The organism is Paenibacillus phytorum, assembly GCF_013141715.1.
Lineage (GTDB): Bacteria > Bacillota > Bacilli > Paenibacillales > NBRC-103111 > Paenibacillus_E > Paenibacillus_E phytorum.
The window spans coordinates 1-57,671 of the sequence record NZ_WHOA01000169.1 but is presented as its reverse complement, the minus strand read 5'-3'; the positions used below and the strand labels follow the sequence as shown (position 1 = coordinate 57,671).

Genomic DNA, 57,671 nt, shown 5'->3' with positions numbered 1-57,671 from the left:
TTTCACCAAATCTTGCGGCACTTTTGCTCGTTTGCACCAGTTCTCTTCCTACCATTAATCTAGAAAGTTCTTCAGCGTTAGTTGCCGAAGTATTTACAGTCCCTCTGATTTTACCGTCTCGAAGCACCGTAACTCGGTCCGCAACTTCCATGACCTCATGTAATTTGTGCGTGATGACAATGAAGCTTTTACCCTGGCTCGCTAAGCTCTTCATAATGACAAGTAGTTCTTTCGCTTCCAGCGGTGTCAAAACACCAGTAGGCTCGTCCAAAATAATAATATCCGCACCTTGATAGAGCACCTTCAAAATCTCAACACGCTGTTGTAATCCTAGCGGAAGATCAGCCACTTTCCTGAGTGGATCAATGGGTAGCCGATACATGTCACACAATGCCTTCACTTGCAGGGCAGCTTTCTTTCGGTCGAACTTCACGCCGACTTGCGGTTCATTGCCGATGACAATATTTTCAGCCACCGTAAATGAAGGAAACAGCATGAAATGCTGATGCACCATACCGATGCCATGACGAATCGCATCCGTAGGATTCACGAACTGGATCTTTCTTCCGCGTAAAAGAATCGTGCCCGACGTTGGCTGTTCCATTCCGTAAAGGATGCGCATCAGGGTTGTTTTACCTGCCCCATTCTCGCCGACTAGCGCATGGATTTCACCTTCTTGCAGCGAAAAATCTACGTTGGAGTTGGCTGTCAAGCTTCCATAGGTTTTGGTAATTTGGTTCATTTGAAGCAGCATAACGGGTTTCGCACTCCTTTCCTAGAAATGCGGAAACTGCCTACGTCGCCGTAAACAGTTTCCAGGGTCATATTATGATTATAAGGACGTACTACTATTTAAGAGGATTCGGAACTGTAACTTTGCCAGCTACGATATCGTCTTTGATGGCTTTAACTTTAGTCACAACGTCTTGTCCAATAAATGGACTTAGTTTGGATTTGCTTTCTTTTGTTACGAAAGTAAGACCAACACCGTCTTCTTTCAAGCCGTAATCCACAGCGCCAAATTTAAAGGTTCCATTTACGAAATCTTTCACAGTTTGGTAAGCAACGCTGTCTGTACCTTTCAATTGAGAGAGAACGATGTGCTCAGGATCCGTCACTGTACGGTCGATATCTTGACCGGATGTGTAGAAGCCTTTTTCCTTAGCCGCTTCGAACACGCCCAAATCGCCTACAGCTGATGCTGCTGCGATGAAGTCTGCTCCTTGAGAGAATTGCGTCAATGCCAGCTCTTTCGCTTTTGCTGGATCCGTGAAGCTTCCTACATAGTTGACGATGAATTTTGCATTCGGATTCGTAGATTTCAAACCTTCTTGGAAACCGACTGTGTATTTTTTGATCAAAGGAATATCAACTGCTGCCACCATACCGACAACATTTTTCTTAGTTGCAAGACCCGCAGCCGCACCAAGCAAGTAGGCTGCCTCGTGTTCACGGAATACTACGCTTCTAACGTTGGGCAAATCAACTACTGTATCAATAATAGCAAAAGATTTCTTTGGATTTTCAGCAGCTACCTTTTTCAAAGCATCCTCGGATTCAAAGGAGCTGGTAATAATAAGATCATAATTATCTGCAACAGCAGCACGCAGGTTTTGTTCAATCGCGCTGGCATCCGTAGATTCTACTGTTTTCACATCAACGCCAAATTCTTTACCTGCTTTTTTAACACCCTCATCCTCTTGAGCAAAGAAAGGGTTCACACCGATTTTTTCTGGTGTTATTAGAATGATTTTTTTGGATGATTTCGTTTCAGGCGCTTTTGTTGCTTCTGCAGCTTTCGTAGCTGCTGGAGCTTTCGTAGCTGCTGGAGCTGCTGTATCATTTTTAGCGGTGCCGCAGCCAGTCAGCATTAATGTAACGGCGAAAATGGAAAATAACGTTTTTTTCATGTGTGGCTCTCCCCTTTTGATCTGTTTTTATCAAAGATTTTCTTATCCTATTCGACAAAGTGCGACTTTTCAACTAAGACTGATAGTAGTAGATTCCATAGGTCATGTCAAGAATAAAAACGACAACCATTATTTATTGACACCTATAGGCTTAACTGATATATTTCAATAAACCATACTATTCCTATATGAATTAAAAAATCCGGAGGTGTTTTATTTTTATGAAACCATTGAAATCCCGCAAGTCTTTGCAAATAGCTGTTTTAACAGCCGTCCTCTTCTCCTCTGTGAGCACATTAAGCTCTGCCGCTGAAGCGAGTGATTCCGCAGTCTCCTACAAACAGTTCTTGAAAAACCAGTATACCATCAGCTTGTCAGACTCCTTAACAAAGGGCGATTTCGTTATCGCAGTTGACCGCATCTTGAAGGCTGAAGCGAAAGATCAGACCAATGTATTTACAGACTTGCAAAAGGATAGCCCTTATTACAAAGCAGCGCTTGCTTTGCACGAAAAAGGCATTCTATCCGAAGGCAAGCTGCAGGGTGATCAGCCGCTTACCCAGCTGCAGGCAACTTTCATCGCTTTAAAAGCCGCCGGCTTGAAAGAACTCGCATATACATATCCAAAGGATAAAATCAAAGCCGCTCTGGCTAAAGTACATATTGACTACGATCAAAACAATCAACTAACGCTGCAGGCCGCCCAAGAGCTGGCCGCCGCTATTGATACTGGCCTCGTCTCCTCCGATTTCAAAGCGGATGCTGCGGCTGGCGAAAGCTTTGCGAACGAATTGCTGGGTAAGATTCTTACTTTCCAAGGACAATACAAGCACTATATAGGAACGACTTCCGATGATGATATTTTCCGCAAAATTAATGATACCTGGCGTACGGAGGATCTTATCTCATCAACGGATTTGCGTGCTGACTTCGATGAAGCCTTGAAAAAGAATCTAGTTACCGGCTACAACTTGAAAGATTCTCGTTTCGATGCGAACTTTGATCCAAAGCTTTCTCTCACCTATGGACATTCTGATATTACACATGCGATTCAGTTAATCGGACTGCTGCGCAGCGAGAACATCCAAGCGAGAGTACAGCTGGAGCCTAAAACATCTGCTTTCATCTATTTGAAAGAATGGGGCGAGCCGACACAAACCGACGATTATCAAGTCGTCCAAATCGAGAACGGCAATTTCATAGCCTACGCCAAGGAATATGACATTGAGTTCGAATTCGATAACGCCGAGCAAAAGGACAAGTTCCAGCAGGTCATTTTCCAATATGCTAAAAAGAACAGTAAAGACGAGACAGGACTTATTTATTCTTCCTGGTGGCAGCCACTCTACTATTCATTAACCGATGTGAAAGACTATAAAGTGATTGCTAATAATAAAGTCAGTAAGGGCCATTATTATGCACAGTCCTTCTCCCTCAGCGATAAATCTGACGATGTCGTTACTGGCCTAAAGAAAATTAATGCCAGCTTGAACGTCGACTCCTACAAGTTCTGGGTGGACGAACCCTTCTACAATTATTTGTTAGGCGATTTTAAATAATTAAAGAAAAACCGTCAGGAGAGATCATCCTGACGGTCCTTTTTAGGTTTAACGCGCATTTGCAATTTTGTATTCATCTCCTTGTTTCGATGCAGTTTTATCCAAACAATTAGCCTTACTTATGGTAAGGTTCACCTTAACGGTCATAACGGCGAAAAATGCTAAAGGAGCTGCCGCGGCATGCTCCTTCGTTGATGTTCTTATGGATTTTTATTTTCATGATCTGCACGACAGGCTGACGATTCGGTGCCGAGCGTACCGTGCGCTGGCGCAGCTACTACGAATGCAGCTGTTGCGCTGCTGCTGTCATTGGCAAGAACGCTGTTTGAAGACGTTGTAACCAGTGGGGTATTCTTATATGCAATGTAACTATCATTATTAGAAGTAACTGAAGTTGGCGTCGACTACGTAGGATAGATCCCCGTCATATATATGGCGTAATTAATATTACCCGAGGACGAAACTAAATCGCGATTAATAGAGGCGCGAAAAGGAGCTGGTTAGATCCCTTTTCGTTCATGCGATTTCGTTACTCCATCAACACCCTTACACATAGACATCTGAAAACTCAATCGCACTCGCCTGAAGCAATCTGACATCCGATATTGGTTCTTCAATTTGTTCCATTGGAATTTTTTGCACACTTTCCATTGGAAATAACACAATAAACTTGGCACCTCTATTTTCTTTACTTTCTAATTGAATTGCTCCACCCATTAATTCCACAATCATCTTTACAAGCGTTAACCCCAGTCCTGTACCTTCAGCTGGTCGTGTAAGCGAACTGTCTGCCTGTCCGAACCTTTCAAAAATAATTTTCTGCTTATCAATCGGAATACCGATCCCTTGATCTTTGACTTGAATACTTAAATTATACTTTCCTCTAACAATTTTCCGAGAAATTTTAACGATAACTGTCTTTTGGCTTGTTGTAAATTTAATTGCATTTGAAAGTAGATTCAACAGAATACGTTCATATTTTTCAACATCAATTCCAACAACCATCTCTTCTATTGTTGTGGTAAAGAGCAATTTAATTCCTTTTTGCTCGGTATAGGTTCGAACAGAATCGGTGATTGACTCTGATAATTTAATAATGTCAACATTTTTCTTCACAATTCTCATATTTCCGGATTCAGCATGCGTCAAATCTAAAATATTATTAACCAACTTTAATTGCCTATTCGAGTTAAGTCGGATCATATTGAGATACCCTCTTGCTTTCTGCGACAATTCATCTTTACATTTAAATTCCATCGCTTGAATAGCTGCAGAAATAACGCCTATAGGCGTCCTAAACTCATGTGAAACGAGAGCAAAGAATTCGTCCTTCATTTGCATTGCTTTTTGCAGCGCTTCGTTTTTCTCAATTTCATTATGAAGCAATTGTTCTTGCTGTCTCTTAAACATCATTTGATTCTCATAAATCTCTGTGATATCACGATGAAATAACGCAACGTAAGCAAAATTTCCATCTTCTTCATAGACTGGTGTTGCATTAATTTCAGTGATCTGTTCCTTATCCGGCTGCCTTATGATAACCAGGTCATTCCGAACCTTTTCACCTCGTAAGGCTCTGAAGATGGGATGGTTTTCTTGTGGAATGATGTTCCCTTGCATATCAAAATATTCTAATGCGTCATACACATTTTCTATGTTTTTTATTTCATCAAACATATGATAAAGTTTACGCGCCTCAGCATTAATGAGAATAAGCTTTCCTTGATTATCATAAACGGTAAACGCATCAGAAATATTTTCAATCGTCGTTTCTAATATTTTGCTTTGAGATTGTATCGTATCAAATAAAAATAATATTTCATCCACGTATTTTTCAATTAGCATTTTATAGCGTTTATTTTCTTCGAATTGTAATTGTCCCTCTCTTTCATTTCGTATAAAATCCCGATTTACCGTATTTGCATCTACTAAATTCGAAAGTAAATTCACTTGACGAGTAATGACATTATTAGACAACGTATTTATAAAATTCCCAAGAGATTGCTGTTCACTTTTCAACAATACAAAGTCTCCGAGTATTTTTTTTATTCGGCGGTTCAATCCAATTAATACGGCCAACAATAGTAGCGCAGATGCCAAAAATGCTTCTACTTGAAAAGTAATATTATACACGACGACGATACTTGTATGATTAATACCAGTCTGGCCTTTGGATATTGTCATATAGAACTGACCTGACTTCACACTAAGAAACGATTTCTCATATCCATTACCAATATTTCGCGAATTGCTTGAATACCAAATTACCCCCTGCGTTTCCATGATCAACTCTGAATCGCTAATCGAAAATTCAGGGAAAAAGTTTTTTGCATCGAACGAATAGACGACATAGTGATTTGAATACCGTTTCACAAAATGAACGCGTTGAATACCGTCTACCATATCAGGATAAATAATAATTTTGACCTCATTAGGTTTCAAATTGTTTATTTTCGCGAACAAACCGTTAGCATTTAGCTTAATTCCTTTCAGAAAGCCAGCTGTTGATTCGTCTATCGTTCCATCAATCCCAATACTGAGATAGTTGACATATGGGATCCTTTCGCTTTTAGAATCAATCTTTTCTTCGATCTGCTTAAGTCTGTTATCAAAGATCTTCATCCATAAAGATGCTGACTTGCTATTTTGAGAGAATTGAATAAAAATAAATAATGCTAGAGTAGCAATGTATAACGCTAAGAGTAATGCCACATTCAATCGCAAAAAATTAATAATTCGATCGCAAAGTATCTTAATGCTCTTGTTCAAGGCAGTTTCTCCTTATTTCAAAATCTCTTCATTGGATACTTTACCTTCTGTGGTCACCATTACAATCATATTATTAAGCAAAGTATCCCCATACTCATTTAGCTGTGTTTTTCCATAGGCGGTCTCGTAGTCACGAGGTGTTTCAAAGTACTTTTTTAATGCTTCATTGGAATCTCCCACAGCTTCTATGCCGCGATAAATCGCTTTTATAACGGATGCAGCATAATTTGTACCTTTTGTAGCTTCTATGTCGTATTTACTTTGAAAATTAGAAATTTCAGTTTTGAATTTTTCTCCAATTATTTTTGAACTGCCTGAAAATAACAACACTCCATCTAATACTGGGCTCGAATACATCGATAAAATTTCTGCTGAACCCCACGAAGACGAACCTATTTTAATTTCAGGGTGCTTTGCCTTCAAATTATTAATAACATCGATTACATCCTTAGCCTGGAGAATACAAAATACAGAATCTGGATTATTACTTACTATTTTGTTATACGTTTCTTCATCGGCACGGAAAGGAACATTCACAACTTTCCCATTAAATTTTTCTGTGATTACTTTTGCAAAAGGTTCCACATAGGATTTATTTTTAATATCCGTTATCAGCACAAGCTTTTTCTTTCCTAGTTTACTATAATACTTTGCGACAAGTTCGGCTTGCAGATCATTCGTAGGAACAAACCTGAAGAATGCATCCTTCTTATCTTTTAATAGTGCTGTAGAAGCTGTAATTCCGAATGTCGGCAAATCGTACATAGCGGATTGTTCAGAGAGCCATTTCCCTTCTTCACTAGTGACACCGCCTATAATGATCGAGGCTCCCTTATTTTTCATTTCTTCATATGCAGTCTTTATTTCTTTCTCTGTTTCCACATTGTTTTCGATTAGCAACTCTACAGGTCTTTGTCCAATCTTTGGATGTGCGTCTCTATAATAACGTACAAAAAGATTCTCTTCATTACCAAGAGGCGACTGGATAGGAATAATAACCCCTATCTTTATCGGTCTCGTTATATAAGAGTACGTTACTCCTACAGCTGCTAATATCATAATCGAAATAATTACTATTATTAATTTCCGTTTCTTCATCGTAACGTCCCCATTTATAACATATTCATTAACCCTTCGACATTAAACATTAGACAATATATAGTATTTGATACTTCTCAACAAATTCCTGCACTTATATACTTTGCTTCTAATCATTTTCAAGTAAATGAGAACTAAAAAAGAAGAATCTTATCGTATGGAGATTCCCCTTTAGTGTAATTTGCAAAATATTTCCACAGCTCCTCAGATAACAAAAAGGATGAAGCCTAAGCTTCACCTTGAATAGTGCATTTACTTATACTTTAAAAATGGTAATGTTCTGGTGGAGTTGATCGGATAGCTTAGCAAGCGAGTTAGCAGGAGCTTGCCGTCGGTGGCGCAGAGCGGTGAAATTGCGAGACGCGGGCTGCAGAAGGTATAAGAATCGAAGAAGAGCCGGATATAGTTTCAAGCCGGACAGCTCTACCATCCTCGCCTAGCTTGCTCGCAAAAGGAACGTAGGCCCTGCGAAGCTGTCTTGCGTTTTTATCCAGCCCTCCCTTCTTTCCCGGCAAATATGTTCGATGCAACGAAAGATAAGGGGTTACTGCCAAAAAATTTAGCCCTTACTTATGGTACGGTTCCCCGCGATTTATCCGCATCACGCGATAAACCTGCCCCACCAGCACCAACCGCATCAGCTTGTGCGGCAGCTCGCTCGATAGCTCCAGCAAGCCGCAGATCACGAAGGCCAGCTGATTGCTCTCCTTCATACGCACCTGCTGCTCCTCAGCAGGGCTCATGCTCTCCGGTGCCTTATCGTCCGGCACCTTTATCATCTGCACCTTGGCATACGGCCCAATGCGCTTCACATACTCCGCGATCCGGTCCACGAGATAGCGCTCCTTCAATTTCCCTACGGTTAATATCGATGTCATGAGACATCATTGGATATAATCCAATCAATTATCCTTCAAGTTCATGTATTTCGACCTTTCTCCCAACTCAAATAAATAAGAGGCTGACTCAAAAGGTTAATAACCAAGCGAGCAGCCTCTATTTTGTTTCGATACGGAGCGAAATCTAACAGGAATTCCTCCAGTTCATTAGGCGTTAATTGCTCTAAACGGTCATCTAACTGGAAAACCTCCCTCTAATTTAGGGGGGAATCACTATTCAGCGAGAAAATATCAGAAATAACGGGAGATTTTCCATGTAAACTAGCTTTTTATGAAAAAACACCCAAATTAACAGTAGGTTTTCCATGTAGTGCAACAGTGAAAACAGAGGCAGCCTAAAGATGAACGCCTTATGGGACAACCCCAAAGCATATAAATTCTTATCTGTAAAAATAAACGGTTGCACGGGATCCATATTCTCCCGCTCAACTGTTTTTTTATTTACAAGCATAATTCAAAATATAATTTCATAGAATCATAGAAAGGATCAGATATAAGAGAATAGGAGTTGCCCCATGTATAGGTTACGACTTGTAAAAATGAATGCAGCCTACCTACTTATCTATCTCCTTATTATGATAACTAGTTTGATATGGACCATCATCTGGGGAACTCATGCTAGGGTGAAACCACCACCAAACCTCCCTGTTTCCGAATATAGCATCCACCAAGCTAGCAACGGCGTCACGCTCCATAGTATACGGACTCCGCCACAGAACATAGGGCTGAGAGCAATTACAGGCAATGTGACAGAAAGGCAGGAAAATGGGATTAATGGCGGTTTTTTCTGGCAGGGCTATCTCCTTAGCATCGCTGTCATTAATGATCATCCCGTCAAAGGGGAACCTGGCGATTACGGCTCTGGCTGGTTTAATATTGACCGCAAGCGGGGTACGCTCGTATGGGATGAGAAGGCTCAAACCTTCACCATTCAAGTCGTTGAACATGCGGACGAGCTGAAGGTGATGGATCGCGCTCATTATTGGGCGCAGGGAGGCGTGAGCATGGGACTTACGAATCCAGACGGATGGGTGGACCAAGCGATAGCGGAAGAGATGCCCGTCATTAACGAGAAGCGCATGCGATCAGGTATCGTCTACGACAGGAATAACAACGTTTATCTAGTCGTGGCTCCAACGCCATGCACCGGAGAACAGTTCCGCACAGCCGTACAAGAACAGGTTGGAAATGGAATGCTTGTGGATGGGCTGTTCCTGGACGGTGATGGTTCCTCCCAGCTCAAAGTCGCCAATTACTTGCTCCCCGGCGATCATCGCGAGGTGTATCAGATGATTGCGTTGTTACAATGAAACGAAAGGGAAGGGAACCATTCGAAAAAAAAGAGGAACCCCTGTACCAAACAGGAAATTCCTCAACTTAAAACTAGAAAGTTACATGGTCAGGATCGGGACCAATGCGTTTGTTTTCGTTTAGCGAATCCACAAGGGCAATATCATCTGTGCTTAGTTCGAAATCAAAAATATTCGCATTCTCCCGAATTCGGTGCTCTGTAACTGACTTCGGAATTGTCACAACGCCATTCTGAATATCCCAGCGCAGCACAATTTGTGCCGGAGATTTTCCGTATTTGGCAGCAAGCTGCGTCAGTACGGGATGATCGAGTTTCCCCTGCATGAGGGGACTCCATGCTTCTAGCTGAATGTTATTCTCACGAGTGAATGATAGAAGCTCTTTTTGCGCAAGCTCCGGATGGTACTCGACTTGATTCACGGCTGGAACAACACCTGTATCTTCAATAACTTGTTTCAAATGATGAATCTGAAAATTACTGACTCCAATGGCTCGGACGTATCCCTCTTTGTACAAATGAACGAGCGCCTTCCAAGTCTCTCTGTACGTGGCAGATACGGCCCAGTGAACTAGATAAAGATCAATCATTTCGAGACCGAGCCGCTTACGGCTAGCATCAAACGCTTGCAGGGTAGATTCATAGCCCTGGTCGGCATTCCAAACCTTGGTCGTTATGAAAATCTCTTCACGCGGCACACCACTTTCACGAAGACCTTGCCCGACGCCATCTTCATTCTTGTAAATGGCCGCTGTATCTATACTGCGATAGCCCAATTGAATAGCAGTTTTCACTGCGCCAATCACTTCTTGACCTTCTTTGGTCTTATAAACGCCTAGTCCCAGCCATGGCATGTGTACGCCATTATTTAGTGTGACTCCGTCTGTAAATGCTCGATTAGATTGAGATGACATTAGGATAATACCTCCATTATGAAAATAATAGTATGACGGCTCTTTGGAAGAGAACGCACATAACCATCATAACATCTGGAAATAAGATCACATACTTGTGCAATAGCTACCCTTGATGCTCATGAATTAAATCCATCTTCAGCTTCCATAATGACGCGCTTAAATTCACACGATAAACTTCCGGATTAAGCTTACGCAAATACTGCGGCCAAACGGACTGCATCTGCTGCGCATGGTAATCTCGAATGCCATCCAACGCAGGCTCTTCATAGACAAGTTTCCCTTGGAGAAAGATGGGCTGGAGCAGTGGAATTGCTTCATAGTCATCAATATATTTGTAGATATAAGGGTGGATGGGGTCAAACAGCTTGATGCGTTCCCCCTTTTTGATATCGACTTCATGCTGAAGTGCCAAATAGTCGGCTTCCGCTTTGCCTGTCTTTTTGTTTATGATCCGGTAAGCTTCCTTGAAGCCCGGATTGGTTACTTTCTCGGGATTGCCCGAGATCTTAATGACCGGCACGAATTCGCCGTTCTTCTCACGGGCCACCAGCTTGTAGACCCCGCCCAGCGCGGGTTGATCGGCTGCAGTAATGAGCTGGGTGCCGACGCCCCAGACATCGATCTTCGCATCTTGGGCTTTCAGCCCCTCGATGATGTTCTCATCCAGATCATTGGATGCGACGATCTTCACCTCGGGAAAGCCCGCTTCATCCAGCATGCACCTTGCCTGCTGGGATAAATACGCCAAATCGCCGCTATCCAGGCGAATGGCGTTCATGCTCTTGCCCTGGCTCTGCAGCAGACGCGCCGTCTTGATAGCGTTCGGTACTCCGCTGCGCAGCGTATCGTACGTGTCAACGAGCAGCGTCACTTGCTCCGGCAGCGCCTCAGCATAAGCACGGAAGGCTTCTTCTTCCGTGTCGTGCGCCTGCACCCATGCGTGAGCATGTGTGCCTTTGGTCGGGATGCCGAACAGCATCCCGGCTCGGAGGTTGGATGTCGCATGAAACCCTGCGACATAGGCCGCTCTTGCGCCCCAGATAGCGGCGTCAGCCTCCTGGGCGCGTCTTGTACCGAACTCCAGCAGCACATCGCGCGGCGCAACTTGTTTGATCCGCGAAGCTTTCGTCGCAACAAGCGTCTGATAGTTCACGAAGTTGAGAATCGCCGTCTCAACCAGCTGCGCTTCGAACATCCGTGCTACTACGCGTACGAGCGGCTCATTCGGGAAGACAAGTGTACCTTCCGGTACAGCTTGTAAATCTCCTCCGAATTTAAACGCGCGCAGCGCTTCCAGGAAATCCTCCCGATAATTCTCTTCCTGTGTCCGCAAGTAGGCGATCTCTTCATCGCCAAAATGCAGATTTTGAATGTAATGAATCACCCGCTCTAAACCAGCGAAGACCGCATATCCGCTCCCGAAAGGCAGCTTACGGAAGTATACTTCAAAAACAGCTTTCTGCTTATAAGTGCCCTGCAGCCAATGCGCGTACATCATATTAATCTGGTATTTGTCTGTGTGAAGCGTCAAGTTGTCGTATTTCATAGGATTCATCCTTTCCACCAATTGTCATAGCACGTTACTGGACCCCTGCGTTTATGTTCGGTAATGGCGTAGCGCTCCTCAATCTTCTGCACAGCAGAAGCGAGTAGGGGGCTTCCTTCCAAGTAGTCATCCAACTGATCGTAAGTGACTCCCAGCGCTTCTTCATCCGGAAGACCTGGTTTCAAATCTTCCAAATCTGCTGTAGGTTTTTTCAAATACAAATGTTCAGGGCAACCCAACTGCTTCAGCAGCAGCTTGCCTTGCCGCTTATTAAGGCCATAGATCGGAGCCACATCGCATGCACCATCCCCATGTTTCGTGAAAAATCCGGTAATTGCCTCAGCCGCATGATCCGTCCCCAAAACAAGCAATTGATAGTGCGCGGCCAAATCATACTGCACCTTCATGCGCTCACGAGCCTTCACATTTCCTTTGTGAAAATCACTCAAAACCTCACCTGTAGCTTCGGCAAATTGCCGTACGGACGCATCCACAGCCGATTGTATGTTGACCGTTATGACACGACTAGGCCCAATAAAACGAATTGCAGCCTGTGCATCTGCTTCATCTTTCTGGATACCGTAAGGCAGCCTTACAGCCATGAATTGATAGGTTTCAGTGCTACTTTCCGCATTCAGCTCTTTGATGGCTATTTGAGCCAACTTACCTGTTAATGTGGAGTCTTGACCTCCAGATAGCCCGAGCACATAGCCTTTGGCTCCTGTATGAATCAGATAGGCTTTGAGGAAATTTACTCGGCGATCGATTTCGTAATCCACGTCGATGTTCCCCTGCACAAATAATGAAGCTTGAATCGTTTCTTGCTTAAGATTCCGCATATTCACCATCTCCTCATTCTCCGTGATTTCTGTCCGATTCATACCTCATCTGCCAACGCAGCTATCACTTTAACCACGAACAACTTTCGCCCCTAGTGTACCTTGAAAATGCTGTAAGGCCCATTCATGCCCCATTTGATTAAAACTAGCGACTGCATCTTCATGAACAACAATTTCGAAGCCTTTGTTGTAAGCATCCACAGCTGTATGCAGGACACAAATATCCGTGCAAACACCTACCAAATGCAGCTCATGAATTCCTCTTGCCCTTAAATTAAGTTCCAACTCGGTGCCGCAGAAGGCGCTGTATCTTGTTTTGTCCATCCAATAGATCTCGCTCTTATTATGCTCATGTACAGTTTTCAACTTGCCATATAAATCGCGTCCCGCTGTGCCGCGAATATTATGCGGAGGAAACAACTTCGTCTCTGGATGAAAAGGATCTTGTTCATCGTGGAGATCTACGGCCATGACCACAAAGTCCTGCTGGGCCAAAAATTGCTCTGTAATTTCACAAATTCTCGCTTCAATCGCAACACCCGGCTCCCCACAAGGAAGCTTCCCAATAACAAAATCCACCGTATAATCAATGATTATAAGAGCTCTCATCCTAAACACTCCTTCATATTGTATATTTGATATTATTATTAAGACAATATCAAAACAGAAAAGAGAGGCCTAGCTGTAAATGGACAGCTGAGGCACATAATCGGTAAATCGGTACAGCTGAGCAGCTCGCTGGGAGTAACGGTTTGACATTTTGCCCTGTCCGTTATGATCTAGAACTTCTTCGATAATCCCTTTGCGACTTTGTGTTGATGTGATTTTACGAATGAAATTCCGTTCCTTGAACGTCGGAACGACCGTTTGAATGACTTGATACAGTTCACTCATCGTGAATTCTTCGGACAGGAACTCTCTGGCAATCGTCGTCGTCAGCATCTTCTGCTGAATTTGAGTAAGAGCATCTTTAATAATGATTTCATGGTCAAAAGCAAGATCCATCGCCAGCGCCTCATCGATAGGGAAAAGGCGAACATCAGCTGCATCATCAGCGGCTTGACGTTTCTCAAGATGGCGTTCGTGCACAAGTGCAAAAAACGCGTGCGAGATCATCCACCCCCGAGGATCGCGCTGTGGCATACTATACACATTGAAATATTCAATGTGTACGTCCGAAACCCCCGTCTCCTCCGTTAGCTCGCGCCGGGCGCTTTCTTGAATCGTTTCGGTTTCCATTGAGAACCCACCTGGAAGTGCCCACTGGCCTTCGAACGGCCATTGCTTTCTTTGAATCAATAACACTTGCAGCTCCCGAGTAGGAAGCGACTTCTTCACTGAGCCTTTTCCTTCTGAGGTAATCGTAAAGATGACGATATCTGTAGGCGCGCCGTCAGGTGTGCGATATTTACTAGCTTGGTAATTGCTTTCATTCTCTACTGGCATGTTTATTAGATCACCTGCTTAATCACAATTTCACAATTCCCTCTATATTGTCGATTTGATAATTTCATTATGACATATTTAAAACTCTTTTTCAATAGGCATTCATCGATTGGTTTGCTGCTCACTTCTCTATCACAATCAAACACGTGCTATCCGGCAGCGGAACCACGTTTCCATCTTGATCCATGATCCTTACTTTATCTGCCAACGCGTCCGTATACCCTTCCTGGAGGAAGTGTTTACTCTCCACGATTTTGGCCTCATTACCTAATGTATCCAGGATGAACGCAGTAAACTCGCTTGGGGTAAAGTAACCGAATTGCTCCTGTACTTCATGCACATAAGCTTCTTCACCCCACGTATATGTATAAAGGAATTCCATCGCATCATTCACGGGCATCATGACCTCATCCTCAGCTACGACTTCATACTGAATCGTTCTCCCTGCGAAATCCTTCGCATACCGCTGCAGCCAAGCCATCGCCCCTTCTTGCAGAAATCGAATGGTCCGTTTCTGTTCGGCAGGTTCCGTCATGATACCATCTCGGATAACAATTCGGCCTCCGGGCGCGAGAACATCGAAAGCGCTTCGCAGCGCTGCAGCAACCGTAGCATGGTTGAATTTCTTCCCGCCAAAAGGGATGTAGGAATATAATTCGTGCAGGATCGATGAGAAAATAACCGTGTCGATTGAGCCCGGCTCTACATACTGTTTGAGATCAAGTGCATCCCCCTTCATAACGTCCCACCGATGCCCCTCCAGCTGCTTCTTGCGTTCCAGAGCTTCAATCACATTCGACGAAATGTCGATCCCAATCGGATGCTTGTCCGGCAAATACTGCTCAATGAGATCCAGCATAACCCCGCCGCCAGGTCCTATATCAACAACCCGCTTCCCAACAACGTAATCCAGCATCATCTTCTTATAGTCAGCCGTTTGGTTCATCGTGGCTAAGTATTCTTCCTCGTTATGAAACCGGTCATAGGCATCTCTGCGCAATTCGAACAGATCGAACAATAACAGAACCGCCTTTTCATATAGAGGAGATTTCTCTGCTTCCACACAAAATTCAATCAGCTTCTCTGCAGCAGGAGAAAATTGGAAGGTAAAAAATATCGTGTCCGGGAGTTGGGGCTTTCGATCAATGAGGTGCTTTAGATGGGCATTGCCCCAGTTACCATCGGGTTTGAACTCTTGCGATAATTCCAACGGATCCTTCATCAAATCATTCCAAGCAAGCTCACCCAAATATTTCTCAATCATCCTCTTCTTATACACGTTTACCTTTTTGCTGCCCTTGTAATCGTAATACATCGTATTCATCAAAGGTTCGAAGCTAATGTGTTGAATAGAATCCGCTTGATCACTTGAAAACTGGATAATCAGGAATACTTTCACCAACTGCTCCAAAGAAAATTCTTGCAGGGCCGCTTCTACGAACCACAGAGTTCTACCATCTAAAAATGCCGTCAACGCATCTAATGGAACTTCGTCCAGCAGCTTCCCATATTCGGCATCGAAATTTTCTCCCTTTTGAATCGTGTTTCCCCGTAGTCTGGCAAGGCGATCCTTTATGGCAGGCTCTTTTTCCAATGAATCGGATACGATCTGCTCAATCATTGACTCAACTTCATTACGAACGGAATGCCAGAGTTCTTCTGACACACCTGCAATAATGCATTGATTTAGCGGCAAGAGCAAGCCTCTTAATTCATCAGCTGAAAGCAAGTTATCCTTCATCAAACGAATTAACGGTGCATGTTCTTTAAGCGGAACTTCGCCACGGATTGTTTGACCAATTAGCCCATGCGTGTAGATTAACATATGTATGACAGTTGACTTATCGCTTGGATTTCCTTTATCTAGCTTATACAGCTGCGCCGAACCAAGGTTATGGACGTAAAGATGAATACCTGCTTCTTGCCATATGAAACGCTCTCTTGAAGTCCCACCCTTCGCTACTTCAGACCAGATCAACACCTCTTCTAGTAAATCTTTCTTCCAAAAAGACAACGCTAGTCCATCCAAAATGTGCAATGTCCGCTCAACATAATCAAGCACAGGGTTCGCCTGTGCCAGCTCCTGGATCGACTGAATCCGCTCGAAGTTAACGATGCGTTCCTCCGCCGAAACGATATAGGTTAACCATTTAGGTTGGTCTGCGGCATTTGTTTCCCCTGCCCGATACCTTTTTATTAATTCTAATGAACTTAACATGCCGGTATATGATCCTCCCATCCTACCTATCACTATATGACTAGTATAAACCAACCTCATGGCAATCTCACGTTTCCGCATTCGACTACTTCATTGATGATCGGCATATAGATTGGCGTAATTGACCAGTATGGTCATAAAGCCAAACACGACAAATGAAAAAAAGGCCATTAAATCCAAATGATACACGTTGGGAACGACAATGAATACAGCACCAATAATAAAACAAAGCCAATTTTGCCAAACCTTTTTGCCGGTTTTCCCTAGGGCCATCAGAGATGCTACGAACTGCAAGCTGCCTAGCAGCGCGCAGGTGTAAAGTGCATTCGTATGAGCTTCAAAGCCGAACACCCAGGGACTCACCAGAAACCAAAGGCCCATACAAGCGGACAATAAGTTTTTCAAATACATCGTCTGCTGCCACCTCCTACTTTACGAGATGCGATAGTATACGCAAACGCTTTCAGTATGGTGAAATGGAAAAGCCTCCTGCTCACCCAAATAAATAGGCAGCAAGAGGCTAATGCTTCTAAATTTCTTATTGTTCAATATGAATGGCGCCTGCATCGCCCGTTTTCACATCTGCACGTAGGATGTCCGTTACGAATTTCAAAGGCACATATAGCGTGTCGTTAAGAATAACTGGAGCTGTCCCTAGCGTAACCGGAGCCATTTTCGCAAAGAAATAGCTATCTTGACCTACGGAAACACTCGTCCACCCAGCACCCTTTTTCAATTCAGCAGCGTATGTCTCTTGATTCCATTTTACTTCGTAGCCAAGTCCTTCTGCTACTTTGCGTAAGGGCACTAGACTCACGCCTTCTGCATTTGTTAGGCTATCGCTTGCCACTAAATCCAGCTTCATTTTCTCAACAGGTAGGGGCGCAACTGGTTTAGGTGTCATATTCCATTTCTCAGGCAAGCTAAAACGGAATTCCGGAGTCCCACTGGAGCCTGGCGCAATCGAATATTTCGGGAACACAATAACCGCTTCGCCTTTTTCTACATAAAAGCCTTGCTCTTCGCTGATGCCTTTAAATTCATCTTTGAAATAATTCTCAGGCTTTTCATTGATTTTGGCCTGAATTCCGGTATTTACATTCTCCTTGAAGTTATCACCAAGCAGATCTTGCAAAGTAACACGCTGCCCTTGTTCGCGATTCAGCACATTATACGTATCAACGCGCGGCATACCTGTACCACCTGTAGCAGCATATGTTGTGACTTCAAGTGAGACAACACCCGCCGGGTTGTTCGAACCATCCGATTTCAACACATAATTAATCGTCAGCTCGTAGGGCCGATAAGTGAAACCATTCGTTTTTGCATCAGCAGCGGCTTGAGCAGCCTCTTTCTCCCAATTCGCCAAATCTTTGTTCGCGTGAGATAAAATGATGTCATTCGTTTGCTCTTGATACTTCGTATCCAACATACCTGAAAGCTGCGGCACTTTGATATTGGTTATTAGATCCTGCGTTTTAGAGGTAAGCTCTACTTCTTTCACTTGCACTGGAGAAGTTGACTCAGATGCAACTGGTGAAAGAATTGGTACTACGGTAACTGTTTCCGCTGAAGCCATACCTGTTAATGGTAATACAGCACCGCTAACTCCCACCAGCATTGCACATCCGACTACACCAAGTTTCAACATGTTATACGGATTCTTTTTCATTTCATGTTCACTCCTCATTCGTTATCGTGATAATCTTCGGTTGAATTAACCTTTACGATAACTAGACGCGCCAACGTTCCAGAAAGTCTGATCGTAAAACAATCTTTTATGAAATTCGGAATGAACTCACAATTTGATGCAAATCTTGAGCAATACCAGCAAGGCTTTCTGCAGAAGCTGTTATCTCTTCCGTTGACGCGAGCTGCTCTTCCGTTGCAGCCGCTACCGACTGAGCTGTCCCGGAAGTTTGCTGCGCAACAGAGCCTACACTTGCTACGGTTGCCGAAACTTCTTCCGAACTTGCAGCCATTTGCTGAGCCGCCGCAGCCGTTTCCTGAATCTTACTGGCAACTTCTTGCGATGCGTTGACGATCTTACCGAATGCTAGCTCCGCAATCCCTACCTCTTTAAGACCTTCCTGTACTTCTGACTGCCCCGTACTCATAACTTGACCGGCACGTGCAGAATCTCTTTGAATGTTCGAAATGAGTTCGGAAATATCACGTACAGAATCATCCGTCTGCGACGCTAACTTACGAACTTCACCAGCAACAACTGCAAAACCTTTTCCGCTCTCTCCGGCACGAGCAGCCTCAATCGCTGCGTTCAAGGCAAGAAGATTGGTTTGCGAGGCAATATTTCCAATTAACGTAGAGATCTGACCGATGCTCTGTGAATGCTTTTCCAATTCTTTTATGACTTTGTTCGCAGCATCCACAGAATGGCTCACTGCTTGCATCTTGATCACTACACGCTCCATCGAATGGGTCCCTTGCTCAGCAAGCTGCGTTGCAGAAATCGATAATTCAGATACATCCGATGTTGTTTCTGCAATCCGTTGAATTCCTACAGTCATTTCTTCCATCGCTCTGCCGCATTCCATCGAGCTTTGAGCTTGTTTATCGGATCCAGTTGCGAAATCCTGAACAGCTTGTGCAACTTGCTGCGAGGCAGATGTATTCTGCTCGGAGCTGGCAAACAACTGCTGAGACGATGCCGCAACGCTATTCGAGGCAAGCATCATTTGCTCTACAGACTTACGCAAATGGTTAACCATCTGATTAACAGAACCGACTAAATCGCCAATCTCGTCCTTATTTTTTACTAGAATAGGTTCAACGGTAAGATCCCCATTCGCTATCCGATTTAAGGATTGTGATGCTTTACGAACGGGTGAGGAAATGTTTCTAACAAGTATGTAGCAAGTAATTAGCATGAATGCAATGATGACACTAAGAACGATAAGAGATGTATTCACACTTGTTTTGTATACATTCAAGCTTTCCAGCTCCGCTTTTCTTCCTCCCTCTTGATTAAACACAACCATATCCGCCATCGTTTTTTGCGCTTTTCCAAAAGCGGTTGCCATCACCTGGAGGCTTTCTGCAGCTTCCTTTACTTTACTAGGATCAGCGGCATTCTGTTTATTTTTCATAAAAGCAGCTTTGAAATCTTCCCAATTCTTATTAAGTTCGGTGAAGTTATTAGCATCTTCTTCCCCAGCAAGGGATTCCTTATAATCTGCTAACAATTTATCAATACTTGCGATTGATGCTGCCATGCCAGCATCAAGTGGCTCATGCTTTTTAACATCTGGCTCTAGCTTCTTCTGATAGTAAAATGCTAATAAATGCTCCGAGTTATAGTGAATCTCTTCAATAATTTGAATGCCCATCATCCAATTTTCAGCAAGCTTTTTCGTATTGTCCTTCAACGCGCCCATTCGACTCATATCTGTCCAGCTTAATCCTCCAATCATCAGAAAGATGATTGCAAATACCGTAATCATTTTTGTTCGCACTGTAAGTCGCATGTGCCAATTCCCCCCAAATAATGAATGAATGATCCAACTATGATGTATACTCAATTCATCTGCTGCAATCATCATAATCTTTAATCATTAAATTTCTTACCTTACATTCATTGTAAAACTGTTAGATTTGCTAACAGTTAGAATTTTCACGGAGGTTACACATGTCATCATCTTTACGTTTCAAACTTGTCTCATTGCTTGTTCTTATCACTTCTATTTCCCTAACTGTTGTCGGGATTACAAATTATCGGCTCTCGAGAGATAAACTTATTCATCAAATGAAAGAGCAATCGATAACTTCCGTTTCCAATTCCGCACAAAATTTATACGATTTCTTATCCATTCGTTTAGCAGAAGTGGAGCTAATAAGTCGTGTAGACGTTATGAAGCATGGGACACTTGAGGAGCGGCTCCAATTTTTGACCCAAGAATTAAAAACAGGCGCTAATCGCTATCATTCCATGGGAATTATAGATCTCAATGGCTATATGACTCTCACTACTGGACAAACACTTTATGCAACAGGGGAACGAAGATTCCAAGAGGCTCTAAAAGGGAAAACATTCATCTCTGATCCTGAAATCGGTCAAATAACCGGTACATACATCATTTCCATAACCGCACCTGTCTTCAATGAAAAAAACGAAGTGACCAGTATCGTAAACATCTCTCTTGATGCGGAACAAATCTTTTTCGAGCATCTTCATACCCCTTTGGAGAAGGGCGAAATACTTATCGTGAACCAAGAGGGACTCATTCTGCATCATACCGATACAACTCAAATTTTGAAGTTTAATATTTTCACTGAATACCCTTCACTCGGACCAGCCTTTCAAAAAGCGATGCAGACGAACGAAGGATTTCTGGATGAATCTTATTACGGCGGTCAAAAAGCTCGGTGGTTTTATGCGCGTGTACCTCAATTAGACTGGTACCTTGCTTATTCCATGCCCCTTTCAGCTTTCGAAGCTCCAACGAGCCCCTTGCTTTGGTCGACTATCGGATTAATTGTGATGACGGCTGTGGTCATTTTTTTCCTCATTTACTTGACTGCGAATACACTGATTATTAAACGCATCAAGCAAATTCTCCATGTCACAGAATCAGTCGCTGCGGGTAATTTCTACATAAAGCCGCTTATTTTCAAAAGCAAGGATGAGCTGGGTGCTCTTGCCCATTCTGTGAATGGCATGATAGAAAACTTACGTGAGCTATTCGAGCCGTTCGAAGCTTTCATTCATCACAATCAATATGCCATGATCGTGACAGATCCTTCCTTTACCATTAATCATCTCAACAGTAGAGCTGTACAGCTTCTTGGCTATTCTTTAGCAGAAGTTCATAAGAAAGCAACGCCCCTCCTGTGGTTGGATCAAGAACAACTGATAGAAAGAGCCGCGCAATACTCGTCAGAGCTTGGGGAATATGTGCCAGCTGATTGTACAGCTCTCGTGATCCGAACGTTACGTCACCTAAAAGAGGATTCTGAATGGACTTGGCATCACAAAGATGGCACTCGTTTCTTCGTTCAGGTTAGTGTCAGCAGCATTACAAATCCGAATGGCGAGCTGAAAGGTTTCGTATTCATCGCTCGAGATATTAGTGATATTAAGGAGAGCAATGAGTCTAGAGAGAGGCTGTTAACGATTGTAGAAAGCGCACGTGATTCCATTCTCTCATTTGATGAGAAAGGCTATATTTTTTATATGAATCAAGCTTGCAAGAGCATAATTGGATTAGATAAACAGCAAACCATTGGCAAACATTTCAGTGCGTACGTAGATATCCAGAATGACATTAATTTTGAAGAGGGTCTGAACACAGCTATTCGGGAAGGATTCTGGGAATTTGAAGCAGAGGTCCTAACGAAGGAACAACGGCAAATATTCATTTCCGTTATCATCGTGCCCCATTGCCCAGCAGACAAAGATGAGTGTTATTTCTCTGCCATTACGCGCGATATTACGGACCAAGTGCATTCCAAAGAGGAGCTCATTCGAGCGAAGCAAGAAGCGGATGAAGCTAATCTGGCTAAAGGGATTTTCCTGGCTCGTATGAGTCACGAAATTCGGACACCTCTCAATGGCATCGTCGGACTCTCCTACTTGATGGAGCGAACGACCATGTCAATGCTTCAGAGGGATTATATAAGTAAAATAGTCAGATCCTCGGTGTCCCTATCTAATATTATTAATGATATTTTGGATTTCTCGAAGCTCGAGGTGGACAAGCTCGCCATTGAACATCATGCGTTCCAGCTGGATGAGACCATAGACCGTGTTTGTGAAACCCTTAGCGTGCTGCTTGGCCACAAACCGGTTGATTTTATTTGTGATATCCATGACAATGTGCCGCTTGGACTCATTGGGGATTCCCTACGCATGTATCAAGTTTTGCTGAATCTAACTAGCAATGCGATAAAATTTACCGAGCAAGGAACAGTCACACTGCGTGTTTACGTGGAACAGCTCCGAGTGGAAGAAGTCAGAATTGGCTTTACTGTCAGCGATACAGGCATCGGGATGGATGAAGAGCACCTATCCAAGCTATTCCAGCCGTTTGTTCAGGCCGATGAAGTAACGAGTCGGAAATTCGGGGGTACGGGTCTCGGTCTTGTTATCTCGAAGAACATTATTGAGAATATGGGCGGTACCATCGAGGTGTCAAGCCAACCAGAGCTCGGCAGTGAATTCCGGATTAGCTTGCCTTTCACGTTGTCCTTGCAACCTATAAAGACTCAGGCAATCCTCCCGCTGCGCGCATTAATTGTGGAAGATCACCCTGGTCTGAACCAAGTGCTTGTTCATACCCTTCAATCCATGTGTACAGAAGCAGCCGGTGTTTATTCTTGGAAAGAAGCAAGGAATGCCATTGATGTTATTCCCGTAGATGTGATCCTGCTTGATATGGAAGCTGTTGATATGTACAGAGAGGAAGTTTGGCTGGGCATGCTTGAAGCCTGCAGTCGAATGAACATTTTAACGATTATTTACACTACTTTATCGGGCAGGGATGCTTTGGAGCAGCTGCCTGCACAGTCGGCACCGCATGCCATTCTAGTCAAACCTATCTCGCGAATCGTACTATACCAGACACTGCAAACACTAACAGGCACACAGGCCGATAAGGAACTCATCACTACGACAGACTTCCCGCATACAGCAAAAATAATGACATCCTTTCATCGCATTCTGCTAGTCGAGGATAATGAAATTAATCAGACTGTCGCTCGTTCGCTGCTGGAAAATAGTATGAATTGTGACATTCAATTGGCTTCCAATGGCTTCGAAGCATTAAATGACTTAGAGAATAATGATTATGACTTGATCTTAATGGATATTCATATGCCCATTCTAGATGGCATTGAGACTACCAAACGAATTCGTCTTGAGCCTAGATGGATGAACATTCCTATTATTGCTTTAACCGCGGACTCTACTATGGAGAAGCGTTTAGATTGTATTCGGGCTGGTATGAACGAAGTGATCTCCAAGCCCATCATTCCTAGCCGGTTGTTTGCAGCCGTCGATGCTGTTCTAAGCGAGAAGAATAGGATGGCCGTTCCAGGGCTTGATATGGAAGAAGCACTCGGACGGCTTGGCGGAAAAACCGAGATCTATCGCGAAATGCTTCGGAAATTTCAAAGTCAATCCGCTCCTATTATTCCGCAATTAACCCTTGCGATTCAGAAGGGTGACTATGCCGAAGCCCTAAGTCAGCTGCATGCGCTGCGCGGCTCTTCTAGCAACCTGTCAGCTAATCGGGTATTCGCCGCGGCAACTGCTCTTGAAGAAATGTTAGAACATAACGATGGGCCTGATGAAACAAATACCAGCATGATCCAGAACCAACTTCAATCGGTTGCCATTGCTCTGGAGGAAGTTTTTCATTCCATCCAAAAATTGCTGTTAGATTGAAAAATACGCTGATTTATGTCACTATATGCTTATGCTTTTCTCAGTATGAGCATGCAATTTATACGTATAGGTGGTTAAGTTAATCATGACAGTAGAAGGCGCTCCATATCGCATTTTGTTGTATTATAAATTCGTTACCGTAATAGATCACGAAGCTTTAGCTCAGGAACATTTGGCTTATTGCAAAAAGCTCGGAATTAAAGGCCGCATCCTTATTGCTCCCGAGGGCATTAACGGAACGCTTTCAGGAACGGTCGAGCAAACCGAAGCTTACATCGCGATGATGCGTCAAATGCCACTGTTCAAAGACATGATCTACAAGATAGATGAAAGTGAACAGCATGCTTTCAAAAAGTTATTTGTTCGTCCTAAAAAGGAACTCGTCACTTTCCGACTTGAAGAAGACGTGAATCCGAACGAACTAACCGGCACACATCTGAAGCCAAAGGAATTCTACGAGAAGCTCCAGCATGAAGATGTCATCGTCCTTGATGGACGCAACCATTACGAGTACGATATTGGACATTTCCGAGGCGCCATTCGTCCAGAGGTTGAGACTACGAAGGAATTTCCGGAATGGATTCGCAACAATCTCCAAGAATTTAAGGACAAACCCATTCTCACGTATTGTACCGGCGGTATCCGCTGTGAAAAGCTGTCAGGTTTCCTGTTACAGGAAGGCTTCAAAGAGGTTTATCAGCTGGATGGCGGTATTGTGAGCTACGGGAAAGATGAAGATGTTCAAGGTCGCTTATTCGATGGCAAATGCTACGTCTTCGACGAGCGGATTTCAGTCCCTATCAACCGTACAGACGAAGATATCGTCGTAGGCAAATGCTACCACTGCGGAACAGCAGAAGATCGCTACATCAACTGTGCGAACGATGCTTGCCACTTGAAGCATATCTGCTGCGAAGCGTGTGAAGAGAAGCATAATAGCTTCTGCTCGAAGGAATGCGAAGAGAAAACGATGAGTACGCTTGAAGCATAATTTTAGTACCGAAAGAGCCCCCAATCTACAGGTCGGGGGTTCTCTTGCGGTACTAACGTACGAGATAGGTTGACTCTTATTTCGTTACTTTCACTGTCATCTTGTCACTCGAGGTAATGCCACCCGCATTGACCAATTCACTGCGGTACTCATACACACCAATGGCCCTGCCGGCAATCGTCGACACTGCGCTTTGTGCACTTGGAGAAGCTGCATTCAAGCTCTTCGTTTCGATCAAGATGCCATTTTCGTATAGGCGATACTCGGTAGCGTTGGTACCCCACCACATGTTCATCGTCACCTTGTAGCTGCCATCTCCATCCCAGTTATCTTGAGATAGTACCGGTTTACCTGGCGATGCGTCTGTAATCTTGACCACAAGTGGGCTGCTAGCTGTTGTTCCGAAGGAATTAATAAGTTCACTCGTATAGGTGTAAGTGCCGTTCGCTTTACCTTTCACATCTACTTTAGCCAATTGCGCCGCTGGAGACGCGTCTGTCAATGTTTGCGTACTAATGAGTGTGCCATTTTCGTACAGCTTGAACACGGAGCCATTATTCCCCCACCACATGTTCATTGTGACTGTATAGTTACCATCTTTTAATCCAGTTACCTGACCGCTATTATCTGACAAAACAGGTTTACCAGGTGCCCCATCCGATAACGGCTTCACAACCGTAATAGTCACAGCGTTTGTTGGTACTGTTTTTCCACTCAGGGTGACGGCAGCTGTAATTTGTGCAGTACCTTCTGCCAAAGCGCTAACTTTACCTTGTGCATCTACAGTAACTACCGCGCCATTACTTGTGTTATAGGCAAATACTGCACCACTGAGATCAGCAGGTGTTCCGTTGCTTAATGTCGCAGTTAGGTGTGTAGCTGTCGTTTCACCCGGCTTCAGCGATACCACGTCAGCTGCAAGGGTAGCTTGACTGAACGTAACGTTCGCATTCACGTTGAATGTATGTGTCGATTGCACCAAATTGCCCGCTGCATCCACTACACTGTATTGCACCGTATGTGCTCCTAGTGCTAGACTTCCCGCGGCAATCGTTTGACCGCTGTTAATCACAGCGCCATCCAAAGTTAACGTCTGCGTAGCCACACCGGAGTGTGCATCTGATCTGTTCAAATCAAATCTCAACGTATCCGCATCTGTCACATCCCCCACAGCGTGGCCGGACTCCGTCAAAACAGCAACGGGTGGTGTTTTATCTAATTTCACTTGAAACGATTTCGCCGCTTCCACATTCCCCGCGGCATTTGTAGAGAAATATCCGATCGTACTCGTGCCTTCGTTTCGAATGACAATGGGTGCAACGTAAGCAGCTGCAGTCCCACCATTGATACTGTATTCGGTCCATACCGCACCCGCTGATTCATCCACAGCCGTCAAGGTAACCGTCACATCTTCTTTAAACCAGCCCTCGCCATTTGGAGTACCAGACAATGCGGCCATCGTCACAGGTGCCAAGGAATTCCTTTCGATGATGAATGAAACCATCTGAATGCTCCCTGAATTGCCTTCCTGATCTACCGATCTGAAGCTGATATGATAGGAGCCATCCTGCTCAAACGTGATCGGCCCTGCGTATGCCAGCCACGTCTTCCCACTATCCAGACTATATACGGACTGTGTAACCCCCCATAATGTTTGCGGAGCAGACAATGTAACCGTTACCGGACTCATGTATCGCCCATTTTGTCCATCCGGCTGTGAAGGCGATAAATTCGCTGTCGTAGTAGGTAAATCTGCGCCAATCACTTCAATTTCCAACAATCTGGCGTCCGTATAGCCCGCTGCACCAGAAGCTTTCGTTATGTTCATTTTTATTTTCTTGGTGGAAATGGGCGTACTCCACTTCAGAGAATTGTACAAACCACCGTTGGCATCATAAGTGTTATTGGTTACAGTCGCTGCGGTTGTCCAATTGGCCCCATCCCAATACTCCATCGTATAGTCTTTGATTTGAAATCCGTTGCCCCCGATCAGCCCGCTCCAGACGTTGATGCCCTTAATTAACTTATCCTCCGGCCAATCCATCTGAAAGTAGTGCGGTTCGCCGCTTAAAGAAAGCCATCTGCTGCTATTGTCATTTTTTATTCCATCTACTGCCTTATTTGCACTGAATAAACCGTTCGTCGAATCAACAGCTAATACAGCGCTCGGCGCAATATTTTTATATCGATCTGTACCGAATACTTCAATTTCTAACAATCTGGCGTCCGTATAACCGGCTGCGCTAGAGGCTTTCGTTATGTTCATTCTTAATTTTTTGGTAATAATGGGATTATCCAATTCCAATATGTTGTAGGAACGAACATTGGCGTCATTTTTATTATCGGTAACGGCAGCCGCCGTCTTCCACTTTTCTCCGTCCCAGTACTGAATCGTATAATCTTTGATTTGGAACCCGTATCCTCCGATTAGTCCACTCCAAACTTGAATACTACTGATCAATTTGTCCGCCTGCCATTCCATCTGAAAATAATGCGGTTCTCCGCTTAAAGAAAGCCATCTGCTGGCGTTGTCATTTTTAATGCCATCTACCGCCTTACTCGCACTGAACGAACCATTGGTGGAATCAACCGATAATATAGCGCTTGGCGCGATATTGATTAACGGTTCTACTGGATAAGCAATCGATAGCGGAGAAGTATAGGTGCTCTCTCCACTTTCATTTAACGCTGAAATCACATAATAATTATGGAGTGCCGGATTTGCGCTGGTGTCTTTGTAGGTACTTCCTGTTACTCCTGTCGCTACAGTCGTATAAACGCCCTTTAGACTCGTACTTCTTTTGATAACATAACCGGTCGCATTATCCAATCTTACGGACACACGGTCGAAATCAGCTTGCTGGTTGTTCGTGTAAAGACCTACTTTTCCAGAAAGAAGGGGATTACTTCCATCCGTTACTGAAGCTATTACATTTGCGTCCCTATATAGGGTCAACCTATCGCCCGATACCTCAAGCCTGAATTTATTACTCGTATTTGCTCCAAGAATAAAATAAGGGTCCGCTATTTGTTCAGATGAAGCCAAAACCGCCTCCACCCCTTGAAAGCGCTTAACAATTTTATACTTTTTCTCCTGAGAATCGTAATACGCATAATAGTAGTTATTGTTGTCCACATATCTTGCGGCCACGCCATAGTTACCCGTAACGGAACCGGGCGCTACGATTCCAACTTCAACAACATAGTCTTTCCAAGTGCTGTCTCCAGCAACGCTCATTCCATAACCGGAAGAATTACTGCTTCGGTACACGTTGGTACTGCCAAGACCACCTTCCGTACTATGAACAATCCCCCATTCACCGTTTATAACGGTCCATAAACCGTCTCCAAGTTCAAAGTTTTCATAAAATTGCTCTGAATACGAGGGGTTCCAACTTAAATCGACTCCCGTTCCGGTTGCGAAAGCTCGAACTGTGTGAGGAGAATAGGGCATATTCCCCCTAGGAACAGCGCTGTATTCGCTGGAGTTTAAGCCTTCTCCCATACCGTTATACGCAGATACCGTAAAATAGTAGGCTGTATCATTGGTTAATCCGGTCACTTCGTAGCCTATAGAATTGCCAACGTCTTTAACCGTTGTATTGTTGCCAGATCCTGTTCTAACCTTTACATAATATCCGGAAGCGTTGGCTGAACTATTCCAATGTAGTACGACGGAACCTTCCTTTGCTTTCGGGCTTTCCAGCAATGGTGCGCTTGGCTTTACAAGCTTGGCAGCCACTTCATTCGAATTAACGCTTGAACCAGATCTATTATTAGCGCTTACCGCAAAGTAATAGGTTGTACCGTTGGATAAGCCCGTCACGGTATAGTTCTTCAACTGGCCTGCATTTATCGTATTTGTATAAACGCCAGGTGTCGTCCCATACTTCACGACATATCCTGATGCAAGCAGCGAATCAAGCCAAGTTAGCTCCACCTGATTATTACCTACAATAGATTGAACAATACGAGTAGGTTGCGGTAGTTGTCCTCCGGAACCATCCCATTCTACTCTCATCACGCTGTATGGAGGAATCGTTACCGGATTGAGTGTGCCTTCCGTTTGAATAGCAATAGCATTAGGATTTGCCAGTGTATTTTTTAATTCTGGGTCTGTAGATGAAATATACGTTTTCGTCATATTTGATGTAACCGGTACTCCATTCATGTTGATTGTTGCGGTGTGAGTACTGTCCGATTTGTTTGTGATCACGACATAATTTTTATTGTTTTCCCCCTTATATGCCTGCGAATATAAAGCAGGTATATTGCTTCCCGAATACTTGTTAACCTCTGCCCCTCCCGAAGTCGTTGTTTTCCATAAGTGGGAACTGTTATTGATGGCTTCATAGGCGATTTGCAAACCTAAAGCGGCACCGCTTTTATAAATGCCGAAATCGTAACCCGTTGTATCTAATGTCGTCTTTTTTTCATAAGCATCTCGCATTGCGACAGCATAGTTATTGGTGGGTTGGGTGCCAAACTGCATCATCGCATGAAGAAGTACACGTTTCACATTGGGATGGCTCGACAATCTGGTCGTATATTCAGCGGCGAATATGCCATTATACAACGTTTTTATCATCCCCGATGTGGACAAACTCGTCATTGTTGAAGGAGTCGTATTAAACTCGCTTATCGTTACAGGCATATCAGGTCTTCCTTTGGCAAGGTAATAGGAATCGATATACGAATTGGTACGCTCTGCCAAGGCGGAATTCAAGTCTTTGCGCGCTTGGTCGAACGTTGAATACCGATCGCCGCCCCGATAAAAATGGTAGGATACGCCGTCCCAATATTTATTCGGATAAGCAGCCAGCTCTTTATCCCATTCGGGTTTTTCGCCTTGAGAAAACATGACGTTAATCTGTGCTTTCGGATCTACCGATTTGATGGCATCATAATACGGTTTCATTTTATCCGCATAATCCGTTGCAGTCGGAAAAAATTTACTGAATAAAAAAGCTTCGTTGCTCAGCTCGTAAGCGCTAACCTTAATATGATTATCCTTGCAATATTTCGCTATCGCCATTGCTGTTTCTGGCGTATCGGTGAATCCATTGATAATAATCATGGTTTCTCCTTGCACTTGATCCAGAAAATATTTCCAATCCTGAAGTTCTTGTTTGTCAGGCTTGGCTCTCAAGATTTGCCCGTCGTTAACGGCAGCATGGAATGTAGGCATTTTTCCGAAAAATTGCGATACCCATTCGTCATCGTCATCCCCTCTCCTAATGTCGAAATAGTCACTATCCGTCCCGGAGGGAAATCGAAACACACGGCTATTCAATCCTTTTGCCAAATCGATGGCCGTTTGATCGGTGTATAGGATACCATAAGTTTGAAAATCCCCATTATATCCCCCGAAGTTTTCACTTAAGCTCGATTCAACATTCGTATCTATATTTATGGTGGCCGTATAATCCGCGGCATGAACGAGATTTCGTTGATCTATGAATATTCCCAAAAGTAGAGCAAGTAAAATGAATGCGCTTACATTTTGCCTATTAATTTTTTTGCTTTTCATATTATATTCCCCTTTCAATTTACGTATTAACTGGCTCTATTTTATTCACCTTTGCTCCAACGCCCACTGCGACCACAACCGGTATATAGGAAACAGGAGGCTTAGTTGAAACTTCAACACTCACTTGCACTTGGTTAACCATGATTAAATCTACATCCTCGGAGTTAATCTCATTATAATCCGTTGAAACAGAGGAACTAGTTTAACTTTAGTTTCATCCAAAACTCAAAAATAAGCCGGATCACATTCACTCTGTTCGAGCAAAAAGATCCGGCTTATAGCCATGTATGGATTTGAAGAAACTTACTACGTCACACTTTGATACGGAAATTACTGAAATACAATCGTTGTATTCAAACCCGTGTTCTGCGTTTTCTCCTGATAAGTGCCCAAGTAAGACATGCTGAAGGTGTAGTTGCCAGGCAATAATTCCTTGCTTGCCGTTCCGCCAACCGTAGTCCCCAGGTCCTTCCACCCTCCGGCGTAATATTTCACCGTTCCTCCGTCGAGCGGGCTCCCCGAACTGATCTTCAGCTGTACCGTCGCATTCACCGTCTGGAATACAATCGTCGCAATCGAACCCGTGTTCTGTACTTTCTCCTGATAGGTGCCCAAGTAAGACATACTGAAGGTATAGTTGCCAGGCAATAATTCCTTGCTTGCCATTCCACCAACTGTAGTCCCCAGGTCCTTCCACCCTCCGGCGTAATATTTCACCGTTCCTCCGTCGAGCGGGTTCCCCGAGCTATCCTTCAACTGTACCGTCGTGTTCACAGTCTGGAATACAACGATAGGGCTAGCTCCTGTATTCTGCACCTTTTCCATGTATGTACCTTCGTATGTCATGCTAAAGGTGTATGCTTTATCAGGCAAGTCCTTACTAATCAATCCAAAAGCGTCGGTTACCCCAAAATCCTTCCATCCGCCATCGTAGTATGTAACGATTCCACCGCTTATCGAATTCCCGCTGCTGTCTTGCAACTTAACGACTGCGGCAGTCATATTTAATTTAAAACTAACATGTTTGTCAGGTTCAACATTCCCCGCTTTATCGGTCGATCGATACATAATGTCGTAATTGCCGCTCTGATCAAACGTCACAGGTGCCGTATAAGGCTGCCACGTAGTCCCGTTATCCAGACTATACTCCGTCTTCTCCATACCCAATACATGATCGGTGGCGGTTAATGTTACCGTTACCGGACTTACGTAGCAACCATTTTGTCCATCCGATTGTGCCGGAGACACGGAAGCTATTGTAACTGGTACAGCAACATTATTTGTAATGTCCACAATCGTCATGGAGTAAGGCTTCAATTGGATCTCTCCAGAGAAAATGGAAGAAGGCGTCTCCGGTAATGGATTAACTTGTGGCGCGTCCAACCAGCTCGCATTCGGGTTGGTCAGAAACGATGGCAAAGGATTAGAGCCCCCATATTCCCAATTCGTCTTGAGATCCCTGCTTGGTATGGAAACATTGACAGGGTTCATGGTCCGATTGGCGAAAACGACCTTCTTAATTCCATTAGCGTCACCGAAACCCCATGCGCCAACATCCGCAACGTTATAATAGACATCCGTAGCAATGAATCGCAGCTTTTCATTTTGAACATTGCCTTGTGCAAGATTGAGTTTGTAATAGCTGCTATTGGAGTCAAGCAGACCTCCCAAAGCTTTAAATACATAATAATTCGGTAATTCAGTGAGATCTCCACCGGCGGTTTGCTGCACGATGCCAAACCCTTGGGGATCTACCATCGCATGTACGTCGGAAATCGTCACGGCACCCGACTCGATCATTTGCAGCACCCGTTCCATATTGTGAATCGCAAATCCTGGGGTTTTCATAAATTGTTTGCGTGCCTTTTCGTTAGGGTCTTTCTCGCCAAATAGGACAGTTGGAAGAGAGGACCACTCCGTAACCCATATTTCCTTGCCTGGGAATTGGTTTTTCTGAATAGACAGACCTTCCAATGCACTTTGATTATACGTATATAAGTATCTCATCATTTTGCTGTTCGTTAGATCAAATAGATTTGGAATGGGTGAATACACATGGACGATGATGGCGTCGTAGAAACTGCTGTCTGCCATTAGCGTTTGATTCCAAAGCGCTACGCGTCCCCCTTGTGTAGCTGCCCAATCCACATCAGGATCTGGCAGATTATTGGGGTCAGCAGCTATTCGGTCTTCCAAATCTTTGGCGACAGCCACAATCCCGATTTTAATAGTCGGATCTATGCCTTTGATTCCCTGATAGATCAATTTGCATTTGGCAATATATTCAGATACTGACGGGAAGCTTGCATCAAACAAGATGGAATAAAGCTCGTTCCCCAATTCCACATAGATCGGTTGTGTGGTTTGCTGCTTCATCTGTTGAACTTGTGCCAGGATTTCACTCACTGACTGAGAGATTACATTTATGACAAATACGTAGGGAACCTCTATCGTATTGGCGAGATGGTAGGAATCTGCCAGATATAACCCTGGGTACCCAGGCTGCAGATTCACATTCTCTACCGCCCCAACGGTTCGATTTCCATAGAATTGCTGATAACGCGGATCTTTGGAATTCATGACCGTTCCCTCGTTGTACAAGTAGTAATTTGCGCCCGTACCATCGGGTCCACGAACATTTTGAAGCTTGAGATCTAAACCCAGATTATCGAAGCTTTCCAGTTGAAAGTCAGTCACCCTTCCAACCTTAACCAGTTGTTCGTTATGTGCTCCCAAGAAATGGGATGGCAAGGCATTCGGAGTCGGATCAATCGCAAATTCGGCCATCGATACGGTTGGTTCCGGCACAGGATTCACAAGTACTTGCGTCGAAGCCGAGAATCCGCCATCTACGGTAGTAACGGTGATTATCGCTGTCCCCGCAGGCAAGGCTTTAATGGCTCTGGAAGTACTCGATCCTCCTACCAAACTTACCACGGAAGGATCACTGGACGTCCATATGGTCAACGGATTATCTACATCCGCCGGACTAACCGTAGCTGTAAGTTCCTCAGCTTCCCCCACGTATAGGGAAGTACTAGGTTTGTTGAGGGTAACACCTGTAGGCCGGACATAGACAACGATATCGCTCTTTTCCTGAAAAGAATCGTCATACGTTGCAGCAGTAACGACTGTCTGACCCTTCGCTATAGCTGTAACCACTCCTGTCTGGTCTACTGTCGCCACCTGCGTATTGCTTGAAGTCCACACCACACCTTTTCCGGTTGCATTGGTCAACTGCAGTGATTCACTATATCCACTTGCGATCCCAGTAAGTTTGGCACTCAGAATAAAGGGCGAGCTTTCATGGTTCCATATTTGTATGTTATCTAGAGTAGCCTTTACATTATACGTGGTCAGCTGCACCTTACCGAATACATAGGAAACATTGGAAATGGCTCCTGCATACGTATAATCAGGGTCGGTTGCGCTTTTCACATAAACCTGAACCCAATTATCCAAGGCGACCAATTTAATATCGTAATCCGTATCCGCGTTAAAAGTCATGACATACATCGACTGCTCCGTGCCGCCCGCTTTGACGTAGCTTAATCCGGTACTTCTGATCAATAAACGTGTATAATCGGCCTCGTTGACATACCTGAACTTCACAGAAATAAAGTTGCCTGCCAGGTTTTCGCCCCGATTGAACCTCATAGAAATCGTCTGGTTCCTCCACGTTGTTTCTGCCCCTTTCATTTCAATCAAAGAGGATGCCGTTGAGGTGGAAGACAGCCGAGAATTATCAACCGTCCAAGTCCCATACACCGCTTTCCAAACGCTCATGCCCTCGCTGAAATCGTCCTCGAGCTGCAAGATACCGGTAGGATTAATCGGATCCTTGACCACGATTTCAGCTTTATCCTGAAAGGTGTTATCATATGTTGCTGCGGTAACTACCGCCTGTCCCCGGGCGAGTGGGGTAACAGCTCCAGTCTGATCTACTGTCGCCACCTGGTTGTCGCTTGAACTCCACATCACACTTTTCCCAGTCGTATTCGTCAACTGCAGCGTTTGGCTATCCCCCTTGTTGAAAACGCTTAACTTTTTACCTAGCATAAACGGCAAGCTTTCATGGTTCCATATTTGAATGTTATCTAAAGCTGCCTTTACATTGAACGTTGTCAGTTGTACCTTTCCGAAATTGTAGGACGCATTGGAAATCGCACCCGCAACGATGTAATCAGGATCGGCAGCGCTTTTTACATATACTTGCACCAAATCGTCCAGGGCTACCAGCTTGATATCATAATCCGTTCCTGTGTTGAATGTCGTTGCATAAAAAGACTGCTCCGCTCCACCTGCTTGGATATAACTTAATCCCGTGCTTCTGATCAGCAATCGTGTATAATCCGCTTCGCTGACATACCTCAATTTGATCGAAATGAAGTTGTCGTTTGAGCTTGTCTCGAGTCTGTTAAACCTCATGGCTACCGTCATGTTCCGCCATTTGGTTAGTGTCCCTTTTGGCTCAAGCAGTGAGGAAGAAGCGGCCGGAGAAATAAGCTGCGAATGATCGATTCCCCATGCTCCGGATACGGCATTCCACAAACTCATGCCGTTGCTGAAATCGTCCTGGAACTGCAAGGCCCCTGGCGAAACAACGGGATCCTTCACATAGATATCAAATCTGACTTGTTCCAGATTATCAGCCGTGGAAGCCGTAATAGTCACCAGGCCCCTGCCTGCAGCAGTGACCACACCATTGCCATCTACGGTTGCCCTTGTCGCGTCACTAGAAGTCCAGACAACGGTTTTTCCGGTTGTGTTGATTAGCGACAAAGCAGATTGACTTCCTAAATTCAAAGCAGACAACACGCTTCCATTCGCCATAAATGCGGAAGATTGCGTATTCGATACTTTGACATTATCCAACAGCACCTTGTCGTTGGAGGTTTGGAATCTCAGCTTTCCGCTTTGTATGGGCAAGCCTGCAATCGTCCCTGCGCTCGTGTAAGTGGATTGCCCTTCCGTTTTGGCATAGATGGTTGCCGTACTTCCTGAAAGGATCATCTTTACGTCATAGTTAGTACCCACGGTAAATTTATAACTGGAAAGGTACGACTCCGCAGCTCCATTTAACGAATAACTTAACCCCGTAGGTCTGATCAACAATCCCAAATTGCTCGAGCCACTCACATACCTTGTAAAGACTCTTGTAAAACCGCCTCCTGGCGCTCCCACGATTTGGACTCGAAACTCAACAATTTGATCCTGCCAAACGGAATTCGATCCCTTCGGCTCTATTTCGTTCGTGCTGCCCGAGGTAACCCGAAGAGCGCCGTTGTCAACGACCCATGATCCTTTTACTCCCTTCCATAACGACATGCCCTCGCTAAAATCATCTTGAAACTGCAGTACGCCAGTATCTCCAGCACCAACAGCCAGACTTTCTGGTGCTCTGAATAGCAGCACAGCTAAACATACACAAAAAATCACTCCCGATACTATTTTTTTATACATACTGTAAACAGCCTCCTCTATGAATATGAATAATTAACATAAAATGTAAGCGCTTTAGTTTTATCGTGAAGCGAAAACAACAAGGTTGTTCCGTGCCGACTTGCACACAAAGCATCCTTGCTGTTCCCTCTGAACAACTACTTATTCCACAATCACACATTGCAATTCATTAGCCCCCAAACGAATCGTTTGGTTTTGGAAAGAAATAAGCTTCTCCTCAGCAGAATCATTCCAAAATACGAGAAGTCTTCTCGCATTATGAACGTATTCCGTTTTGATAATTCCTTCAGGCAGCTCCATATCGGTATCCAGTGAGAAGGTGCCGTGATAGAAAAATTCAGAGTAGCGGTCACGTAAGGCGATCAATTCCTTAATATGATTCCCATAGGCCTCAGCCGCAGTAATTGTTGCCCGAGAACGGTATATGGCAATGTCAAAGCGATATCCATACACAAAAGCGAAGTGAAGCTGCTGTTTAAAATCGCTTCGCTCATCATGCATGTAGCGATTGGACATAATCGTCTCGGGGAACGTTTGCCGGTAAAGCTCAGGGAACGACTCTTTGTCTTTAAAACTCGCGTATTGGCAGCTATGATGGAAATCCAGGAGAGGCGCATAGCAGTCGACAACGAATTCAGAGCCGAAAGCTTTATCCCCTGTGCATAATTCACGCATTTGCTTCAAATTGCGCAGCCGCCAAACCGTCTCATTATCCCCCCGGTTTCCATGATCATGTGAGGCATCGAAACAGAGATGCGGAAAATGCCCAGCGATCTGATCGTAGAAAATGGAGTCCGGATTGTAGCTTAGTTTTTGTTGACCGATCTCAATCAGGTGCTTATTCCATTCATCGGTCGCCTGACAAGCAGACACAAAGCTCTTATAGCCAAAATTGCGCAGCAGCATGCCGTCATTGTTGAATTTGTAATGCTCCCTGTACTCCATGCCGTCAATATTTTTGCGGCAAATCCGATGCCCGGTTTCCTTGTAATAGTCTGATTTTACATCGATCAATACACCATTTGTGTAAAGCGCAACACGTCCTCCCCGACGCTGCACTTCCGCAATCGCTGCTTTAAACCCTTCTTCTCCGCCAAGGGCAGGATCCGGCTCATAGACGGGATACCCGTTATCGAAGCCGCCTTTCCACCAACCGAAGAGCAGAATCATTTCCACCCCGACCGCCTTGCCTTCCTCGTAAACGCGAGGTAAATCTTCATACCGGAAGTAAATTTTGCCGAACTGATGCTTCATGATAATTCGCTGCCAACCGGGAAGCTCTTGTACCCATTCGGGTTTCTGCGGTTCACTAAACCAACCGTCCGCCCATTGCCGGTAAATGGCTGAGCCTTGCCGCCAATCCCCGGGAACGAATGCGACGACAGAGGTTGGGGAGGAAACTTCTTCTCCTCCTTGCACCAAAGGGAACTGCGAAACGGCTAGAACGAGACGCGGATCGCTGTTGCGCGGGCCTATTCCTGCGGCCAATACACATGTCGTGAAGTTGTCATCATGCCGACCTACATAGAGGAAATGCGAACCGCTCTGCACACCGAACCAAGCCATGCTGGCGAAACTCGGATAGGTCATGTCGAGCCAAATCTCATGGTTATCGCTGGACATGTATTCACTGTGAGCCCTGTCAATTGCCGTCCAAGGATCGGCGAGACGATGTCCATGCCCTTCGCTGCGGTACAAAACATCACGGCTGCGCACTTCATCCGCAACGACGGATACATCTACGAACGGGAGTTTGACCTCATTAACCCGTACTTCGCTTTGATTGGTTACCTTGTATGAGAAGTGCAACTGCTCGCCTACTACCAGGACCTGCACCCGAAACAATACAGGATACGTATTGCCGTCCTCTGCTTCGAGCTGATTGTATTGGATAGCCAATCCACCCTCAATTTCGGTTACGGTCCCGCTCTGAAGACTTGAACGAACGGACATGTCGCGAAACTCGCCATCATCGAGTTGAATTCTCCAGAAATCCGCTCCTGCACTCTCTTGTAATAGAGATCCCGCCGCCGACCAACGTACGAAGCGTCCCTGCGGATCTACAGCAAACTGTAATTGTCCTGCCTTAATTGAAAGAGTCATTTTCCAATCTGTCCTTTCCTTATCTTAGATAAAGACCGCCGTTCACATCCAGGGTAACTCCGGTTATATACTTAGCTTCGTCGCTTGCCAGGAATACCGCCGCCGCCGCAACGTCTTCAAGCTTCCCTAAGCCTAGGGGGACAGATTCCGTTAAACTCTTTACCTTCTCATCCCCATGCGTTTGAAGTAATAATTCGGTTTCAATGATGCCCGGAGCGATCGCGTTAACGGTAATGCCATAAGGAGCGGCTGTACGAGCTAGCGTTTTCGTGAAGCCGATCTGTCCGCTTTTACTAGCAGCGTAGTGAACATGACCATACAAGGCACCCTGATGTCCAACAACCGAACTGATGGAAATAATCCTTCCGCTTTTTTGCGGCATCATGATGTCCATGGCATACTTGGAGCATAAGAAGGTGCTCGTCAAGTTGTTGTTGATGATTTCATTCCAACTTTGCAGCGACGTTTCGACTATCGTTTCTGCCCTGGAAGTGCCGGCATTGTTGACCAGTATATCGAGGCGTCCATACTTCTCTACCGCCATATGAAACAGTCTCTGGACATCCTCTTCTTGGCTGACATCCGCTTGGATCACAATCGCATCCCGCCCCATCGCCTTGACCTGCTCAACAAGTTGAAGTGCGCTTTCCGTGATCTCCAGAGCGTTAATAATCACATTAGCTCCCGCTTCAGCCATACCTAAGATCATCCCGCGTCCGAGACCTTGCGATGCCCCCGTTACCATGACCACTTTGCTAGATAAATCAAACATAACGATGCTTCACCTCGGTTTCTAAAATGACTTAAAAGTAATGCTCGGCAGCCGGTGGTCGAATTTGAATAAGTTGCCCGTTATAATGCCTTAAATCGTGCGGGACAAAAGGATATTTAATGGCTGAGTCTTCATATAGTTCAATGCCTAACCCCGGTTTATCCGGGATTGTCATGTAGCCATCCTCGAAATGCAGCTGTTCATCCGTTATCTCTTTGCGCCAAGGCACATCACTTGCCATAATTTCCAGATAGAAAAAGTTAGGCGTGCAGGCAGCCAATTGCAGTGTAGCTGCGTTAGCTACGGGGCCGCTTGGATTGTGCGGGGCGAATGGAATATAGTTCGCCTCCGCCATTGCAGCAATTTTGCGGCATTCCATAATGCCGCCGGCATGGCTGATATCCGGCTGCACATAGTCAAGCGCTCTTCGCTTGAACACTTCGCTGAATCCTTGTCGCGTAAACAATCGTTCCCCGCCTGCGATGGCCACCGGTGATTTCCGTCTTACATCTACCATGGCATCCAAGTTATCTGGTGGAACTGGTTCTTCAAACCACACTGGCTTGAAAGCTTCAATCTCCTTAGCAATCTTGATCGCTGTAGGTACATTAAAACGGCCATGCCCTTCAATGAACAGATCCATATCATAACCGACAGCATCTCTCACAACGCCAATGCATTCGAGGGCCTTATCCATCTCCTCATTCGAGAGGGTCATGTACGCTTTGCCGAACGGATCCCACTTGAGCCCTTTGAATCCTCGCTCCATCGCTTCCTTGGCTTTTACACCAAAATCCTCAACGCAAGTGGCACCGGCAAACCATCCATTGGCATACACCTTCACCTTATCGTGAACCTTGCCCCCAAGCAGCCTGTGAACCGGAACGCCCAGTGATTTACCGTTTATGTCCCACAATGCCATTTCCACTGCACTAAGCGCAGACATCAGAACGGCACCGCCCCGCCAGTAGGCATCGCGATATATATTGTGATAGTGCGCTTCGATATCAAGCGGGCTTTTACCGATTAGGTAACGTTTTATATCTTCTATTGCCCCAGTTACAGCATTCTCTTTATACTCCAGCGTTGCTTCGCCAACCCCTGAAATACCTGCATCTGTATAAATTTTGACGAATACGAAGTTTGTACGGTAACAATCCACGACAAACGTATTCACGCCAGTAATTTTCATCTACGCACCCCTATGAACCTTCTTTTATTTAATCACTCTACTTCTTCTCTGGATGTTCCTTTTTATAAATTTCCGTAGCTTGCTCGATCCACTTCTGACCGCCCGCATCCAAATATTTTTTCTTCAGGGACTCGTATTCTTTGTCAAGATCACCTTTCGATACGACTAAGGAAATGAAGATTTCATTAATGATGTCATCTAATATTTTCTTTTTCTCCAATTCAACAGCAGGAATATCATAAAGATAAGCATCTTCAATCACATTGTCAGCAGCAAGCTTTAACCCGGCTTTCGTTTTATCGTTCAGCAATTGAACCGAAAAACCATTAATTCTATTCATGACTCCGTTGTAGGCGAATCCGCCCTCATTACGCAAGCTAGTTGCATCATCATAAGGTTTGATCCACGAGAACTTGCCGTTTTCCATGTTGTAATGCTTGCCCTCAATGCCTGCCCACGTCAATTTGTCACCTTCATCACTAATCAAGAAATCCAATACTTTCATCACCTCTACGGGATGTTTGGATGATTTGCTGATGTGCATCCATGGGCCTGAGTCCTCAAGGTATAAATTAAGTGTGCCTCCTTGATTGTTTGGTCCCTTAATAACGGTATACTCAAATTCCGGCTTTGGATTTTCAACATACCGAGTCAACCAGTTTTGCGTAGTCCCATTCGGAGTGAAATCGAATGCCCCCATCTTACCGTTCCATAGCTTCTCAAATTCTTTCAGATTGGAAATCGTAGCAAACTCGGGATCCATCAAGCCTTCTTTATTCAATTTGTTCAGGAACTTGATGGCATCCATAAATCCGGGCTGCAAGACCCATGGAAGCACCTTGCCATCCACCATTTTACCTCTTCCGATCGGAACGCCGTAGGCCGCAAAGAAGTGTATAAACGTTTGGTAGCCGCTTCCTCCTCCGAAGTATGCCCCCACACCAAGCGTATCCTTTTGACCATTACCGTCAGGGTCCTGATTAGCGAATGCTTTCAACACTGCATAGTATTCATCGATCGTCTTCGGAACGGGCAGCTTCAATTTATCCAGCCAGTCTTTGCGAATAGCCAAAGCACTTCCGAATCCCCAACCACGCGGAATGGCGTACACTTTGCCATCAACTTGCGTAGCGCCTTTTAAGATGGCCCCTTTGTTGTCCAAAATATTTTTCCCGTTACTTTTCAATAAATCATCCATTGGAATAATGGCCTGATTGCGAACTAAATCCTTAATTTTCGCTTTATTAGGGTTTAGGAAGGCATCGGGCATATCACTTGACGCAATCATTGTATTTAATTTCGTTTCTAGGTCTGCCGAGTCTACAGTCAAGAACTGGACATTAACACCCGTTTTTTTGCGAATTTCCTGGACTACCGCATTATCTTCTGGAAAGTTAGTCGTCTTGTCGATCAAAATTCGTACCGTTGCTGGTGCTGCTGGTTTGCTGCTCTCACCTGTTTTAGTGCCCTCTTTGCCTGTGTTCCCACCAACAGAGCAAGCGACTGTACTCAGCATCATAACGCTGACTAACCCTAACGTAACTGTCTTTTTCAACTTCACCATTCACATACGCCCCCTAGGCATGTATTTATTTTTTGTGAGCTTACAATCGCTCTTCAAAATCTAACCCTTGATGGATCCTACCATTACGCCTTTTACGTAATATTTTTGCAAAAACGGATACACCAGCAGCATCGGAATCACAGAAACAACAACCGTTGCCATTTTGACAGATTCTTCGGTGACCAAACCGATGGATGAAGCTAAGCTCTCCGTCCCTTGAACTTGCTGTAAGGAGCTGCTCTGCAGCATCGTTCGCAGAAACACTTGGAGTACTTGTTTCGCATCAGAGTTGATGTAGAGAATAGCATCAAAATACGAGTTCCAATGGGCTACTCCGTAAAACAAAGCAATTGCGGCGATAACGGGGCCCGATACGGGCAGAATGACCGAAAATAATATGCGAATCGGAGCAGCTCCATCGATGTTTGCCGATTCCTCGAGCTCGGCGGGTAAGCTCTGAAAGTAATTTTTCAAAATAATCAGGTTCCATGCACTTAGAGCAGTTGGAATAATGAGCGACCAAATCGAATCGATCAAACCGAGCTCTTTGACAATTAAGTAAGTCGGGATCATTCCCCCGCTGAACAGCATGGTGAAAAAAATCATCAGCGTAATGAAGTTTCTTCCCACAAATCTTCGAATGGATAGGGGATAAGCCAACATGGCGGTCAACACAATATTGATCGCAGTTCCTATAACTAAGCGGAAAATGGAGTTTCCATAAGCATAATAAATCCCTTTGCTCTGAAGCAGCAGTTCATATGAAGTAAGAGAGAACCCTTTCATCCATAAAAAAAGCCCTCCACCCATGGCTAGCTTTGGATCACTCAACGAATACATCAGCACATGCCAAAATGGATACAAGGTAACAATGGATACCAGCAGCATGCCTATGTTCAAAATGAAATACCATAAACGTTCCCCAAATGACTCTCTCACCAGGTGAACCTCCTTCGTACGAAATCGGTTACATCAAACCACTATCTGAATCAATTTTTTTGGCAATAAAGTTTGTAAATAAAACTAGGACTAAACTAATTAACGATTTGAACAAACCTGATGCTGTAGCCAAATCATATTTCGCTTCCTGAAAAGCCAGTTTGTAAATATACGTGTCCAAAATTTCGCTAACCTCATAAACCTGAGGGTTGTAGAGGGCAAATATTTGATCCAGACCGGTATTGAGCATACTTCCCACACGAAAAATAAGTAAAATGACAATCGTCGTCCGCAAACCCGGCAGCGTGATATGCCAAATTTGCTGCCATTTCTTTGCGCCATCCACTTTTGCCGCCTCGTACAACTGTTGATCAATCGTTGCAATGGTAGCGAGATACAGCACCGTACCAAAGCCCGCTTCCTTCCAGATATTCGATATGACAAGCAGACTCCGGAAATATTCCTTACTGCTCAGCAGGTTGAAGGTGAAGTTTTCATACCCGAAAAAACCAGCGATCTCTTTTATGACACCGGTAGAAGGAGATAAGATGGCAAACAAAATACCCGAAATAATAATCCAGGACACAAAATGAGGCAGATAAATCGACGTTTGAACGAATTTCTTATACAATTGATGCCGTAATTCATTCAGTAGAATAGACAAAATAATGGGGACCGGAAAGGCAAATACCAGTTGGTAGATCGAAATGATAATGGTATTCTTGAAAGCCCTATCGAATCCATACATGGTGAACAACGTTTTGAAATTATCCAACCCAATCCATTCGCTGGCGAAAAATCCTTGATAGATATTGTACTTTTTGAATGCTAGCAAAATGCCGTACATCGGTATGTAATGGAACACGATAAAGAACAAAATCCCTGGAATAGCCATAAGGTATAATAGCTTATCTTTCCGAATATGGGACCATTTCCTCTTCCGCTCTAGTGACTTTGAAGACCCATTAAGTTTCGTCACCGTTTGATCATACAACACGCTCAACCCCCTTCTCTTGTAAGCGTTTTAATTTTTGAACGAAAACGACATCTAGGTTTTAGATGGTTTTCCCGTTGCTTTCATTCTTGCAATCAAATCCTGTTTGGCCTTAATGACATGATCTCTGGCAATATTTGCGGCAGCTTCTGCATCTCGATTTTTCAAAGCCTCCAGCAGCATCCGATGATCGTTACTAATATCGGCCCCCCGGTTCGAACCAAATATTTGGCGCATGCTGTCAATCAGTCCCCAGTGCCGATCAATAATGCGAATCGCTTCGGGATTTTCTGCCAGGTTGTTAATGATTTTGTGAAAGCTCTCATTAAGCTTGAGGCATAATAACAAGTCGCCTTCCTCGGCTGCCCTTTCGTATTGCTCTTGAATGGCAACAAGTCTGTTGTAATCGCTATCTTTCATGAAAGGCACGCCACCCCGAACCAACATCGTTTCAATCGCCATGCGAATATCGTACATATCAGATACGAACTTCTCATTCACCTCACGTACGCTTGCACCTTTATGAGGCAGCAAACTAACGAGTCCTTCCCCTTGAAGCTGCTGGAGAGCTTCCCGAATCGGCATCTGACTAACGCCGTAACGATTGGATAAATCGACGATCCGCAAGCGTACACCAGGTTTAAATTCACCGGATAAAATATCTTCGCGCAATTTATCGCGAACCCGTGAGTAAGTCGTTTCATTTAATGCTGATTCCTGAGTTACATCCATGATTTTTTCTCCTCTTAATTTATCTCATTTGATATTTGATATAATATCACATCTGAAATAGACCTGTAAACAGAATATTTGATATTTGATCAAATATCAAATATTATTGAGTAGGTTCGATCCCTGATAGTTCATCTTGCACGATAAGAAAAACCGTCAGGGAAGATCCTCCTGACGGTCCTTTCTCGTTTAAACCCATGCTACCACTCGCTCGGATTGATACCAATCCGCCATCTTCTCGTCTGTAAAGATGAAATATATCGTTACAGACACGATTCCACTTCCCCTCGTATCTGTAACGATGAAAAATATCTTTACAGCTAGTGCACTGGCTGTTTATTGTTGCACGCTTTGCAACAATATAAATCTGAATTGGATACATCCACTCCTATAGGAAAATGCACCGTATTCTAAAGGACGGTGGCTGAAAAGAAGAGTTCTTCTGTACGTTTTCCAGTACTAGTATTGACGAACCTAGCCAAAAGGAGATCTCTCATGCCTCAGAAAACATATAAATTTTTCTCTGCACAAAAAAAGGTCCTCTACAAGTCAAATGACTTGAGAAGACCCTTTTTTATGTACTTAGGCTAATTGTTCCACGATACGATCGGTGAGCGGATACACAAGCTCCTCTTCTAAGGTGAAATGTTTGAGCAGTATTAAGCAAGCTGTCATTAATTCCGATGCCATCAAGTGTAAAAACTCCTCATCTATCGGCACTTTCATCGCATTCACACCATCTACGAAAGCCTGCACGACTCTTTTCGCCAGGTCATGATCCTGCTCTAAAACAGTCATGGAACGAGAGACAGACAGCGCTGTTGTTGGTTGTAAATAAGATTGCAGAAGAGGAAATAGTTCTTTTTCTTCCCATTCCGAATGCTGTTCCAACTCCTCAATAAGGGAAAGAATCAGATCTTGGAGTTCAATCAGCTTGCACATTCCTATTGAGCAATCCTCGAGGGAGTACAAGGAAGCAGCCATCGTTCGGATCTCGGAGAGCTGCTCGCGCATCTGCACATGCTCCTCCTTCAGACGCTCTACGAGCATTGGAAAATAGCCGGGATCCATCATGTACTCCCTATTCGTTCGAATGCTCAAACGGTCATTCATTAGACGTCCTCCTTCGAGTTTTCGTTAGAAAACTTACTTCGTAAGCACAAAAAAGCTAACCCATTCCGCATTATCATTGTATGCAGGATGGGTTAGCTAACATGCGCAGGAAATGTCTTAGAAACAAACCGTTATCGAATGCGGCTCTCCGTTAAATGAAATTGATTTACAAGCAAGAGCAGCGAGTCCGTAATCGCGCCAACATCCCCCGTCGTTTGGCGCACGTGAAGCATATCCTGCAGAAGCTCTTGCACGGTACGCTCAACCTCCGCCGAGATTTGGCGATTCTCCATGCTTACTGCCGCTACCTTCTCCATCAGCGCCACCACTTCATCCACCACCTGTGTCTTCATGGTGTCGTGCGCATTCGCGCTGCTGAGAATTTCAGACGCCGCCGCCACAATTTGCGTCCCCTCCAGAACAACCCTGGTACCTTCTTCCATCGAGATGAAGGCTTCATTCGCGTGACGTTCAATATGCTCAATGGTGTCATTGATTTCCATTGTCGACTTCTTGGTCAAATCAGCCAGCTTGCGAATCTCTCCGGCCACGACAGCGAAGCCCTTCCCATGCTCACCTACCCTCGCGGCTTCAATGGAAGCATTCAAGGAAAGCAGATTGGTTTGAGCGGAAATCTCTTCGATGACCTTAAGCAGCTTTGGAATTTCTTGGGTCGTTTGCAAAAAAGTTTGAATGGTACGATTCGTTTCAGCTACTTTCGCCGAAATATGATTCATCTTTTCGCCAATACGGTCCACTTCATCCTGCGCTACAGCAATTTGACCCGAAGCCTTCTCTTCCAATTCGCGCAGTGTCCCGCTCATATTCTGCGTTACATCCTTCGCAACATCGATGTCCTTGAGCTGACCGCGCAGCGAACGAATCATGTCATGAATCTTGGTGCTCATTCGACTAGTCGATTGTTCCGTTGAACCCGTCGAATCATTCATACGTTCCTGGCTTAGCTGAACTTCAGCCGCGGCTTGTTTCACCTGCAGCATAATCCCCTCAAGGGAATCGATCATATTATTAATCCATTTCGCCAATTCCCGCGTCTCATCACCAGCGAACTCCTGCACTTGCAGGCGCTGTGTCAAATCTCCGCTGCCCTCTGCATTAATACGGATGAACTTATTCATTTGCGCTAGCTGCCTTACGATCGGCTTGCTGCCTTTTTGCCTTATTATGCTTGCGCCTATTCCTCCATACACAAGACTTACAACAGCCATAATTACTGATCCCCAGCTACTAGAAACTTGTCCATTCAGCAGCCAAAATCCCCCTGTTGAGAGTAATATATATCCTACAATGAACCGCAGCTGCAGCTTAAGCAATTTCCAGTCAATACTGCGAATTCGGTATACTTCCTCTAGATCGCCTTCACACATCATCCCCCAAACATCCGGGCAGTGTGGAAGCTGGAAGGTAACACCTTTGCCAATGACAGAAATATGCCGATAATCGGAATAACCTGGAAACTCCACGAATAGGTTATGTCCCTTTGCAATCGTTCCCGCAACCCCCGGATGAAGCTGTCCCGTTGCCGGATCCGTAAAAATGAGCTCAAGCTCTGTATGCTCCTTTACACCAACAATGCCGTAATCTGTGCGCACGCCATCTTTTAAATTGTCACCATGGGTAAAGGTAAGATCCTCAAAACGGCTTCGAGATAACGCTGTGCCTGGGGCAATCTGTTTATTTAACACAGGCTTCGCCATAAATAAATAATTATCTCCAGAGTCCGGATACACATGTCCTGATTCACGCTGGATCAGATCGCCGAGCACATCGTTCGGGACACGTCCGCAAATGGCCCCTTTCCATATTCCGTTTACCATTATAGGTGTAATAAATGCAAGTGTCATAGCATCGTGAAACGGCGAAGTGCTTGGACCTAGCTTTAATGTAAGTGGATCGGAATAAGGTCCGAATAAGCATTTCTTACCTTTACGTGCTTCCTCTAGCCCTTTTGTAAGATCACTTCCTGAATCATAAGATTTCCCAACATGAGTGGGGGACGTGGAGTATATCACTTCTGCTTTTTCATTTACGATGAAGATCTCCGAGAAATCGGCCCCGCTCTTTGACGCAGCTGCCAACAACCGTTGAACCATCGAACCATCCTGTGTCGTTGGTCCAGGTTCAGAATCAGAGAGCTGCTCAAGCAGTCGATCCAAATTGGACCAATATGCCTCCACCCAGCTTCGTAAAATTTCAATTCTCGTATGCGCAATCCCTTCAAAGATATGTTCCACATCTTCCTTGAGATGACGATTCAGACGATACGACCACCACAAAGGCAGACCTTTTCGAAATCCAAGCCAATCAAGCATACCCCAACCCCCTATATTCACAATTCGCGTGTGACTTTATATAACATTTACTTATTCGACATTCTATAGCTGATTTCGACGTAAATCAAGATAAAATCAGAAATTTCTTGAAATCTTCAAACATTTGATCTATTTGCGCATTTCATGTCAGTTAATTTATACGTCATGTATATTGACATAATATTCTGATAAATTTACAATATAAGAAAAATCATTATTTTTCCATTTATTCGCGTCATATTTCCTAACACAAAATAAGAACTTAGATCAGAAAGGAGGCCTGGTTTCTGCTTCGGGCCCATATCCTAACGTAGCTTCCGAATGCATAGCTAAGAAACCAGGAGCTGCGATGTCCAAACCTGAGAATCTGGTCACCACCCCCTATGATCCCCGTCCTTTTTTTGATGAGATGTTTGTGAACTCGTACTCGGTAAGATCACATTATCAAAATATTTTCCTTCAGTTCATGTCCATGAAAGCGGGAAATTTGAGCAAGCGCCAAACGGCTACCATGAAACGCATGATGGAAGAAGGAATTACTTTTACACTCTACAGCCCTGATCAAGCAGAAGCATTGGAAAGAACCATCCCTTTCGATCCAATCCCACGAATCATTCCACGGGATGAATGGCTCAAGCTTGAACGAGGGCTTCAGCAGCGCGTTAAGGCGCTTAATCTGTTTCTCAAGGATATCTATCATGACCAATGCATCTTAAAGGAAGGTATTATCCCTAGGAAAATGGTTCTTTCCAACTGCTATTTCCGACCTGAAATGATGCGTCTTTCCATCCCGAATGATGTGTACGTAACCGTATCAGGTATCGATTTAATTCGTGATGAGCATGGCGAATATTTCGTTCTGGAGGATAATCTGCGATCGCCTTCAGGCTTCTCCTATTTGTACAAAAGCCGTTCCATCATGACGCACTTATTCCCTGAGCTCGTTTTTAACCATTCGATCCAAGATATTGAGATTAGCTTAAATGTGTTTCTATCCGCATTGCGCAGGCTAAGCCCTTCGGGCAAATCCGATCCTGTCATTGGCTTACTGACCCCAGGCTGCTACAATTCAGCCTATTTCGAACATACGTTCCTTGCGCAGCAAATGGGCATACAGCTTGTAGAAGGACACGATCTCGTCGTCATTGATCATAAGGTATATATTCGCGGGATCAAGGGACTCCGCCAAATCGATGTCTTATATCGAAGAATCGACGACGATTTCTTGGATCCACTCGCTTTTGATCCGAACTCGATGCTAGGTGTCGCGGGGATCATGAATGCCTATCGTGCGGGTAATATTAACATCGTGAATGCTCCTGGAACAGGCGTGGCCGACGACAAAGCCATTTATGCCTATGTGCCAGACATGATTCGTTACTATTTGAACGAAGAACCAATCCTGAATAATGTGCCTACTTATATCCTTTCTAGACCGGAAGAACGTGATCACGTGCTGCAGCATCTAGATGAAATGGTCGTCAAAGAGACATCGCTCTCTGGCGGTTACGGTATGCTCATTGGTCCTTCGGCCTCTGAGAGTGAGTTGGCTGATTTTCGGCTTAAAATTATAGCGAATCCCGATCGTTATATCGCTCAGCCAACGATCCAGCTTTCCAGAGCCCCTGTCATGATGGACGGTCAAATGGCTGCGCGGCATATCGATCTTCGGGCCTTCGTCATCGCTGGCGAGAGCATTCAGGTTATACCTGGCGGACTTACTCGTGTTGCGCTTAAAGAAGGTTCACTCGTCGTGAACTCCTCGCAAGGCGGGGGATGTAAGGACACTTGGGTCACTCATTCATAGAGAAGCAAATATTGATTGGAGGCAAGCGTTCATGGTGATGATGGGACGTACAGCGGAAGCTTTATTCTGGATCGGCAGGTATACGGAAAGAACGGAGAATCACGCAAGACTAATCGACGTGTATTATCATATTCGCGAGGAGAAGGAGACTAGCAGCGATCAATCGTGGAGCCGATTAATTGATACGATTGGTGATCGTGCCGCATTTACTGAGCAGTACGGAAGCTTCACCGAGCAGCATGTCCTCCAATATATTACACTCGATAAAAATAATTCAAATTCTTTGCTCGCTTGCACCAACCATGCTCGCTCCAACCTTCGTAATATTCGCGAGAAAATGCCCGCAGAGCTGTGGGATATTATGAATGGCTTGTATCTGTGGTTAAAAGAAAAAGAAGTCCGAGATATCACTAACGATTCGCCTCATTTGTTCTATCGTTTCATTCGTGATACCTTGTCTATGTTTCAAGGGGCGGCAACATCCGTCATGCCGCGACAAAATGAATGGCACTTCGTGGAAGCCGGAAGATATTTGGAACGTGCTGAGAACTTGCTGCGCTTACTCCAATCGTTATGTCATGATTACGCTAGGGAAGAGCTTTCTTCTTACCCGCTTATGCTGTCCGTATTGAAATCGGTTAGCGGTTATGAGTCATATCGAAGGGAACATGCAGACACCGTTAATCTAAGCAGCATTATTAAATTTCTGATGCTTCATGAAACATTTCCACGCTCGGTTAGCTTCTCTTTCCAATCCTTGGAGCGTTCCTTGCAGGGCATTCAAATGGAGGACCCCGATTTAAACCTTGCAGTACACAGGCTCGCTAAGCTAGCGGGAAAAGTAAAGGCTAACCTTGCTTGCATGGACGAAGATGATATTTTATCCGGCAAATTAGAAATGACTTTAAGTGCACTTCGGGAATCCTGTAACGTGATGGGTTTAAGGATGTCCAAAGTCTTTTTTCCCTCCCGGGAAGAGGTCATCGCATGAAAAAGCTGGAGATTACGCATATCACTCGCTATTCCTACACCGATACAGCGCAGGACAGTGTCAATGAAGTTCGTTTAACGCCTCTCACTGACAATCGTCAAGCCTGTTATCACCACGCCATCACCACGGAGCCTGCTTCTGCTTTCTTTACGTACTCGGATTTTTTTCATAATCGCGTACATGCTTTTACAGTCAATAAACTTCATCGCGAGCTAACGATTAAAATGGTGTCGACTGTCGTCACGAACGACAACGATAACATCCCATCAGGCGTCGCTTCTCCCTTCGAGGAGAAAACGCTGAGACTTGGCGATGACTTCCAGAATCAGCATGCGGAGTACTTGCTGCCTACCAGTTATACGGGTTTGACCCCTGAACTCAAGGCTTACTCAGATGCCATTTTCGATCAAGATATAAGTTTATACGAATTACTGCGTACGATCTACACAACGATTCATCGCGACTTCACCTATGATCCCTCAGCCACTTCCGTACAGACCACCGTTGGAGAAATGCTTCAATATAAGCGTGGTGTTTGTCAGGACTACTCTCATTTTATGATTGCCATTTGCCGCGATAAAGGGATTCCTGCTAGGTACGTTAGCGGTTATCACTTTGTTGGCGATCTACAAGGAGGCAACACGGAATTCACACAAGCCTCCCACGCATGGGTGGAGTGCCTGATCCCGGGAACTGGTTGGTTCGGCTACGACCCTACGAACAACTGTGAGGTCAATTGGCGCTATATTAAGCTCGGACACGGCCGCGACTACAATGATATCGTTCCCGTCAAAGGCGTCTATCGCGGTGCCGGTCAGCAAGATCTGGAAGTCATTGTTGATGTAAAGCTGATTGAGTAGTTCATTCCACATGTGATTCAGAGTTTCTGCCCCGCTTCACTCCCCCTCTTTTTTATCCCCTTTTGGCACGGACCATGTATTTAGTGTAGAATGGTGTCGAAGCTACACTAAATTGCTAAGAGGTGCTTGAATGGCTATAAGTTTCACTTTATCTATCATAAATCGATTAAAAAAAGAAATTACTGAAACTCAACAAAGAAGTATCGACGAACAGAAAAAAAAGGAAAAAGCACTTTCAAAAATAAATCAATTACAAAGGGATATAAAAATAAGTTCTTCACCCAGCGATTTAAGCAGCAAGATGTCTCGACTTAGTAAATTAAAGGATGAGATTAATAAAATCAACCTTTTACAAGTTGAATTATCCAAACAGTTGGTTCTTAAAAATGCAGCGCTAAAAGAGCAAATCTCCAAAGATCAGCAACAGGAAAACAAAAACTAGATCCTTATATGTATAGAGGGCTTGTACGTGTTCAATGAAACACGTATAAGTCCTTTTTTTGCCGTCCACTTTCATGCATGTATCAGATAATTGCCTAAAATGTTTGAAGTAAATAAAAGGAATTCAAGTTTATATGTGGAATTGTTTATACAACATACATGATCGAAGTCTAATGAATTAAATAGGAGGCTTTCAGATGAAATCGACGGGAATAGTGAGAAAAGTAGACGAGTTAGGCCGGATTGTTTTGCCGATTGAGCTGCGACGAACACTTCATATCGATATCGGTGACGCGATCGAGGTTTATGTCGATCCGGAGCGCATTACACTCAAGAAGTATATGCCAGCCTGTGTATTCTGCGGTAATTTCGAGAATATGACCTATTTCAAAGGCAAGCTGGTCTGCAGCTCCTGCGTAGAAGAAATTGTTTAGATCATGATTCCGGTTAAAATGGGATACAAAAAAGGCGTATAAAACTCATCCCGAGGTTATACGCCTTATATTTTTATTTAGAGCTAAACCAAGAAAGTCCAATGGATATTAGAATGCCTGCTATCGCGATCCAAAATAATTTTGAACGAAGTACACGTCCCAAGCTCTTATCCTGCCGATCCATAACGGCTTTCTTACGAGAGCCGCTTTCTTGCGTCTCCCCATCTAACTCATCTGTCACTTGCGTGCGCCAATTCACGAATTGAAATCCAATTCCACTAACCACAATGGAAATCATGAGTAAAATCAAAGAACCCATAAACAGTTTGTCCGATATGGACTGCATCATGCATCTAACCTCTCTGTCTTCACCTATATAGTTCTTCTATTATACTTCAAAACAGACTTTGAATACACACAAAAGCCCCAATCGAGTGAGAGTCGATTGGGGCTTGTTTACTATTTGTGGCTTAAAGTGTTTTATCGCCTGGTTTCCAGTTCGCTGGACAAAGTCCACCAGCCTGAAGCGCTTGAAGCACACGCAAAGTCTCATCTACAGAGCGCCCAACATTCATATCCGTGACCACTTGGTAGCGCAGCACGCCTTCTGGATCGATGATGAACAATCCGCGATGCGCAGCGCCGGTTTCATCGTCTAACACGCCATATGCGCGTGCTGTTTCTTTGGAGAAATCACTGACCAACGGAAACTTCACAGGACCGATGCCGCTTTGATCGCGCGGCGTTTGAGTCCAAGCTCTGTGTGTATACACACTGTCGACAGAAGCTCCAACGATTTCACAATCCAGTTCAAGGAACTGCTCGTAATTGTCACTAAAAGCTGTGATTTCGGTTGGACACACGAACGTAAAGTCGAATGGCCAGAAGAAGAAAACAAGCCATTTTCCTCTATAGTCTTCAAGCGTTATTTTCTCTTCTAAGGTTTCCATATTCTTCGTCGAAAGCAATGAAAATGAAGGTGCTGGAAGCCCTATTTTAGCAAAAGTATGTGAGGGTTGTACGGTTAATTGTGTCATGGTTAGCTCTCCTCTGTCTATTTATATGGTATGATATTAGCTTGCGATTTCGGCCAAAGCTTTTTTGAGTTTGGTAACGTTGAGACCCAAGATTTTGTGTTCGCCAATGACCGTCACAGGCAAAGACATCAAGCCTAAATCGTGAAGCTCTTGTCCGAATTGATCATTCAGATCAATGTTTCTTTCCTCGTAGGAGACATTTTGTTCCGTTAAATACTTTTTCAACTGTTGGCAATAAGGGCAATTTGTACTTGAATAAACAATGACATTAGACATCGGAATTCATCTCCTTGTGGGGTATAAGATTATTTGTACTGCGGGATTAGCTGAGCCCGTTTATTAATAAATTTATCGACCGCCATGGCTGCAATGGCTCCATCAGCAGCTGCAACAACCGCTTGCTTGACCGGTGTGCGTCTAACTTCTCCAGCCCCGAATACACCTGCAACAGATGATTGCATCGAGCTATCCAGAATCATAAAACCATCCGCGTCCAGCGGGACCTGATCCTGAAGGAAATCTGTGCCTGGTTTACTGCCGGATAGGAAGACAAACACACCATCCACTTGGATTATTTCTTCTGCTCCAGAACTCGTGCGTATCCTAAGCCCCTCTACATGCTTGTCTCCAAGCACTTCAAGCGGTTTGGCTTTGTAGAGAAAGTCAGTACCCGGCAATTCTGGGACGTGATGAACACCCTGCAGTTCAGGCCGTGGAACTATGAAGTATATTTTATCCGTAAATTTACTTAGCGCTTGTGCTTCTTCTAAGGCTTCCTCTGAATCACCAATGACAGCAACCGTTTTGCCATCGAAAAAGGCTCCATCACACGTAGCACATGTACTAACGCCTCGTCCTAACAAGCTTTCTTCCCCCGGCAGCATACGGTTGCGTCCTTTGGAACCCGTCGCAATAACGATCGACTTGCCTTCATAGATTCCGTCAGCCGTAAATACATACTTCGTATCGCCTTCCACATCTACAGCTGTAATCGTTGTTTGGATGAACTCCGCCCCAAAACCCTTCGCTTGCTCCCGCATTGTATCGAGTAAATCTTTACCTGATAACTCCCCGATGACACCCGGGTAATTTGCAATTTTGTGAGTGATGGCCAAAGCTCCTGTATTCGGTGCCTTGTCAATAACGAGTGTCTTCAGATTTCCTCTTGCTGTATAGATAGCAGCTGAGGCTCCCGCCGGTCCAGCTCCAATAATAATGACATCATACATCGCTGCGCACTCCTTTCAACCCATTGTGACTGCTTGTCCAATGAGAATCCATATCAGATAATAATTATTATAAATAAATAATATCAAAAGTCAATCCTTTTTAATAATTATTATAAATAAGGAAAGAACCCTCATGTTGTCATCCACATAAGGGCTCTCACTATTTCCTATTGGGCAGCGTAGACATGTTCTAATTCTAGAGCTACCTCTTTAATATCATAGCCGGCTAATCGAATTGCTCGGATTCGCTCATCAACCGGGACAGGATCGCTGCGCATCGCCTTCATTAGCCATTGCACCCATACAGCAATGTCTTGCTTCAAACACACGAATGCGAAAAAACCCGCTCTCAGATTCGCTTCTTCTGGTAAAACATCGGATACCACGCAGGGAACTCCTGCCGCTTGAGCTTCAATCAAAACCATGGGTAAACCATCTTTGAATGAAGGAAGGACCATGACATCAAATTCCTGAAGGAGCTCAGAAATATCGTCTCGTCGTCCTAATAGATGAACGCGGTTTTGGATCCCTTTTTGCTCGATCAGTGCTAGGATCTGAGGCCGCAATGCACCATCCCCCACCAAAATAAGCCTCGCATTCGGCACACGGTACAGCAGTTCTTCAAAAATCTCAATCAGGAATGTATGGTTCTTAGCTGAGCTAAACCGTCCAATATGGCCAATAATTGGCTCCTCTAATGAAATATCCAATTGCTCGCGGAGCGTCATGGGATTCTGTAATCTACTTGTAAATCGACCGACATCTATCCCATTACGCACCATTCTGCCGCGTTTATCTTGAGACCATTGATACCCGAATAGTGCCTGACTTGCCGTGATCGAGCTGCTTACCCAATTCGTGGCAAATCGCCGTATCATGTTTCTCTTCAACCATCGAGATACCTTAGTAGTTGAGGAAGCGTATGTATAATCACATATGCTGTGACAATGCACAATACGAATATCAATGCCAAACAGCCTTGATGTTAACAAAGTTAAGACACTAGCCTCATAAGTATGACTATGCAAAGCATGGAAGGGACCGTGATGTTGAATCGTCGATTTTAACTCATATATGTAACCCATCCAACCCGCTCTAGGCTTCTGCAGGATGAATATCCTCCCACCCAATGCTCGTATTTCTTCATCATAATCAGAAGGATTATGTGTGTGGACAACGAAATCGAATTGAATCTTCGATCGATCCATGTGCCGATATACATTCATAATAAAGCTTTGCGCTTCTCCACGATTCATATCACTAATATGATGTAATATCCGAACGGGTTGATTGCTCAACACACATTCCCCCTTAAAGTTGTACAGGCAATAGTTGAAAAAGCTGAATTAGTATTCTATGGTTTAGATGAATGTAAGCCAATGGGGAAAATCGAGAGGATTAGTAAACGAGAGAGTAATTTATGTAAGCGCTATCCAAAATGAATTGTAGCATGAAAACTACGCATTTCCTACTTAAACATTAAGATTTGATAAAGAAATTTGGGTTATTCCATCCAAAACTATGTAATGGTAACAAAATACCGAGAAACTTTCTGATAAGAAAGCATCTCGGTTCTTTAACTTTATCGTGTTGAGATTATATCGTCTAAATACCTGGATATGGTGGGTATGGATAAGTCTGGTATGGATATGGACATTGACATAGATAATCCTGGTATGGATATGGACATGGACATGTTGGATATGGATATGGATAGTAAGGCTGTGTCGCATATAAATAAGGGGCTACAACCAAAGGCAGCAGATTGTTCACTCCTCCATGCCCTGGGAAGCCATGATGACCAGGACCACCGAATCCCGGCCCAACATGACCGGGGCCAATATGACCAGGTCCTCCGATTCCTGGACCACCATGACCAGGACCGCCATGTCCAGGACCACCATGGCCGGGGCCACCATGGCCTGGACCGCCTCCGTGCCCACCTTGTGGTGGCCGTAATTCTTGCTCTTCAGGTTTCGTCATTTTCTGGATCACTCACATTCTTATATAGTTAACCGCCTACAATATTGTATGTGTGCGATTGCCTAGTTGGTGACCACTTCTCCAAAAATTGGGCGGTTACTATCTTATGCTTTGTAACAATTTTATTACTTCCGATCTTTCCAGATATCGCAGAGTCCGACGAAAAAAACAACAATTGTCGTGATCACAATAAACCGAATATCCCAAGCGTTCGGAAAATCATTCATCTTAGTACCTGAAGCACGGAGAACAAGAACAAATAAGAGCAGGACTAAATCAAAAAACATACAGTAGGCCATGCGAGCCGAAAGCTTATGAAGTGGTAGTTTATCCAAAATTTTGCCGAATCCAAAGACGTCTGACCATCTTCCGGGCTCGTTGGATTTTTTCTGGGGGGAATTGTCTTCTTGTCGATCAGAGGTCGGCTTTTGCTCGTTTTGCATCTTTCTTGCCAGCACCTTGCCTCGACTCATGGACGTCCTGCCACATCAGAATGGCTCCGCCGAAGCTAAATCCCTCTATACATATTCCCCCCAACGGAGATAATAACCCCACCTCCCAAGTCATCACAAAAGCTAGAAAACTCACTACTAGTAAAAGAAGTGAACCTGTCTTTTTCATTGAATTGCCTATCATAATCTCTTGCACCTCCCTTATCGTAAGATCTTATAGTATATGAGAGATTACTAGATTCGGTGATAGATAAAAACCGTTCATCTCCCTGACTCAGGATAAGAAACGGTTTAGGATTCGTGGGTAATAAATTAATTCGTTCCTACTCCAACTGTAATGAATTCACTAAGAAAAATTGGTTATAAACATCTAAGCAGTTGGTAATAACACCGTATTCCAAAGATAATAAGCGTTTTCCTTAGACATATAATCGAGCTTAGCCAGTAACTTAGCATCATGAGCTTGAGTCTTTCCATATGAAGGAATTACATTCTTACTAATGAAACGAAAGAAGCCCTTTAGGATTTTCCCCAAAGAACTTCTTCATCTTACTTTTTACGGCTGAGTTCCGTCTGCTTTCGCTGTAGAATACGTTACTACCGCTGCATCTAATGCTGCTGCCGCATCTGTTACTTGTTGCGCTGTTGTTGCTGCAGTCTTAGCTGTTGTTGCTGTTGTGATTGCATTTACTAATGCATCATTTACCGCTTGTGTTACCCATTTTGAAGTTGCTGGAACATCTGTGCCATCTGCACTGATTACAACACTTGCTTTAGCTGCATTTGCTGCTGTGATTGC

General features: G+C 44.3%; 43 protein-coding genes and 2 pseudogenes (1 of these 45 running past the window's edge). 10 read left to right on the top strand and 35 right to left on the bottom strand.

Annotated elements, in window-relative coordinates; genetic code table 11:
• Both GC098_RS25365 and GC098_RS25360 read right to left on the bottom strand, forming a co-directional pair.
• On the bottom strand, positions 1 to 754 hold the 5' portion of the coding sequence (locus tag GC098_RS25365) for an ABC transporter ATP-binding protein (RefSeq protein ID WP_171645998.1). Its footprint begins 746 nt before the window's first position; the window shows 754 of its 1,500 coding nt (coding positions 1-754); it begins with the start codon at positions 752 to 754; its stop codon lies off the left edge, out of view.
• A 94-nt stretch (positions 755 to 848) separates the two neighbouring features.
• Entirely contained in the window at positions 849 to 1,910 is a 1,062-nt protein-coding gene (locus tag GC098_RS25360) for a BMP family lipoprotein (protein ID WP_171645997.1), read from the bottom strand.
• 221 nt (positions 1,911 to 2,131) lie between these two features.
• Here GC098_RS25360 and GC098_RS25355 point away from each other — a divergent pair, with 221 nt between their 5' ends.
• Entirely contained in the window at positions 2,132 to 3,469 is a 1,338-nt protein-coding gene (locus GC098_RS25355) for an S-layer homology domain-containing protein (RefSeq protein ID WP_171645996.1), read from the top strand.
• A gap of 246 nt (positions 3,470 to 3,715) precedes the next feature.
• Positions 3,716 to 3,838, top strand: a complete 123-nt coding sequence (locus tag GC098_RS40935) for a hypothetical protein (protein ID WP_281367122.1) — start codon at positions 3,716 to 3,718, stop codon at positions 3,836 to 3,838.
• A 177-nt stretch (positions 3,839 to 4,015) separates the two neighbouring features.
• Here the strand turns inward: GC098_RS40935 and GC098_RS25350 are convergent, their stop codons facing one another.
• The 3 genes from GC098_RS25350 to GC098_RS25340 form a co-directional block, all read right to left on the bottom strand.
• Complete coding sequence (locus GC098_RS25350) at positions 4,016 to 6,238, bottom strand: sensor histidine kinase (protein ID WP_171645995.1); 2,223 nt, start codon at positions 6,236 to 6,238, stop codon at positions 4,016 to 4,018.
• A gap of 12 nt (positions 6,239 to 6,250) precedes the next feature.
• Positions 6,251 to 7,336 (bottom strand): ABC transporter substrate-binding protein, encoded by a 1,086-nt coding sequence (locus GC098_RS25345; RefSeq protein WP_171645994.1) that lies wholly within the window; start codon positions 7,334 to 7,336, stop codon positions 6,251 to 6,253.
• A gap of 566 nt (positions 7,337 to 7,902) precedes the next feature.
• Positions 7,903 to 8,214, bottom strand: coding sequence for a 23S rRNA (pseudouridine(1915)-N(3))-methyltransferase RlmH (locus tag GC098_RS25340; RefSeq protein ID WP_171645993.1), 312 nt, complete (start codon positions 8,212 to 8,214; stop codon positions 7,903 to 7,905).
• Between the two features lie 536 nt (positions 8,215 to 8,750).
• On the opposite strand from GC098_RS25340, the gene GC098_RS25335 reads away from it, so the two are divergent.
• Entirely contained in the window at positions 8,751 to 9,545 is a 795-nt protein-coding gene (locus tag GC098_RS25335) for a hypothetical protein (RefSeq protein ID WP_171645992.1), read from the top strand.
• A gap of 73 nt (positions 9,546 to 9,618) precedes the next feature.
• Here GC098_RS25335 and GC098_RS25330 read toward each other — a convergent pair whose 3' ends face one another.
• The 9 genes from GC098_RS25330 to GC098_RS25290 all read right to left on the bottom strand — a co-directional run bounded on the left by GC098_RS25330 (position 9,619) and on the right by GC098_RS25290 (position 19,995).
• Positions 9,619 to 10,458 carry an aldo/keto reductase gene (locus tag GC098_RS25330; RefSeq protein ID WP_171645991.1) on the bottom strand — a complete coding sequence of 280 codons (840 nt, stop codon included), beginning with the start codon at positions 10,456 to 10,458 and terminating at the stop codon, positions 9,619 to 9,621.
• A 106-nt stretch (positions 10,459 to 10,564) separates the two neighbouring features.
• Positions 10,565 to 12,007, bottom strand: a complete 1,443-nt coding sequence (locus tag GC098_RS25325; RefSeq protein WP_171645990.1) for a nicotinate phosphoribosyltransferase — start codon at positions 12,005 to 12,007, stop codon at positions 10,565 to 10,567.
• 5 nt (positions 12,008 to 12,012) lie between these two features.
• Positions 12,013 to 12,846: an NAD(+) synthase gene (gene nadE / locus GC098_RS25320; RefSeq protein WP_171646003.1), complete on the bottom strand. Its 834-nt coding sequence runs from the start codon at positions 12,844 to 12,846 to the stop codon at positions 12,013 to 12,015.
• A gap of 69 nt (positions 12,847 to 12,915) precedes the next feature.
• Entirely contained in the window at positions 12,916 to 13,455 is a 540-nt protein-coding gene (locus GC098_RS25315) for a cysteine hydrolase family protein (protein WP_171645989.1), read from the bottom strand.
• Between the two features lie 69 nt (positions 13,456 to 13,524).
• Positions 13,525 to 14,292, bottom strand: coding sequence for an NUDIX domain-containing protein (locus GC098_RS25310; protein ID WP_171645988.1), 768 nt, complete (start codon positions 14,290 to 14,292; stop codon positions 13,525 to 13,527).
• Positions 14,293 to 14,413: 121 nt separating this feature from the next.
• Positions 14,414 to 16,510: a class I SAM-dependent methyltransferase gene (locus GC098_RS25305; protein ID WP_171645987.1), complete on the bottom strand. Its 2,097-nt coding sequence runs from the start codon at positions 16,508 to 16,510 to the stop codon at positions 14,414 to 14,416.
• 90 nt (positions 16,511 to 16,600) lie between these two features.
• A complete protein-coding gene (locus GC098_RS25300; RefSeq protein ID WP_171645986.1) occupies positions 16,601 to 16,921 on the bottom strand; it encodes an SPW repeat domain-containing protein in 321 nt (106 codons plus the stop codon).
• Between the two features lie 127 nt (positions 16,922 to 17,048).
• On the bottom strand, positions 17,049 to 18,182 hold the full coding sequence (locus tag GC098_RS25295) for a stalk domain-containing protein (RefSeq protein WP_171645985.1): 1,134 nt from the start codon (positions 18,180 to 18,182) through the stop codon (positions 17,049 to 17,051).
• Positions 18,183 to 18,288: 106 nt separating this feature from the next.
• Complete coding sequence (locus GC098_RS25290; RefSeq protein ID WP_171645984.1) at positions 18,289 to 19,995, bottom strand: methyl-accepting chemotaxis protein; 1,707 nt, start codon at positions 19,993 to 19,995, stop codon at positions 18,289 to 18,291.
• A 161-nt stretch (positions 19,996 to 20,156) separates the two neighbouring features.
• Between GC098_RS25290 and GC098_RS25285 the strand changes: the two genes are divergently transcribed.
• A complete protein-coding gene (locus tag GC098_RS25285; protein WP_171645983.1) occupies positions 20,157 to 23,912 on the top strand; it encodes a response regulator in 3,756 nt (1,251 codons plus the stop codon).
• Positions 23,913 to 23,997: 85 nt separating this feature from the next.
• Positions 23,998 to 24,903: an oxygen-dependent tRNA uridine(34) hydroxylase TrhO gene (trhO, locus tag GC098_RS25280; protein ID WP_171645982.1), complete on the top strand. Its 906-nt coding sequence runs from the start codon at positions 23,998 to 24,000 to the stop codon at positions 24,901 to 24,903.
• A gap of 76 nt (positions 24,904 to 24,979) precedes the next feature.
• Here the strand turns inward: trhO and GC098_RS41960 are convergent.
• The 13 genes and pseudogenes from GC098_RS41960 to GC098_RS25225 all read right to left on the bottom strand — a co-directional run.
• Positions 24,980 to 25,612, bottom strand: a pseudogene (locus GC098_RS41960) (chitinase N-terminal domain-containing protein); the annotation flags it as partial.
• A 522-nt stretch (positions 25,613 to 26,134) separates the two neighbouring features.
• Positions 26,135 to 28,924, bottom strand: a pseudogene (locus GC098_RS41955) (OmpL47-type beta-barrel domain-containing protein); the annotation flags it as partial.
• Positions 28,925 to 30,452: 1,528 nt separating this feature from the next.
• Positions 30,453 to 30,575 carry a hypothetical protein gene (locus GC098_RS40930; protein WP_281367121.1) on the bottom strand — a complete coding sequence of 41 codons (123 nt, stop codon included), beginning with the start codon at positions 30,573 to 30,575 and terminating at the stop codon, positions 30,453 to 30,455.
• Between the two features lie 188 nt (positions 30,576 to 30,763).
• Positions 30,764 to 35,896, bottom strand: coding sequence for an Ig-like domain-containing protein (locus GC098_RS25270; RefSeq protein WP_171645980.1), 5,133 nt, complete (start codon positions 35,894 to 35,896; stop codon positions 30,764 to 30,766).
• A 141-nt stretch (positions 35,897 to 36,037) separates the two neighbouring features.
• Positions 36,038 to 37,999: a DUF6259 domain-containing protein gene (locus GC098_RS25265; RefSeq protein WP_171645979.1), complete on the bottom strand. Its 1,962-nt coding sequence runs from the start codon at positions 37,997 to 37,999 to the stop codon at positions 36,038 to 36,040.
• A 19-nt stretch (positions 38,000 to 38,018) separates the two neighbouring features.
• Entirely contained in the window at positions 38,019 to 38,771 is a 753-nt protein-coding gene (locus GC098_RS25260; protein WP_171645978.1) for an SDR family NAD(P)-dependent oxidoreductase, read from the bottom strand.
• 31 nt (positions 38,772 to 38,802) lie between these two features.
• Positions 38,803 to 39,963, bottom strand: a complete 1,161-nt coding sequence (gene dgoD / locus GC098_RS25255) for a galactonate dehydratase (RefSeq protein WP_171645977.1) — start codon at positions 39,961 to 39,963, stop codon at positions 38,803 to 38,805.
• A 37-nt stretch (positions 39,964 to 40,000) separates the two neighbouring features.
• The gene (locus tag GC098_RS25250) at positions 40,001 to 41,527 is read right to left on the bottom strand and encodes an extracellular solute-binding protein (RefSeq protein WP_171645976.1); all 1,527 of its coding nucleotides are present in this window, start codon (positions 41,525 to 41,527) and stop codon (positions 40,001 to 40,003) included.
• Positions 41,528 to 41,587: 60 nt separating this feature from the next.
• Positions 41,588 to 42,466: a carbohydrate ABC transporter permease gene (locus GC098_RS25245; RefSeq protein WP_312880331.1), complete on the bottom strand. Its 879-nt coding sequence runs from the start codon at positions 42,464 to 42,466 to the stop codon at positions 41,588 to 41,590.
• 28 nt (positions 42,467 to 42,494) lie between these two features.
• Positions 42,495 to 43,463, bottom strand: coding sequence for an ABC transporter permease (locus tag GC098_RS25240; RefSeq protein WP_312880330.1), 969 nt, complete (start codon positions 43,461 to 43,463; stop codon positions 42,495 to 42,497).
• A 51-nt stretch (positions 43,464 to 43,514) separates the two neighbouring features.
• Complete coding sequence (locus GC098_RS25235; RefSeq protein WP_171645975.1) at positions 43,515 to 44,192, bottom strand: GntR family transcriptional regulator; 678 nt, start codon at positions 44,190 to 44,192, stop codon at positions 43,515 to 43,517.
• Positions 44,193 to 44,774: 582 nt separating this feature from the next.
• Complete coding sequence (locus GC098_RS25230) at positions 44,775 to 45,305, bottom strand: hemerythrin domain-containing protein (RefSeq protein WP_171645974.1); 531 nt, start codon at positions 45,303 to 45,305, stop codon at positions 44,775 to 44,777.
• A 131-nt stretch (positions 45,306 to 45,436) separates the two neighbouring features.
• The gene (locus GC098_RS25225; protein WP_171645973.1) at positions 45,437 to 47,638 is read right to left on the bottom strand and encodes a methyl-accepting chemotaxis protein; all 2,202 of its coding nucleotides are present in this window, start codon (positions 47,636 to 47,638) and stop codon (positions 45,437 to 45,439) included.
• A gap of 349 nt (positions 47,639 to 47,987) precedes the next feature.
• Between GC098_RS25225 and GC098_RS25220 the strand changes: the two genes are divergently transcribed.
• The 5 genes from GC098_RS25220 to GC098_RS25200 all read left to right on the top strand — a co-directional run bounded on the left by GC098_RS25220 (position 47,988) and on the right by GC098_RS25200 (position 52,171).
• Entirely contained in the window at positions 47,988 to 49,445 is a 1,458-nt protein-coding gene (locus tag GC098_RS25220; RefSeq protein WP_171645972.1) for a circularly permuted type 2 ATP-grasp protein, read from the top strand.
• 31 nt (positions 49,446 to 49,476) lie between these two features.
• Positions 49,477 to 50,436 (top strand): alpha-E domain-containing protein, encoded by a 960-nt coding sequence (locus GC098_RS25215; RefSeq protein ID WP_171645971.1) that lies wholly within the window; start codon positions 49,477 to 49,479, stop codon positions 50,434 to 50,436.
• Positions 50,433 to 51,296, top strand: a complete 864-nt coding sequence (locus tag GC098_RS25210) for a transglutaminase family protein (RefSeq protein ID WP_171645970.1) — start codon at positions 50,433 to 50,435, stop codon at positions 51,294 to 51,296. The genes GC098_RS25215 and GC098_RS25210 overlap by 4 nt, the downstream gene beginning before the upstream one ends.
• A 130-nt stretch (positions 51,297 to 51,426) precedes the next feature.
• On the top strand, positions 51,427 to 51,738 hold the full coding sequence (locus GC098_RS25205; RefSeq protein WP_171645969.1) for a hypothetical protein: 312 nt from the start codon (positions 51,427 to 51,429) through the stop codon (positions 51,736 to 51,738).
• A 196-nt stretch (positions 51,739 to 51,934) separates the two neighbouring features.
• The gene (locus GC098_RS25200) at positions 51,935 to 52,171 is read left to right on the top strand and encodes an AbrB/MazE/SpoVT family DNA-binding domain-containing protein (RefSeq protein WP_047677188.1); all 237 of its coding nucleotides are present in this window, start codon (positions 51,935 to 51,937) and stop codon (positions 52,169 to 52,171) included.
• Positions 52,172 to 52,244: 73 nt separating this feature from the next.
• On the opposite strand, the gene GC098_RS25195 is transcribed toward GC098_RS25200, so the two are convergent.
• The 8 genes from GC098_RS25195 to GC098_RS25160 form a co-directional block, all read right to left on the bottom strand.
• Positions 52,245 to 52,520 carry a hypothetical protein gene (locus tag GC098_RS25195; RefSeq protein WP_171645968.1) on the bottom strand — a complete coding sequence of 92 codons (276 nt, stop codon included), beginning with the start codon at positions 52,518 to 52,520 and terminating at the stop codon, positions 52,245 to 52,247.
• A 121-nt stretch (positions 52,521 to 52,641) separates the two neighbouring features.
• Entirely contained in the window at positions 52,642 to 53,208 is a 567-nt protein-coding gene (locus GC098_RS25190; RefSeq protein ID WP_171645967.1) for a peroxiredoxin, read from the bottom strand.
• 36 nt (positions 53,209 to 53,244) lie between these two features.
• Positions 53,245 to 53,484: a glutaredoxin family protein gene (locus tag GC098_RS25185; protein ID WP_029196850.1), complete on the bottom strand. Its 240-nt coding sequence runs from the start codon at positions 53,482 to 53,484 to the stop codon at positions 53,245 to 53,247.
• 29 nt (positions 53,485 to 53,513) lie between these two features.
• Entirely contained in the window at positions 53,514 to 54,437 is a 924-nt protein-coding gene (locus tag GC098_RS25180; RefSeq protein ID WP_171645966.1) for an NAD(P)/FAD-dependent oxidoreductase, read from the bottom strand.
• Between the two features lie 167 nt (positions 54,438 to 54,604).
• Positions 54,605 to 55,735, bottom strand: coding sequence for a glycosyltransferase (locus tag GC098_RS25175; RefSeq protein ID WP_171645965.1), 1,131 nt, complete (start codon positions 55,733 to 55,735; stop codon positions 54,605 to 54,607).
• Positions 55,736 to 56,042: 307 nt separating this feature from the next.
• Positions 56,043 to 56,420, bottom strand: coding sequence for a hypothetical protein (locus GC098_RS25170; RefSeq protein ID WP_171645962.1), 378 nt, complete (start codon positions 56,418 to 56,420; stop codon positions 56,043 to 56,045).
• Positions 56,421 to 56,545: 125 nt separating this feature from the next.
• A complete protein-coding gene (locus GC098_RS25165) occupies positions 56,546 to 56,893 on the bottom strand; it encodes a hypothetical protein (protein ID WP_171645964.1) in 348 nt (115 codons plus the stop codon).
• Positions 56,894 to 57,428: 535 nt separating this feature from the next.
• The coding region (locus GC098_RS25160) for a hypothetical protein (protein ID WP_171645963.1) at positions 57,429 to 57,671 on the bottom strand (243 nt) is incomplete at its 5' end.

What these genes read in the sequence shown, in the direction of transcription:
- GC098_RS25360 (WP_171645997.1), bottom strand. Translation starts at nt 1,910, where the DNA reads ATGAAAAAAACGTTATTTTCCATTTTCGCCGTTACATTAATGCTGACT.
- GC098_RS25355 (WP_171645996.1), top strand. Translation starts at nt 2,132, where the DNA reads ATGAAACCATTGAAATCCCGCAAGTCTTTGCAAATAGCTGTTTTAACA.
- GC098_RS25345 (WP_171645994.1), bottom strand. Translation starts at nt 7,336, where the DNA reads ATGAAGAAACGGAAATTAATAATAGTAATTATTTCGATTATGATATTA.
- GC098_RS25340 (WP_171645993.1), bottom strand. Translation starts at nt 8,214, where the DNA reads ATGACATCGATATTAACCGTAGGGAAATTGAAGGAGCGCTATCTCGTG.
- GC098_RS25335 (WP_171645992.1), top strand. Translation starts at nt 8,751, where the DNA reads ATGTATAGGTTACGACTTGTAAAAATGAATGCAGCCTACCTACTTATC.
- GC098_RS25330 (WP_171645991.1), bottom strand. Translation starts at nt 10,458, where the DNA reads ATGTCATCTCAATCTAATCGAGCATTTACAGACGGAGTCACACTAAAT.
- GC098_RS25325 (WP_171645990.1), bottom strand. Translation starts at nt 12,007, where the DNA reads ATGAAATACGACAACTTGACGCTTCACACAGACAAATACCAGATTAAT.
- nadE (WP_171646003.1), bottom strand. Translation starts at nt 12,846, where the DNA reads ATGCGGAATCTTAAGCAAGAAACGATTCAAGCTTCATTATTTGTGCAG.
- GC098_RS25315 (WP_171645989.1), bottom strand. Translation starts at nt 13,455, where the DNA reads ATGAGAGCTCTTATAATCATTGATTATACGGTGGATTTTGTTATTGGG.
- GC098_RS25310 (WP_171645988.1), bottom strand. Translation starts at nt 14,292, where the DNA reads ATGCCAGTAGAGAATGAAAGCAATTACCAAGCTAGTAAATATCGCACA.
- GC098_RS25305 (WP_171645987.1), bottom strand. Translation starts at nt 16,510, where the DNA reads ATGTTAAGTTCATTAGAATTAATAAAAAGGTATCGGGCAGGGGAAACA.
- GC098_RS25300 (WP_171645986.1), bottom strand. Translation starts at nt 16,921, where the DNA reads ATGTATTTGAAAAACTTATTGTCCGCTTGTATGGGCCTTTGGTTTCTG.
- GC098_RS25295 (WP_171645985.1), bottom strand. Translation starts at nt 18,182, where the DNA reads ATGAAAAAGAATCCGTATAACATGTTGAAACTTGGTGTAGTCGGATGT.
- GC098_RS25290 (WP_171645984.1), bottom strand. Translation starts at nt 19,995, where the DNA reads ATGCGACTTACAGTGCGAACAAAAATGATTACGGTATTTGCAATCATC.
- GC098_RS25285 (WP_171645983.1), top strand. Translation starts at nt 20,157, where the DNA reads ATGTCATCATCTTTACGTTTCAAACTTGTCTCATTGCTTGTTCTTATC.
- trhO (WP_171645982.1), top strand. Translation starts at nt 23,998, where the DNA reads ATGACAGTAGAAGGCGCTCCATATCGCATTTTGTTGTATTATAAATTC.
- GC098_RS40930 (WP_281367121.1), bottom strand. Translation starts at nt 30,575, where the DNA reads ATGGTTAACCAAGTGCAAGTGAGTGTTGAAGTTTCAACTAAGCCTCCT.
- GC098_RS25270 (WP_171645980.1), bottom strand. Translation starts at nt 35,896, where the DNA reads ATGTATAAAAAAATAGTATCGGGAGTGATTTTTTGTGTATGTTTAGCT.
- GC098_RS25265 (WP_171645979.1), bottom strand. Translation starts at nt 37,999, where the DNA reads ATGACTCTTTCAATTAAGGCAGGACAATTACAGTTTGCTGTAGATCCG.
- GC098_RS25260 (WP_171645978.1), bottom strand. Translation starts at nt 38,771, where the DNA reads ATGTTTGATTTATCTAGCAAAGTGGTCATGGTAACGGGGGCATCGCAA.
- dgoD (WP_171645977.1), bottom strand. Translation starts at nt 39,963, where the DNA reads ATGAAAATTACTGGCGTGAATACGTTTGTCGTGGATTGTTACCGTACA.
- GC098_RS25250 (WP_171645976.1), bottom strand. Translation starts at nt 41,527, where the DNA reads ATGGTGAAGTTGAAAAAGACAGTTACGTTAGGGTTAGTCAGCGTTATG.
- GC098_RS25235 (WP_171645975.1), bottom strand. Translation starts at nt 44,192, where the DNA reads ATGGATGTAACTCAGGAATCAGCATTAAATGAAACGACTTACTCACGG.
- GC098_RS25230 (WP_171645974.1), bottom strand. Translation starts at nt 45,305, where the DNA reads ATGAATGACCGTTTGAGCATTCGAACGAATAGGGAGTACATGATGGAT.
- GC098_RS25225 (WP_171645973.1), bottom strand. Translation starts at nt 47,638, where the DNA reads ATGCTTGATTGGCTTGGATTTCGAAAAGGTCTGCCTTTGTGGTGGTCG.
- GC098_RS25220 (WP_171645972.1), top strand. Translation starts at nt 47,988, where the DNA reads ATGTCCAAACCTGAGAATCTGGTCACCACCCCCTATGATCCCCGTCCT.
- GC098_RS25215 (WP_171645971.1), top strand. Translation starts at nt 49,477, where the DNA reads ATGGTGATGATGGGACGTACAGCGGAAGCTTTATTCTGGATCGGCAGG.
- GC098_RS25210 (WP_171645970.1), top strand. Translation starts at nt 50,433, where the DNA reads ATGAAAAAGCTGGAGATTACGCATATCACTCGCTATTCCTACACCGAT.
- GC098_RS25205 (WP_171645969.1), top strand. Translation starts at nt 51,427, where the DNA reads ATGGCTATAAGTTTCACTTTATCTATCATAAATCGATTAAAAAAAGAA.
- GC098_RS25200 (WP_047677188.1), top strand. Translation starts at nt 51,935, where the DNA reads ATGAAATCGACGGGAATAGTGAGAAAAGTAGACGAGTTAGGCCGGATT.
- GC098_RS25195 (WP_171645968.1), bottom strand. Translation starts at nt 52,520, where the DNA reads ATGATGCAGTCCATATCGGACAAACTGTTTATGGGTTCTTTGATTTTA.
- GC098_RS25190 (WP_171645967.1), bottom strand. Translation starts at nt 53,208, where the DNA reads ATGACACAATTAACCGTACAACCCTCACATACTTTTGCTAAAATAGGG.
- GC098_RS25185 (WP_029196850.1), bottom strand. Translation starts at nt 53,484, where the DNA reads ATGTCTAATGTCATTGTTTATTCAAGTACAAATTGCCCTTATTGCCAA.
- GC098_RS25180 (WP_171645966.1), bottom strand. Translation starts at nt 54,437, where the DNA reads ATGTATGATGTCATTATTATTGGAGCTGGACCGGCGGGAGCCTCAGCT.
- GC098_RS25170 (WP_171645962.1), bottom strand. Translation starts at nt 56,420, where the DNA reads ATGACGAAACCTGAAGAGCAAGAATTACGGCCACCACAAGGTGGGCAC.
- GC098_RS25165 (WP_171645964.1), bottom strand. Translation starts at nt 56,893, where the DNA reads ATGAGTCGAGGCAAGGTGCTGGCAAGAAAGATGCAAAACGAGCAAAAG.